The following is a 52,868-nucleotide window of genomic DNA, read 5'->3' as shown; positions in this document are numbered from 1 at the left end:
TGTTGACGCTCGCGATCGGTTACGAGGACAGGCGCAGGACGAAGCAAGGGCATCGAAAAAACCAGAGTAGATCACGAAGTTTGCATCTTACAACGCGCTCTTCAGAAACGGTATTAGGATTTTCATCCTGCGGTACTAGTCACTCTTGGTGCGCTGGCGTACCGCCTCAAAGAGACAGACCCCGGCGGCCACCGAGATATTGAGGCTCTCCACCGTCCCGGCCATCGGGAGCCGGACCAGGAGGTCGCAACGCTCCCGGGTCAGGCGTCTCAGCCCGGTCCCCTCGCTCCCCATCACCAGTCCGATCGGACCCTTCAGATCAGTGCCATAGAGTTCGCCCTCCGCTTCGCCGGCGGTGCCGATCAGCCAGATGCCCCTTTCCTTGATCTGATCCATGGTGCGGGCCAGGTTGGTCACCTGGATATAGGGCACTGTCTGCGCCGCCCCGCTCGCCACCTTGCAGACCACCGGCGTCAGGCCGACTGCGTTGTCTTTGGGGGCGATGACTGCATGGACCCCGGCCGCGTCGGCCGTGCGCAGACAGGCGCCCAGGTTATGGGGGTCCTGGACCTCATCGAGCAGCAACAACAGGGGGGGGCCGCTGACCAAATCCAGGAGTCCGTCCAAATCGCGCACCGGCCGGGCCGCCGGACTGCGCACCCAGGCGAGCGCCCCCTGATGGTTGGTCCCCTCCGCTGCCTGGTCCAGCGTCGCCCGATCCGTCTGGCGGACCGGGATCCCTGCGGCGCGGGCGATCTGCGCCAACTCATTGATGCGCCGGTCGCGGCGGCCGGACTCCAGCCATAGCTCGCCGACCCCCTCGGTCCCGAACTTGAGTGCGCTGCGCACGCTATGGATGCCGGCCACCGGTGCCAAATCGTTCAATACCAATACTCCAGTGAATCGCGGGCGAGTCCCAATCTGCGGTTGGGTGCCTTGGAACTTAAGTGAATTTTCTCAGTCGGCGAATTGGCGCAAGGATTTCTTGAACCGGAGATAGGCATCCTGGTAACGGTTGTAGGCGGCTTGGTTGGCATATTTGATGCCGAACACCAGTCGGGTGTTTTCAGTGGGCGAAGACGTATCCTGGTAGGATCGAGTATAGGCCTTATTCTTGGCCTGAATGGTGTAATAAGTGATGCGCCGATTGCCGCTGGTCTTGGTTTCCGAAGCGCTGAGTGTTTCAGTGGCGGGATTCAAGGCGATTCCGGGGGGCTCACCATTCCACTGGGGCGAGAAGACATAGAATTCCACCTGCCGATCCGGCGAGCGGAAGAATGCGCTATCGACACCGACCTCTGGGGATTGGGTCGTGGTCGAGGGTATCACCTTGAAGCCCGGTGGTATCCACGCCTCGAACCATGCGCCTTTGAAGGTGTCGGCGTCTGAAACCGGCGCCCAAGAGACCAGCGAAACGCCAAGGAACGCGATGACAAGCAGGAGGTTGGATGTCTTCATCTGGCTGCTCCGGACACTGGGTTTGGAGTGGTTCCGGCGCACCTGGGGGCGGCCGGTCAGGGGCGATTCGCTAACCGCCCCGGCCGCGCTCGTTGGCTACCGAATTTCAATCTGACTAAAGGCATCCATCTCCCCGGCGACATTTCCGGCGTCATCATATTGCTTGCCTTTGTTAACGGTGATCCTTGCCTTCTTGCCCTTGAACTTCGCCGGCATGCTGGTGTTTTCATTCCATTTCTGACAGAGTGGGGCGGTGCATAGGCCAGTGCGCTCTTGGCCGTTGGCCACCGTGACGGTCAAGTAACAATTATCCCCGCACTCAAACCCGGCTATCGCCCCCTCGATGATTGATCCTTTGGCGCTGACGCCGGCGGCATAGCTGCCGGTCAGAACAGTGAGCAGCGCAAGGGTTTTCATCTTCATCGTTGGTGTCCGGGGTGGGTTGTTATAGGGTATCAATGACCTTCACCATGGCGGCCGGCGGCCCTTGTGCTTACTCGTCGCGGCCTGGGGGTCGCTCCTACGGGTAGGAGCGGCCCCCAGGCCGCGACCCATGCCACCTGTGTGGTGGCCGGAATGATGTTCAAGGCCGGACCAGACCCTGATCATAACGCGGGTCGCCGGCCCTTGCCACGGCACGTTGCGGCCCAATGCAATGCCCTTCGTGGTCTAATGAATCACCCCCCGCAGCGGATGACCCCGGAGACGATCCCGAGAATCTCCAGTTCCGCATGGCGCAGATAGATGGGCATCATCGACGGATTGGCCGGTTGCAGCCGGATGCCGTCCGCCTCCACATAGAAGCGTTTGAGGGTGACGCGCTCCCCGTTGATCATGGCGACGACCGACTCCCCGTTTTCCGCGCTCTGGCGGCTCTCCACGACGATGATGTCCCCGTCCTGGATGGCGTCGTCGATCATCGAGTGTCCGCGCACCCGCAAGGCGTAGCTGTTTTTGCGTACCATGTGGCGTGGCACCGTGACCGTGGCGCGATCCTCCGGGATCTCCACCGGCTGCCCCGCTGTCACATACCCGAGCAGCGGGATCTCCACGCCCGCCTCGTGGCCGAGGCTCAGGGGCTCCAAGGCGGGATTCCAGGTCACATGGTGATGCTTCGGCAGGATGTAGGCAACGCTCGGATTCATTTGGTGTACCTCAGCGCAGGGGGGTGGATCGTTCTCGGTTCGTTCTCCGTGGAGATTAGCAGAGATAATGAGAACAACAAGAGAACGAATCGTGACCCGACTGACCCCGCGCCAACAGGCTGTGCTCGATTTGTTGCGCGAGCGCGCCACTGAGTCCGCCCCGCCCCCCACGCTGACTGGGCTGTGCCGGCTGCTTGGCCTGCGCTCGCGCGGGTCGCTGCACAAGCACGTGCAGGCCCTGATCGCCGCCGGTTTGGTGGAGCCGCTCGACCGGCAGCATGGCGGCATCCGCCTGATCCCGCCGGCGCCCGCCCCGGACACCCTGCCGTTTCTCGGCAAGATCGCCGCCGGCCGGCCGATCGACGCCTTTCCTCAGGCCGAGACCATGACGGTGCCGCCGCACCTGCGCACCGCCAGACCCTGCTATGTCCTGCAAGTGACCGGCGATTCCATGTGCGAGGCCGGCATCCTGGATGGCGACTTTGTGGTCATCGAGCACCGCGACAGCGCCCGCAACGGCGAGATCGTCGTGGCCCTGATCCATGGGGAGGAGACTACGCTCAAGCGCATCAAACAGGAGCCCGGGCGGGTGACCCTGCTGCCGGCTAACCAAGCCCTGTTGCCGGCCAGCTTCGCGCCCGAGGATGTGGCGATCCAGGGCGTGCTGGTCGGGCAGATGCGCGCATACCGCTGAACCTAGAAAGAGCGGTTCTCACGCCAAGGCGCCAAGCTCGCCAAGGGTTTTCAATGCGTTATCGCCGCTTGGCGACTCACCCGTCGGGTGATTCGGAAGCTGTCCACAGGCCCTTGATTTTTCTTGGCGTCTTGGCGCCTTGGCGTGAGCAACTTCCGGACTTAGGTTGAAGGTTATTGGGTCGGTGCAGTGTTGCTAGCACTCGCTCGCCGGATAGTCGGCGCCGCGACTCACCGCCGCCCAGCCGGCGATCTCTTGCTGCATCGCCGCTAGTTTGGCCGTCGCGGTCTGTAGCGCCATCTCGCCCAGCAGCAGCCGCAGCGGCGGATGGTCCGCCTCGACGGCCTGCACGATCGCCGCGGCCGCCCGTTCGGGATCGCCCGGCTGAGTCCCGCTGTAACCGCGGATCATCTGGGTGCGGGCCCCGGCGGTCGCGTCATAGTCTGGGATGGTTCGCGGCGCCTCGGCGGCGGAGCGTCCCGCCCAGTCGGTGCGGAAGGGGCCGGGCTCCACCAGCAGCACCTTGAGGCCGAGCGGTGCAACCTCTTGCGCCAGCGATTCGGACAGGGCCTCCACCGCGAACTTGCTGGCGTTATAGAAACTGAGCGTCGGGAAGGCCACCAGGCCACCCACGGATGAGAGATTGACCACGGTGCCGCTGCGGCGCTGCCGCATCCCCGGCAGCACGGCCCGGGTCATCTGCGTCAGCCCCCAGACATTGATCTCGAACATGGCGCGCACCGCCTCCAGGTCGCTCTCCTCCAGTGAGCCGAAATAACCGACACCGGCATTGTTGACCAGGACGTCGATGCGCCCGAAGCGTCCCTGCGCGGCGTCGACAGCGGCCTGGACCTGCGCGTGGACCGTCACGTCCAGCGCCAAGACCAGGGCCAGGTCCGGGTAGTCGGCCGCGATGTCCGCGACCTGGGCGGCGTTGCGCGCGGTGACCACGGTCGGGTAACCCAAACTCAAGGTGTGACGCGCGAGCGCGCGCCCGAAACCGGTCGAGCAACCGGTGATGAACCAGACAGGCTTATCCGCAGCGGTCGTCATGATGAGATTGTCCAATCAGCGAAAAACGTGAGCACAATAGATGGTTACGGGCGGTGGAGTTTTCCAGTCGGCGCACAGTGTACGGCCGATCCGCCGGGCCTGCCGGGGGGCGGCGAGGTGTCCTGCTGTCCACATTCCCTGTGGTCGCTTCTGTGGATAACCGGTGGCTAACCCCGTTTCCGCCTAAACTGACCAGTCGGTTAGCCCGACCGGCTAACGTTTTGCCGCAGGTCGGATGGGGGTGGGCAAATGGGTCAAGGCCGCTGCGACCACGCAGAGGGCCGCGTCGGAGCGCCCCTGCATCAAGGGGGCGCAGCCATCTGAATCGGCAAGGGTTCCGCGGATGGTCCGGGCGTCGGGCGGGCCTTGACGCTGGGGCGCCCGTTCACTACCCTGATTCGGTCTCCGGGGGCCGCCCAGCCCTTTGCGCCGTCGCGCGACGCGGCGCGACTGACCGTCCCGCGCCGCCTTCATCAGTTTCAGGGCGTCATTGTGTATCGTAAGTATTTCGGACTCAAGGAGCCGAGCTTCTCCATCGCCCCGGACCCCCACTATCTGTTCCTGAGCGAGCAGCATAAGGAGGCCCTGGCCCATCTCCTGTACGGCGCTGGCGAGCACGGCGGCTTCGTGCTGCTGACCGGCGAGGTGGGGACCGGCAAGACCACCGTCTGCCGCGCCTTCCTGGAGCAGTTGCCGGCGGGCGTGGACGTGGCCCTGATCGTCAATCCGGCGCTGACCGCGGATGAACTCCTGCGCGCGATCTGCGACGAGTTCCGCGTCCCGGTGCCGGCGGCCGAGCACTCCATCAAGCGGCTCGTGGATCGGCTGAACGACTACCTGCTGGCCGCCCATGCCGCGGGGCGGCGTCCGGTGCTGATCATCGACGAGGCCCAGAACCTGCGCCCCAAGGTCATGGAGCAGGTCCGGCTGCTCACCAACCTGGAGACCACCAAGGCCAAGCTGCTCCAGATCTTCCTGATCGGTCAGCCGGAGCTGCGGCGCATGCTGGAGCGTGAGAGCCTGCGCCAGCTCAACCAGCGCATCACCGCCCGCTTTCACCTGCGGCCATTGGGCGCCGCCGCGACCGCGCGCTATGTACGGCACCGGGTGGCCGTGGCCGGGGTGGACCGCCCCTTGTTCACGGCGGGGGCGCTGCGGCGCATTCATCAGGTCTCCGGCGGGGTGCCGCGGGTGATCAATATCCTGTGCGATCGCGCCCTGCTCGGGGCCTGTGTCACCCGCGCCAATCAGGTGACTGCCGGCGTGGTTGCCCGCGCCGCCCGCGAGGTGCGGGGGACTGGCACGCGGATCGCGCCAGCGCCGGCCGCGCGCCCGGCGTTTGCCATCGCGGCCAGCCTCGCCTTGGTGCTCACCGCCGGGTGGTTGATCGATGAGCGGCTGGGCGGCGATCGTCTGGGTCCCTTGGTGGGCCAACTGGGACCCGCGCCGGCCGGGCGGGGTCTGCCGACACCGGTCGCGGCGCCGGTGGTTGCGAACCGCGCGCCTGGCGGCAGTGCGGCGGTGGCGCCCGTGGTCGCCGCCGCCGTGGCGCCGGCCGCTGTGGCCAGTGCGCCGGCGCCGAGCGTCTCGCCGCTGCCGCGGGTCTCCCTGGTGGGTGCGGCGCCCGCCGTCGTGGCGCCCGCCGTCGCGGCGCAATCCCTGAGTCGCGCCGCCTTGCCGGAGGAGGCGGCCATGCGCGTGCTGCTGCGCCACTGGGGGGTCGCTGATCCGTCGCTGGGGGCGGGCAATCCCTGTCGTCGGCTGGGCGAGTATGGGCTGCGCTGCGAACACGAGCGGGGCAAGCTCAGTCATCTGCGCTACTATGATCGACCGGCGCTGTTACGCGTGGACGATGCCGATGGAGCCCCGCGCTACGTGGTGCTGGGGACGCTCGATGAGTCCTCTGGGACGCTGGAACTCGCGGACGGCAGCGAGCGGGTCCCAATCGCCGGGCTCGAGGCGGGCTGGACCGGCGACTACATTTTGGTGTGGCAGTTGCCCCCCACCGGAGTTGGGGCGATCGGCCCGCGCGGTAGCGATGAGTCCATCCGCTGGCTGCGGCAGATGATCGCGGCCACCCCGAACGGTCTTGCCGATACCGGCGAGGCCCGCTTCGATGCCGCCCTGGCGGATGCGGTGCGTGCCTTTCAGGCCGCGCGCGGCTTACGCTTGGATGGCATCGCCGGTTCCCGCACCCTGATACAGATCCAAAACGCCGCGGCCCTGCCGAACACCCCCCGCCTGATGACGCCAAGCCTGGCCGCGGCGGTGGCCGCCCAGCCCACCCCTGCGGCCGGCGCCCCGTCCGCCGCGGGTGAGGCGAGCGGCCCAGGGACCCCATGAGCTACATCCTGGAGGCCCTTCAGCGCTCCCAGGCCGAGCGGGAGCTCGGGCGGGTGCCGACCCTGGAGGGTGCCGCCCTGCTGGCCGAGGTCCGCGCGGTGCCGCGGCCCCCCTGGCCGTTGGTCGCGGTGGTCCTGGCCGCGACCGCGGTGTTGCTTGCGCTCTATGCGGTGTTGCGGGCGCCGCCAGGCCCGTCGGCCGGTGTGGCCGGCACGCCCAGCGCGGCGCTGGTTGCGCCCCAGCTCGCCCCCGGGGGGGGGCAGACCCCAGTCGACCCGCCCCCGACCGCTCGAGCGGGGGCGCTGCCGGTGGACCTTACCCCCAGGTCAGCCCCCGCGGGTCTGCCCGGCCCGGTCGCGGCCGGTGCAGCGGTGCCGCCGGTCGGCATGCCGCTGGTGGAGGCGCCCCCGCCCAAGGTCAGTCGCCGGGTCGTTGCCGATCCGGCCGGCACCGCGGCGCGGGACGCGCCAGCACCGCCGCGTGCGGGCGCGGCGCTGGATGACGCGGACCTCCAATTGGAGTTGGAGCTCAAGCGTCAATTGGAGGAGGACGATCAGGCGAGGGGGCAGGGCGTCGAGTCAGCGCCGCCGCAGATCGTCCGACCGGACCCCGGTCCCACCCCGGTGCCGCAGGACCTGATCTCGGCGATCGACGCCTTCAAGCATCGGGTCAAGGGCGGTCCGGGCCAGCCAAAAGACCCGGGCAAGCCGGTGCCCCCACCCGTCGTGGGGCCGGCCCCCGCGGTGGACCCGAGTGCCTTGCGCCTGCCCCCGGACCAGCAGGCGGCCCTGCCCAAGTTCCTGATGAACGTGCATGTCTTCGACGCGGACCCGGCGCGGCGCTTCGTCCTGATCAACGGACTGAAATACGCCCAGGGGACCATGACCCGCGAGGGCTTGACGGTCGATGAGATCCGAGTGGATGGGGTGGTGCTGACGTATCAGGGCCACCCCTTCTTCGTCCACCGCTAGATGATGCCGACGCTCGCCATGCCCGGGGTGGTGCCGTCGACCAGGCGGCGGCGCAGCCGGCGCAGACTCCGTTTGGCGGACCCGAAGACCTCGGTGATCGCCTCCGCCGCGTCCTTACGGGCGTCCCGCACGACGAGTTGGCGGCCTTGGCCCAGGTTGGCGCGCAGTTCGCAGCGCACCCGGTGACCGTGCAGGGGGTCGAATTCCTCATTGATACGCGCCAGGGCGTCGATCTGCTCATCCGGGAAGCGCAGGGCGAGTTTCTTGGCCTCGCTTTCGATCTGTCGGCGGATTGCCTTATCCAGGGCCAGGGTGTCGCCGCTGATCTTTATCGGCATGGGTGAGTGCTCCGAGACTTCATTGTCTTGTGGATGGTGTTGAGGATGGTGGTTGGACCATGGGGGAGTTGAGCGGGTCTTGCCGAATCCGGCGATGTGTCACTGCTGCGGGTCAGGGTTCATGGTGCCCAGGGCCGTATCGCAGGCCCGGCGGGCGTGCCGAGCGGCCCCAGGGGAACTTGCTCGAGCGGTGACGACGCTCTGTTGGAAACTCACTGGTTGCTGCAACGCCCGCGAGGTGGAACTGATGCGGATTCAGGGGGTTTGGGCGCTCAATCTGCGCCGTCGCCTGGGGTCGGACCTGACCCGCGACTTCGGTAAATCGGCTCTCTTGTCTCGTCGTACCCAGGCACCCAAGGGGTGATACGCCGGGGTCTGGCCTGAGGTCGGTGTGGGCCGCTGCGCCTGTACAAGTCGGAGGTGCTGTGCGTGACCCGCCGTTGGTCCCTGGCGGGGCATGGGGACCGGCCGCAGAGGGACTGCGCGTAAGTGTACAGTAGGGCGGCGCGGTTATTCAACAAAAATCTACGCGAAGAGGTCGCGGAAGGCCTTGGCGAAGGACTGGTAGGCGCCAGGGCCGTCCAGGTCCATCACTTGGTCGATCACCCAGCGGTTGTCTTGCCCGGTGCCCATCAGGCATTGGACCTCGTAGCCCAGGTGGCGCAGGAAGGCAAAGCTCGGCCCACTCGGCGCCACTGGGTAATCCGCGTACTCGGCCGAGCGCCGGTTGAGCAGGTCGATGAATCCACTGCCATAGTCGCCGGGCCCCAGCAGGTCCTGGCTGTTGTCCTGGAGATGCTCCACCAGCTTGTGGGCCAGCGCGGTGATCAGGGTGCGGCGCTGCGCATCGGCGTCCTCATCGGACAGCGCGGTGTAGGCGAGCCGGTCGGCGAGTTGGATCAGGAAGGCCAGATATTCGGCGATGACCGCCAGGCGCTGGGTGTCGTCGCGGTAGCTAAAGCGCTCGCAGTGCAGGTTGATGGCGCGGTCCAGGGCGATGCGCCAGGCGATGAAGGCCAGCGCACCGGCGATCTCGGGCAGCGTTCGTGTGCTTTTGGTATTCGACCAATGACTCTTGATACGGATGGCCACTGAGGGCTCCTCTATGTCGATTGACTGAAAAATAACAAATTCGTCCGCAAATGAACGCAAATAATCAATCGCTGGGGTCGGAGCGCCAAGTCGGCCTTGGTCATCGCTCCGGCCAGACCGGCCCTTGCGGCAACCCGTCGCGGCCTGGGGGCCGCTCCTACGCGGGTAGGAGCGGCCCCCAGGCCGCGACGAATGTTCGCGGAGTGGCCGGAACGATGATCAAGGCCGCCAAGTCGCCTCGCGGGCGATGCCTGGGTTGAGGCCAAGAATCTAATCCTATTTGCGTTTTTTGCGTTCATTCGCGGACGATAATTCTTTCGTTGCTTAGTAAATAGCCTTGCCGACGCTGGCCGTGAGGGCGGCGGCCGGTCCCGGCGGGCCGAACAGGTTGCCCTGGAAGACCGCGCAGCCATGCGCGGCGAGGAAGCTCCGCTGGGCCTCGGTCTCGACCCCCTCGGCCACCACCGCCAAATCAAAGCCGCGCGCCAGGGTGAGGATGGCGCCGGTGATGGCTGCCGCATTCGGGTCGTCGGGCAGGTCGCTGACGAACGAGCGGTGGATCTTCACCTGGTCCAGCGGTAGTTGCCGCAGACGGGCCAGTGCCGACCCACCGGTGCCCAGGTCGCCCACGGCCAGACCCACCCCCTGCGCCTTGAGTGCGGCGACCTTGGCGACGATCTCGGGTCCGGGCTCCACCAACAATTGCTCGGTGAGATCCAGCCTGAGCCGGTGCGGATCGGCACCGCTCTCGCTCAACGCGGCCAGCACCTGGGCCAGGAAGTCCGGCTGCCGGGACTGACGCACCCCGATCCCTAGCGTCAGGCTGAGATGGGCGGTCGCTGGGTGTTGCCCCCAGGCGGCGAGTTGGGCGGCGGCAGTTCGCAGTACCCACTGCCCCAGGGGCAGGATCAGACCGCTCTCCTCGGCCTGGGGGATGAACTCGGCGGGTCCCAGCAGGCCGCGCCGCGGGTGCTGCCAATGGACCAGGGCCGCGGCCCCGATCAAGTGCCCCGCGGTATCGACTTGGGGTTGGTAGTGGAGCACAAATTGCTTGGTCTGCAACCCTTCGCGCAGTTCGCTCGCGAGCGTGGCGCGCTGCGCCAGCGCGTCTTGGAGCGCCGAGTCGAAGAACTCCAAGCCGTTGCGCCCTGCGGCCTTGGCCTGGTACATGGCGAGATCGGCCCGCTTAAGCAAGGCCTCCGGGTCCCGATCCTGGTGGGTGAAGAGGGTGATACCGATGCTGGCGGTGCAGTGGCAGTCCTGCCCGCCGACGCGATAGGGGAGGGTGAGCGCGCGCAGAACCTTGCCCCCGACCCCGCGCGCCTGCGCCGCCGCCAGCTCCGGGCGGTCGCTCAACCCCTCCAGCAGGATGACGAACTCATCCCCGCCGAGGCGGGCGACGCTGTCGCTGCCACGCACACAGTCGGTCATGCGCCGCGCCGCCTCCTTTAGCACCGTATCGCCTGCGTCGTGACCCAGGGTGTCGTTGAGCGCCTTGAATTCGTCCAAGTCCATGAACAGGAGCGCCCCGCTCTGGTGGCTGCGGGCGGCGGCGACCTGGGCCTGCGCCAGGCGGTCGAGCAGGAGCCGGCGGTTGGCCAGTCCGGTCAGTGGGTCATAAAAGGCCAGCCGCTCGATCTCCTGGCGGTAGCGCGCCTCGCTGGCGTTCAGTGCCTGCTGTGTCTGGGTCTCCAACCACAGTTTCGCGAGATAGGCCAGCAGCAGGCTGAAGGTGAGACCCAGGCCGATCTTGCTGCCCAGATAGGGGCTGGGCCCCCACCCGGCGAGCGGGGCGACACTCAGGGTCCAGGTCCCGTTGGGGACCTCGAGCGTGTGCTCGATCGGTGCCTTCAGGCCTTGGGGGGCGGTGGTGGCGATGACCTGCCGCTCCCCGCTCACCGGATGTCGGCGCCAGAGTTCATAGCCTAGACCGAGCGATGCCAATTCGGGCAGCCGGGCGCTTGCCAGGGTCTCGGGGAAGCGCAAGATGCTGGTGACAAAGCCCCAGAAGACCGGCGGCGCGCGGCCGTCGTCGAGGAACACCGGCAGTTGACCGATCGCCCCCAACCCACCCTGGATCAGTGGGAAAGGGCCGACGAGGGTCAGGCGGCGGCTCGCCCGGGCGCGGGCGGCCTCGGGGCCGCGCAACGGATCGTGCAAGATATCGAAGCCGAGCACCGCCGCGTTGCCCTCCAGCGGGTAGATCGAGCGGACCACCCCATGCGGGGCCAGGCCCAGGGTGGCGGCACCGGGGAAGGCGGCGAGCAACTGGCGCGCGGTGCGCGCGAAATCCTCGACCTGCCCCCGGCCCTGTTGGACCAGGGCGGCCAGGGCATAGGTGGCGGACAGGGCCTGCCCGATATGGGACTGGAGCGCATGGGTATGCACTGCGGCCAGGTCGCTAACCCGTATACGCTCGGCCTGACGGCCGGCCTCCTCGGTTTGGTGGATCGCCACACCCGCCAGGAGCGCGGCGATCAGGAAGACGATGCCGGCGACGACCCATGGACGTGCGGTCATGCCGGTCAGTGCGGTCGGTTGGGTGATCATCCGGTGGTCCTCGCCGTGGTCGCTCCGGCCCCCCGAAGTGCAGGGCATTGCCCACTATAGACCATTCTCCGGAGCCCAGCCCGCTACCGGCACCGCCATCAATGCATCTGGAAAAGGGTTTCTGTCCGCAAATGAACGCAAAAAAAGCAAATAAGATTAGACTGTTGGCATCAATTCCGGCGTCATCATCCGCGAGGTGAACTGACGGCCTGGTCAAGACCCATTATTATTTGCGTTAATTCGCGTTCATTTGCGGACAAACTGCCCTTTCTTAGCCTGAAATTAAGCCTGGCGGTGCGGTCGGTGCTTGGCGAGCGCGGCGTGCCTCTCCAGGTACTCGACCATCAGGGCGGCGATGTCCTTGCCGGTGGCGCCTTCGATCCCTTCCAGCCCCGGGGTGGAGTTGACCTCCAGCACCAGCGGTCCGCGCGCGGAGCGCAGGATATCCACGCCGGCCACGTGGAGCCCCATGATGCGGGCGGCGTGGGTGGCGAGGGCGCGCTCCTGCGGGGTGATGCGAATCAGGCTGGCGGTGCCGCCGCGATGCAGATTGGAACGAAACTCACCGGGTTTGGCCTGACGCTTGATGGCGGCGACCACCCGGTCGCCGATCACGAAGCAGCGGATGTCCGCCCCCTGGGCCTCCTGGATATATTCCTGGACCAGGATGTTGGCGCGTACCCCCATGAAGGCCTCGATCAGGCCCTTGGCGGCGGCCTCGGTCTCCGCCAACACCACCCCGATCCCCTGGGCGCCCTCCATGAGCTTGATGACCAGCGGCGGGCCGCCGACCATCTTGATCAGGTCCTCGATGTCGTCCGGGGCATGGGCATAGCCGGTGATCGGCAGCCCGATGCCCTTGCGTGCGAGCAGTTGCAGCGAGCGCAGCTTGTCGCGGGCGCGCACGATGGCCACCGACTCGTTGAGTGTACACACCCCCATCATCTCGAACTGGCGCAGCACCGCCGTGCCGTAGAGTGTGATCGAGGCCCCGATACGCGGGATCACCGCGTCGAAGCCGATGAGTTCCTCGCCCTTGTAGTGGATGGATGGGGCATGGGTGGTGACGTTCATGTAACAGCGCAGCACGTCGATCACCTGGACCTCGTGCCCGCGCTCCTGCGCGGCCGCCACCAGGCGGCAGGTGGAATGCAGCGTCGGGTCGCGCGACAGGATGGCGATCTTCATCGGCTCAGGCGTTGACATAGCGTTCCGCTTGCATCTGTCGCTCCTGGTCCGTGATCAGGTCGGCCCGGGCGAAGCGCACCAGCAGCACCATCCGCCCGGCCCGTTCGCCGCGGTAGGCGCGCATGAATTCGATGTCAAAGGTGTTGGATGCATCCTTCCGGTCTGGCCGTACCACGTTCATACGGTCCAGCCGCACCCGTTCCGGGCGGGCCGCGATCAGGGCCGTCGGGACTTGAAGCAGGGCGGCGAGTCGCTCCAGATAGTCGTTGAGGGTGGACAATCCCTGGTGGGCGGCGGCCAGTTCGCTTTCCAACTCATCGATCTGCTTTTCGATGATCAGATGCTCTGTGGCATGGGCGGTGCCGCGGTCGCGCAGGATCTCCAGGCCGTGGGTCGCGGGGCTCAACACCTTTTTTTTGATCCGCATAATCCGCAGGCTGTCTTCCAACTCGGCGATCCGCGCCTCTTGGAGGCCGATGTCTTGCGCGGCAAATCCCACCAGTGCATCCATGATGGCCTGGGCGGTCTTGGCCCGCACGGCCTCCGGGCTCTCAGCGCACCGCACCACGTCGATGTTCTCGAAACTCAGCGTGGTCTGCGCGATGTCCCGTTGCATGGTCTCCCCGCTCAGGTCCATGCCGAGTTGTTTGCGGAACACCGGCTGGGCCAGCAGGATGGCATAACAATCGCCTGTCGTAAGCGGGGTGCGTTCCATATAGTCGCGGCAATCGTTGCTCGCCAGCTCCCAGCGGATGCGGCTCGGGTCGCTGAACAATGCACGCAGCAGCGGGTCGCTGGACCAGGTCGCGCGACTGACCGTCACGGGGCCGGGGATGCGCCAGGCGAGCTCCTTGCAATAGTCGAGACAGCCGGCCACCGCGTCGTGCAGGCGGTTGCGGTAGCCGTTGAGCCCGCGGATGCGCGGATTGGCCTGGTCGACGGCCCGCTCAATGGCGAGCCGGATCGTGCTCTCACGCAGTCGACGCTCGGCCTCCCGCACCCGCTGGCGCGACCAGTGTTCTTGAACGACGTGACCGAGGTCTTGCCAGAGGCTGTTCATCGGCTCAGGGGCGAGTGTCGTTCCCCGCGGGGGACGCGGGGGCCGATTCCGGGCGCTCTTCGGGGGTGAACAGCGTGTGAACAATCATCACGACCACGCCGGCGGTGATGGCGCTATCGGCAATGTTGAAGGCCGGCCAGGGGTTGAATAGTTGCAGCGGAATCCAGGGCAGCCAGACCTGGATGAAGTCGATGACATGACCGAGCAAGACCCGGTCGATCAGGTTGCCGATGGCCCCACCGATGATCAATGCCAGGGCCGCCGCCATGAAGCGCTCCCGGGGACGCAGCCGCAGCAGCCAGGCCACCAGTACGCCGGTGACGACCAACGCAAAGGCGGCGAACAGCCAACGCTGCCAGCCCCCGGCCTGCGCCAGAAAGCTGAAGGCCGCACCGGTATTGAAGGCCAGGGTCAGATTCAGATTGGGGAGCACCTCGACCACCGTTCCGGGTGCGATGGAGTCCAGTACCAGCCACTTGGTGGCCTGGTCCAGAATGATGACGAATAAGGAAAGCCAGAGCCAGTGTTTCATTGAATAATCCGGGAATAGGGTTGAGGCGCAATACCGGTTAAGTTAAGCCGGCCTCTGGCTCCCACGCTCCTGCGTGGGAGCAAGTGCGGGCGCTCCGCGTCCAGTGGCCAGACCGGATGCAGCGCGTCCGCACGGCATTCGCTAATGCCGTAGGTTGGGGGTGAGGAACGAACCCGAACATGTCAGCGTGTTGCGGCTCGTTGGGCTTCGTTCCTCAGCCCAACCTACGAGGTGCGCCTGTGCGACGGCGACCTCATCCCCGGTCTCAACCTGCGCGGCAGGTTGCGATAGCCGGGGCTTGGCTACGTGGATGTCGACCTGGACTGGGGGCTTCATTCGCGTTTATTGGCGTTCATTTGCGGCCAAATTTCTTTACGCAAACTGCCTGACCTCGCCCGCCCCGGCCACATTCTCCACGCAGCGCCCGCACAGTTCCGGGTGTTCGGCGTGGGTGCCCACATCCGCGCGATGGTGCCAGCAACGCACACACTTTGGTTGCGGCGAGGCACGCACCCGCACCGCGAGACCGCCGAGATCGGTCGCGAGCGCCGTGTCGGGTCGTTCGGCGATGGGGTGCAATCGCGCCTCTGAGACGATCAGCACGAAGCGCAGTTCATCCCCCAGGCGGGTCAGCGCCTGGTAGAGCCCGGCGTCACAGTAAAGGTCCAGTTCCGCGTCGAGCCCGGAGCCGATCAGGTTGGCCTTGCGCGCCGCCTCCAGGGCCGGGCCGACCGCCATCCGGGTGGCCAGCACCTGGTCCCAGAAGCCCCGATCCATGGCGCCCTCGCTGTCCTGGGCGACCAGTCCCTCATACCAGGTCGCGGTGAAGACGGAAGGCGCGCGTGTACCCGGCAGATAGCCCCAAATCTCCTCGGCAGTAAACGACAGGATCGGTGCCAGCCAGCGGGTCATCGCCTCGGCGATGTGATACATGGCGGTCTGGCAGGAGCGCCGCGGCCGGCCATCGGTTTGGGTGGTGTATTGGCGGTCCTTGATGACATCCAGATAAAAGGCCCCCAGGTCCACCGCGCAGAAGTTGTGAACCTTCTGGTAGATCAGGTGGAACTGGTAGTCGCGGTAGGCCGCGACGATCTCCTCTTGCAGACTCAGCGCCCGGTCCATGATCCAGCGGTCCAAGGCCATCATGTCGGCGGGTGCCACCTGATTCACGGCCGGGTCGAAGCCGGCGAGATTGGCGAGCAGGAAGCGGTTGGTGTTGCGGATGCGCCGGTAGGCATCCGCAGTGCGCTTCAGGATCTCGTCGGAGACGTTCATCTCGGTGCGGTAATCGGTGCCCGCCACCCACAGTCGGATGATGTCCGCCCCCAGGGTCTTCATCACGTCCTGGGGCCGAACCACGTTGCCCTTGGACTTGGACATCTTCTCGCCCTTGGCATCCACCGTGAAGCCATGGGTCAGCACGCCCCGGTAGGGTGCGCGCCCCTGCATGGCGACGGAGGTCAACAGTGACGACTGGAACCAGCCGCGGTGCTGGTCCGACCCCTCCAGATACAGGTCCGCCGGGGACCCTAAGTCCGCCCGACGATCCAACACGCAGGCGTGGGTGACGCCCGAGTCGAACCAGACGTCCAGGGTGTCTTGGACCTTCTCGTACTCGGCGCCTTCGGTCTCGCCCAGGAGTGCCGAGGGGTGCAGCTCGAACCAGGCCTCGATGCCCTTGCCCTCCACGCGGCGCGCGACCTCCTCGATCAGCTCAGGGGTGCGCGGGTGAAGCGCGCCCGTGACCTTGTGGACCAGTAGCGCGATGGGCACGCCCCAGGTGCGCTGGCGCGAGATGCACCAATCGGGGCGTCCCTCGATCATGCCCTCGATCCGGCCCTGGCCCCAATCGGGCGTCCAGTCGACCTCGCCGATCGCCTCCAACGCCGCCGCGCGCAGCCCTTGCTTGTCCATGCTGATGAACCACTGGGGCGTGGCGCGGAAGATGACCGGCGTCTTGTGTCGCCAGCAATGGGGATAGCTGTGGTTGAAGCGCTGTTCGCGCAGCAGTGCGCCGTGGGCCTTGAGCACCTCCACCACGTGCTCATTGGCCTTGAATACATTCTCGCCCGCGAAGAGCGGCGTACCGGGCAGAAAGCACCCGTTGCCGCCCACCGGGTTGTCCACCGCCAATCCGTAGCGGCAGCCGACGATATAGTCCTCGAGGCCGTGGCCGGGGGCGGTATGCACCGCGCCGGTGCCCGCCTCCAGGGTCACATGCTCGCCCAGGATCACCGGTACCTCGCGGTCGTAGAAGGGGTGGCGCAGACGCACGCCCTCGAAGTCCGCCCCACGCCCATAGCCCATCACCCGATAGCGCTCGAAGCCCCAGCGGTCCATGGTGTCCTTGAGCAGGCCCTCGGCCACGATCAGGCGTTCTTGATGGGTGCCGGACTCCACCTGGACGATGACATAGTCCAGTTCCGCATTCAGTGCCACCGCCTGGTTGGCCGGCAGGGTCCAAGGCGTGGTGGTCCAGATCACGAGCGACGCCGGACCCTCGCCGCAGCCATTGGGCGAGCCGTGGCAGCGGGCCTCCAACACCGCCGGCTCCACCAGCGGGAAGCGCACGTCCACCGCGATGGACTGCTTGTCCGCATATTCCACCTCCGCCTCGGCCAGGGCCGAACCGCAGTCGATACACCAATGCACCGGCTTCTCGCCCTTCACCACATGGCCGTTGGCGATGATCTTACCGAGCGAGCGGATGATGTCCGCCTCGCAGCCAAAATCCATGGTCAGATAGGGCCGCTCCCAGTCGCCGAAAATGCCCAGGCGCTTGAAGTCGGTGCGCTGGCCGTCGACCTGCTTGGCCGCGTAGTCGCGGCAGGCGACGCGAAATTGCGCGGCGGTGAGCTTGTGGCCCGGCTTGCCCTGCTTCTTCTCCACCTGGAGTTCTATCGGCAGCCCGTGGCAATCCCAGCCCGGGACATAGGGCGCATCCAGCCCGTCGAGCGTGCGGGACTTGACGATGATGTCCTTGAGGACCTTGTTGACCGCGTGACCGATATGGATCTCGCCATTGGCATAGGGCGGGCCGTCGTGCAGGATGAAGCGCTGCGCGCCCGCGCGGGCCGCCCGGATTTCTGAATAGATATCCAGCGCCTCCCAGTGCTTGAGAAGCTCCGGTTCGCGCTGGGCCAGATTGGCCTTCATCGGGAAGTCGGTGGTGGGTAGATTGAGGGTGTGTTTGTAATCGGTCACGCGTTTGCCTTTATCGTCTTTTTCCCACGCTTGCGCGTGTGAGAAAGAGTGTGTTATCGGATCGCCGATTGACCATCCGGCAACCAGCAGTCATCAAGAGTTTGCTCCACAGTGTAGGGGCAGAGCGGCGGAAAGGTCTCTTCCGGAAGATCGGTTTCCCGTGCGGCCGTCAAGATTGCATCACCATACGCATCGTCCATGGCCTGATCGAGCCTGGATCTAAGGCTCGGGTTTTGATCGATATGGCGCCGCAGTTTCCGGCGCTGCTCGCGGATGGCGAGTTCCCAACCGCGGCCGCGGCGTTGCGGTTGAAATTGCCATTTCAGCAGATGCAGCAAGAGCGCGGCGAGGCGATTTTCCAGCTCCCGCAATTCGCTCTTACCCATGCCTTCGATTTCCTCCGCGATATGCTCGATATCCGCTTGCGCCAGACGTCCCGACCGCAATAGTGCCGCCTGACTGTTCGTCCAGGCAAAAAAATCCTGTTCATAGAGCGTTTTTGCGTCGCTGTCGTCGCGTGCGGCAGCGGCGACGGCGCCGCGGGATGGCGGGCGCGGCGTCCCGGCGGCCTCGCGGTCCTTGAGTGTCGGCATGGCGAGCGCTCCCAGTAAAACGGTGGGCCAAGTCTAGCCCGGTCGGGCGGGTGGTGTCGCGCCTTGTACAGCGGCGGTCCGGCTTGCGGGGACCCAAGACGTGGCGGACACCAGACCCGACATGCCTGACAAGTCGGGCTGATCCGCGACCGAGCGGCCGACTGGGCACAGCGGGGCGGCCCAGTGCGCAAGATGAAGATATATAGGGAGCACCTGGACTGCCTCGCGGGCGCTGCGCGGCGACCCCCGGACGCTTGGCGCCGATGTAGCCTCGTCGTCCTTGATGTTCCGCATGGCGCGCTCCGCAGGGAAAAATGGCCCCAGGCCGTCCGACTTCTACTACGCAAGCCAGTATTTTGCCATATTGGGGCGAATATTGCTGTTGGTGATGCGGTAAGTGCCTGAGCAAGTATCGCTTGGCGTTCGTGGTCGATGGTGTGTGCGTGGTGCGCTTCGACAACGAGGCAGGCAAAGGCGATCATCGGCATCTTGGCCCGGTCGAGATACCCTATGCCTTCACTACTCTGCCGGAACTACTAGCCGATTTTTGGCGCCAAGTCGATGGCTGGAGGGGATAACATGAACGCTGTCACCATTGGTGTCGCCAGCCGCGAGGAAACCAACGCGCGCTTCACGCGTGCCATAAGCGGCGAGCCGCAGGGGGCTTTTCGCACTTTCGCCACAGTCGATGATCTCTGGCGGACCCTGACGCCCAAGTGCCGGGCGCTCTTGCGGGTGCTGACCGGCGCCGGCCCCGTCAGTTTACGGGAGGCGGCGCGGCAGGTGGGGCGTGACCTGAAGGCAGTAGAAGCGGACGTGCATACGCTCCTGAATGCTGGGTTGCTGGAGCGGACCGACACGGGGATGATCGAATTCCCCTTTGACGCAGTGCATGTCGATTTCATGTTGCAGGCGGCGTCTTGATTATCGAGGTCTTGGATGGTCTTTTTATTATAAGACGGTTTAATACGCTGGCGCCAAGGCCCTTAGTGAATTGGTTTCCCAAGAATTGCGCCACTGATAGGGTCAAGCCTATACTATGGTCATTCGTTCGCTACCAGGCTCAAGCGCGCCCTCGGCCTGCTCCCGGACCGGCACGGCGGCGGCGCGTACGGCCGCGAGGCGGCCCTTGGTCTGGGTGCTCAACGTCAGGTGGTGCGGTGCGTAGTGGTGTTCATGGCAGCATCATGGGGTCGCGACCCGAAAAATGTAAATCACTGGCGCCCCCCGCGCGGAGCCCCTGACGCAGACATGACACGGCCGGAGCGGTGTCACGAGACTGGCCTATGGAAAGCAGCAGCCGACGCAGCTCCCAGGTACGGTCAGGTTTCCAGCACTTCGATCGCGGCAAGGAACTCGTTGACCTGCAAATGCAACAGGGCCGCGGTGCGTCGAAAGCGGGAGGCGACCAGCCGCTCGCGCTCCCAGTCGAGTTCAAAGCCGCGCATAGCAGCTCAGGGGTACGGGCCATCGATCAATTCTCCACGGGCGATGATTTTGCCGACGAACACCGGGTCATCGTCCTGGGTCAACAGGTCCAAGGGCCGGTCCAGGGCCTGTTCCAGGTCGTGCCGCAGGTTCCAGTAGGTTGCCGCGGCAACACCCATCACCAGCAAGTCCACGTCGGAGCGTGCGCCGGCGCGACCCTCGGCGACTGAGCCAAACAGATAGGCCTGGGTGATGCCATAGCGACGCAGGATCGGTGGCACCTCGCGGCGCACCTGGTCGCGAAGGCGACTGGACTCGGCGCGCGTTCCGGCCTGCTCGCGTGCCCATCTGGCCTTGAGTTTGCTGAAGTCGAAGGGCGGTTTGGGGTGGTCGGCGGTGGATGGCATCGTGTTCGCTCAGTCATGTCTTTTCGGCCCCGGAGACTGTGTCACGTATTGCGGCTAGGCCGCCTGGCGGCGATGGCGGGCCTCCCAGCCCTCGCAGGCCAGCCCGATATAGATGGGGATGGGCTTCTGCCCCGTGTTGTAATAGATGATGGTGCGGCGGGAGAGCCCCAGGGCCTGGGCGGCAGTGGTGAACGTGAGTCCGTTGCGTTGCATCCAAATATTGAAGTCGGCAGTGGGAAACGCGGTGCCTGCCTGCTCGCGGGCCAGACGGATCAAGGTCTCGATGGAGATGCCTTGATCGATCGCGGGCCATTCAATCCCGTGCCCCCAATCAGATAAGGTAACCGCGGCGAATCGATCCGCGTCAGTCAGGGATTCATATCCGGTGGAACCGATGATATTGGTCGCGTCGAGCGTCAGCGTCTTGCCGTCGGATAAATCGGCCTCAATGGTCGCTGGGGGAATCGCCCTGACGGCAGCGATAGTCAACATGAATGGGTGCCTCACAACGTGGGGTTGAGCGTTCGCCACTCGGCCAGCAGGTCGGCCGTGTGATCGGCGGCCCATGCCCTGGCCTCGGCAAGCGTACGCGCCGGTACTGACCCAGCAAAGACGGTGCCATCCTCAATGGCGACGACCGCGCGTCCGTCCGGGCTGTGCAGGTGATAGTGGGGTATCCCGTGCTCGGAGCCATAGACCTTGATCAGCCAGTTGGGGGTTCGGTGCGGCGTGGTCATTGGTGGCTATGGTAGTGAATAATATTCACTGTCTCAAGCGAAAATCGGATTTCACGCCGCACTGGGGTGCGGTGCTCCCAGGCACTGCGCGTCGATTGGGAGGTTATCATCCCTGGTGCAGGATTGCCGCGTCCCGGCCGGAATGGTGGAACACTGGCGCGCGGCGCAGAGCGCCTGACACATGCGTGACACCGCGAAGCGGTGTCACGAGCAAAAAGAAGGGCGCCCGGAGGGCGCCCTTCTTTTTTCGGCAGAGCCGAAAAAAGGCTAGTTGATCTTGGGGTCAAGCTCGCCCTTGGCGTAGCGGGCGGTCATGGCCTCCAATGACAGCGGCTTGATCTTGCTGGCCCAGCCGGCGGTGCCGAAGGCCTCGTAACGGGCCTTGCAGATGCCGTTCATGGCCTTAGTGGCGGCGGCGAGGAACTTGCGGGGGTCGAATTCCTTCGGGTGTTCGGCAAAGAACTGACGCACGGCGCCGGTGGAGGCCATGCGCAGATCGGTGTCGATGTTGACCTTACGCACGCCGTGCTTGATGCCCTCGACGATTTCCTCGACCGGCACGCCATAGGTCTCGCCCATGTCGCCGCCGAACTTGTTGATGATCGCCAGCCACTCCTGGGGCACGGAGGACGAGCCGTGCATCACCAGGTGGGTGTTGGGGATGCGGGCGTTGATCTCCTTGATGCGCTGGATGGCCAGGATGTCGCCGGTGGGCGGCCGGGTGAACTTGTAGGCGCCGTGGGAGGTGCCGATGGCGATGGCCAGCGCGTCGACCTTGGTCTTGGCGACGAAGTCGGCGGCCTCTTCGGGGTCGGTGAGCAACTGGCTATGGTCCAGGGTACCCTCGGCGCCCACGCCATCCTCTTCGCCGGCCTGGCCGGTTTCAAGCGAACCCAGGCAGCCCAGTTCGCCCTCGACCGAGACGCCGCAGGCGTGCGACATGGCGACCACGGTCCTGGTCACATCCACGTTGTAGTCATAGGAGGCGGGGGTCTTGCCGTCCTCACGCAGTGAGCCATCCATCATGACCGAGCTGAACCCGAGTTGGATGGAGCGCTGGCAGATGGCGGGGGAGGTGCCATGATCCTGGTGCATGCACACCGGGATATGCGGCCATTCCTCGATGGCGGCCAGGATCAGGTGGCGCAGGAAGGGGGCACCGGCATACTTGCGGGCACCGGCGGAGGCCTGCACGATGACCGGGGAGTCGGTCGCATCGGCCGCCTCCATCATGGCGCGCATCTGCTCGAGGTTATTCACATTGAAGGCCGGCACGCCGTAACCGTGTTCGGCGGCGTGGTCCAGCAGTTGACGCATTGAAATCAGGGCCATGGAGTCTTCCTCGTGTGGTTATGCAAGCATTCGTGACTGGGATGGATGGTCGGAGCTGTGAGGGTCGATGCGGGGCCTAATCCCGCTCCACCACCTGATGCTCTCCGACCCGCATGATCTTCATGATGTTGGTCTGGCCTTCGACGCCGCAGCGGTCGCCCTTGGTGATGATCACCAGGTCGCCGTCGCACACGGTGCCATGTCGCTTGAGCTCTTCGATCACCGCCTGGTTGACCAGGTTGACGTCCTGGCACGCCTCATCGAAGCTCAACGGATAGACGCCGCGGAAAATCCGCGCCCGGCGCCTGGTTTCCGTGCTGCCGGACATCGCATAGATGGGGATGCCGGAGCTGATGCGGGACATCCATTTTACCGTGGCGCCGGTCTCGGTCAGCGCCGCGATGGCCTTCACGCCCAAGTGGTTGGCGGTATACATGGCGGCCATGGCGATGGCCTCGTCGACCCGGCCGAAGACGGAGTCGAGGCGGTGCCCGGAACGGGTGACATGCAGCTCCGCCTCGACACAGACGCGGTCGAGCGCCTCCACCACCTGGACCGGGAAGCGGCCGACCGAGGACTCGGCCGACAGCATAACCGCATCGGTCCCGTCGAGTACCGCGTTGGCCACGTCGAACACCTCGGCCCGGGTCGGGATGGCGTGGTCGATCATGGACTGCATCATCTGGGTGGCGGTGATGGCCGCCCGGTTGAGATCGCGGGCGCGCTTGATCAGCCGCTTCTGCACCGCCGGGAGCTTGGCGTCGCCGATCTCCACCCCCAGGTCCCCGCGGGCGACCATGATCACATCGGACGCCTGGATGATCTCATCGACACAGTTCAGTGCCTCCGCCCGCTCGATCTTGGCGACAATGCCGCCCCGGCCGCCGGCCGCGCGCAGCAGTTCGCGGGCCAGATTGACATCCTCGGCGCTGCGCACAAAGGACACCGCGAGATAATCCGCCCCGATCTCGGCGGCGAAGCGGATGTCTGCCTTGTCCTTGTCGGTCAGGGCCGGGGCCGAGAGCCCGCCGCCCTTCTTGTTGATGCCCTTGGCATTGGAGAGGGTGCCGCCGCTGACGACGGTGCAGGCGATGCGCCCGCCGGTCACCGACTCGACCAGCAGTTCGATGGCCCCGTCGTCCAGCAGCAGGACGTCGCCGGGGCGCACGTCCTGCGCCAGTTCCGGATAGGTGGTGCCGACCTGGGTGCCGTCCCCGTCCGCCAGCAGGCAGTCGGAGTCGATGGCGAAGGCGGCCCCATTGGCGAGTTCGACCGCCCCGTCATGGAAGCGGCCGATGCGGATCTTGGGCCCCTGCAGGTCGATGAGGATGGCCAGCTCCTGGCCGGTGGTGAGTGCGCGCTCACGCACCAGGCGCACGCGCTCGCGGTGACGCTCGTGGGTGTCGTGTGAAAGGTTGAGCCTGACGACATCGACGCCGGCGGCGATGATGGCATCCATCACCGCCGGGGAGTCCGTGGCGGGGCCTAGTGTCGCAACGATCTTGGTACGTCTGGTCATTGGTGGGCTCTTAGCTATCAGCAATCAGCGGTCAGCGGGCGAATACGCAGCGCCCTCGGGCTGACGGCTGAGTAGTGAGCGCTGACCGCTTGTCCTCTTCAGTTTTTCGCGCGGGATTCGAGCATGGCGACGGCCGGCAGGGTCTTGCCCTCCAGATACTCCAGGAAGGCGCCGCCCGCCGTGGAGATATAGGAGATCTTGTCATAGATGTCGTATTTCTGGATGGCCGCGATGGTGTCGCCGCCGCCCGCCAGGCTGAAGCCCGCGGCGTTGGCAATCGCCATGGCGACGGTCTTGGTACCCTCGCCGAATTGGTCGAACTCGAATACGCCCACCGGGCCGTTCCACACGATGGTGCCGGCCTTGCCGATGATGTCGGCGAGTTGTTGGGCGGACTTGGGGCCGATGTCGAAGATCATGTCGTCATCGGCCACGCTATCGGCATCCTTGGCGACGGCCGGCTCGGTCTCGGAGAAATTCTTGCCGGTGACTACGTCGACCGCGATCGGGATGGTCGCGCCACGGGCGGTCATCTTCGCCATCAGAGCCTGGGCGGTGGGGATCAGGTCGTGCTCGCACAGCGACTTGCCGATCGCATGTCCGCTGGCGGCCAGGAAGGTGTTGGCGATGCCGCCGCCGACCACCAGTTGGTCGACCTTCTCCGACAGGGCCTCGAGCACCGTCAGCTTGGTGGAGACCTTGGAGCCGCCGACGATGGCGACCATCGGGCGTGCCGGATTGGCCAGGGCCTTCTTCAGCGCGTCCAGTTCATCGGCCAGCAGCAGACCGGCGCAGGCGGTGGGGGCAAACTTGCCGACCCCATGGGTGGACGCCTGGGCGCGGTGGGCGGTGCCGAAGGCGTCCATGACGAAGACATCGCACAGTGCGGCGTATTGCTTGGCCAGGGCCTCGTTGTCCTTGCCCTCGCCCTTGTTGAAGCGGACGTTGTCGAGCAGGACCAGTTCGCCATCGGCGATGTCCAGGGTCTGCCCCAGATAGTCGCGAATCAGACGCACCGGCCGGCCCAGCTTAACGGCCAGGTCATCGGCGACCGGCTTGAGCGAATCGGCCTCGGAGAACACGCCCTCTTCCGGCCGCCCCAGGTGGGACATGACCATGACCTTGGCACCGGCCTTGATGCAGTGCTCAAAGGTGGCCATAGAGGCGGCGATGCGGGCGTCCGAGGTGACCTTGCCGTTCTTGACCGGAACATTGAGGTCTGAACGGATCAGTACCCGCTTGCCGGCAAGGTCGAGATCGGTGAGCTTGATGAAGGACATGGGGGCCTCCGGGGCGGCGATGTGGTGGTTAAATCTTAAAGAGAGAATTTGTCCGCAAATGAACGCAAATAAACGCAAATGAATGCTTCGTTGGACGACGCCTCATGGCGTGCCGAAGCGACGGCGGTCAGGTCAGGCCAGGCCCTTATTTGCGTTCATTTGCGTTCATTTGCGGATAAATTCTTCTACTGAATCAGTTGGCTGGCGCCAGCGACCAGCCGGAGTGGCTGGCCGCCGACAGCCGGGGTTTACTTTGAAACGTGCTCGACTAAGCGCAGCATGTTGCAGGTATAGCCGTACTCGTTGTCATACCAGGCGACGATTTTCACGAAGGTCGGGTCCAGCGCGATGCCGGCCTCGGCGTCGAAGATCGACGGGGTGTTGCGGCCACGGAAATCGGTGGAGACCACCTTCTCATCGGTGTAGGCCAGCACGCCCTTGAGGTCGCCGGACTCGGCGGCGGCCTTCATGGTCGCGCAGATCTCCTTGTAATCGGCCGGCTTGCTCAGTTCGACCGTCAGGTCGACCACCGACACGTCGGAGGTCGGCACGCGGAAGGCCATACCGGTGAGCTTGCCGTTGAGTTCCGGCAGGACCACGCCGACGGCCTTGGCCGCACCGGTGGAGGAGGGGATGATGTTCTCCAAGATGCCGCGACCGCCGCGCCAGTCCTTCATGGAGGGGCCGTCGACCGTCTTCTGGGTGGCGGTGGCGGCGTGGACGGTGGTCATCAGGCCGCGCTTGATCCCCCAATTGTCGTTCAGCACCTTGGCGACCGGCGCCAGGCAGTTGGTGGTGCAGGAGGCGGCGGAGACGATGGACTGACCGGCGTAGGTCTTATGGTTCACGCCATAGACGAACATCGGGGTCTTGTCCTTGCAGGGGGCCGACTGGACCACCTTCTTGGCGCCGGCGTCGATGTGCTTCTGGCAGGTCTCTTCGGTCAGGAAGAAGCCGGTACACTCGATGACCAGCTCCGCACCGACCTCGCTCCACTTGAGGTTGGCCGGGTCGCGCTCGGCCGTCAGTCGAATGGACTTGCCATTGACGATCAGGGTGTGGCCATCGACCGCGATGTCGCCCGCGAAGTTACCGTGGACCGAGTCGTACTTGAGCATATAGGCCAGATAGTCGGGCTCCAGCAGGTCGTTGATGGCGACCACCTCGATGCCGGGGAAGTCCTTGGCAATCGCCCGAAAGGCCATCCGACCGATACGCCCAAAACCATTGATACCAACTTTGATCGTCATAACGATGCTCCGATTCAGATGAAAAAACGGCTCCCCGAGCGCGCGGGGCGCTGGGGGAGGAGTGGGTGGCGGGGGCCGTGGGGCCCCGCGCGCTTTGTCTAAGTCCTAAAGAACGCCTTTAACCGCGCTTACCACGTGTTCGACGGTCAGGCCGAACTCCTTGAAGAGCGCCGGGGCCGGGGCGGACTCGCCGAAGCGGTCGACACCGACCACGGCGCCGTTGCAGCCGACATACTTCCACCAGCCGTCGGTGACCGCGGCCTCGACGGCCACGCGGGCCGTGACCGCCCGGGGCAGGACCGACTCGCGATAGGCCGCATCCTGGGCATCGAAGGCATTGGTGGAGGGCATGGAGACCACCCGCACCGCCTTATCCGCCAGGGCCTCGGCCGCCTTCATCGCCAGTTCCACCTCGGAACCGGTGGCGATGATGATGGCGTCCGGGGTGCCGGCACAGTCGCGCAGCACATAGCCGCCGCGCGCGATGGCGGCGAGCTGCTCGGGGCTGCGCGGCATGTGGGCCAGGTTCTGACGCGAGAAGATCAGGCAGGAGGGGCCATGCGCGCGCTCGATGGCGAGCTTCCAGGCCACCGCCGACTCGACCGCGTCGCAGGGGCGCCAGACGCTCATGTTGGGGATCATGCGCAGGGTCGGGATCTGCTCCACCGGCTGGTGGGTGGGGCCGTCCTCGCCCAGGCCGATCGAGTCATGGGTGTAGACGAAGATCGAGCGGATCTTCATCAGGGCCGCCATGCGCAGTGCATTGCGGGCATACTCGGAGAACATCAGGAAGGTGGCGCCGTAGGGGATGAAGCCGCCGTGCAGCGCAATGCCGTTCATGATGGCGGACATGCCGAACTCGCGCACGCCGTAATACAGATAGTTGCCGGAGGCATCCGTCTTGCCGACGCCCTTGCAGCCCTTCCAGAGGGTCAGGTTGGAGCCGGCGAGATCCGCCGAACCGCCCAGGATCTCGGGCAGCAGCGGTCCAAAGCCGCCCAAGGCGTTCTGGGACGCCTTGCGCGAGGCGATGGTCTCGGCCTTGGCGACCACTGAGGCGATGAAGGCCTCCGCCTGCGCGGACCAGTCGGCCGGCAGCTCGCCGGCCATGCGACGCGTGAAATCGGCGGCGGCGGCCGGGTAGGCGGCGGCATAGGCGGCGAAGCGCTCGTTCCATGCGGCCTCGGCACTGGCGCCGGTCTCCTTGGCCGACCAGCCGGCATAGATGTCGGCCGGGATCTCGAAGGGGGCATGGGTCCAGCCCAGGGCCTCGCGGGTCAGTGCGATTTCCGCATCGCCCAGGGCCGCACCATGGCACTCCTCCTTGCCCTGCTTGTTGGGTGAGCCGAAGCCGATGATGGTCTGGCAGCAGATCAGCGACGGGCGGTCCTCGACCGCGCGCGCCTCCTCGACGGCCGCCTTGATCGCCTCGGCGTTATGGCCGTCGACCTTGGGGATGACGTGCCAGCCGTAGGCCTCGAAGCGCTTGGGGGTGTCGTCCAGGAACCAGCCGGGGATGGTGCCGTGCCCGCGCACCTCGCCATCGATGGAGATGTTGTTGTCGTCGTAGAAGGCGACCAGCTTGCCGAGGCCCAAGGCGCCGGCCAGCGAGCAGGCCTCGTGCGAGATGCCCTCCATCATGCAGCCGTCGCCCAGGAACACATAGGTGTGGTGGTCGACGATGTCATGACCCGGTTGGTTGAACTGGGCGGCCAGGATCTTCTCCGACAGGGCCATGCCCACCGCGTTGGTAATGCCCTGCCCCAGGGGGCCGGTGGTGGTCTCGACCCCCGGGGCATAACCGTACTCCGGGTGGCCCGGGGTGCGCGAGTGCAACTGGCGGAACTGCTTCAGGTCCTCGATGCCCAGGTCGTAGCCGGTCAGGTGCAGCAGGGAGTAGACCAGCATGGAGCCATGCCCGTTGGAGAGCACGAAACGGTCCCGGTCGGCCCACTTGGGGTTGCCGGGATTGTGTTTCATGAAGTCGTTCCAGAGGACTTCGGCGATATCGGCCATGCCCATGGGCGCACCGGGGTGGCCCGAGTTGGCCTTTTGTACCGCATCCATGCTGAGCGCACGGATGGCATTAGCAAGTTCTCTGCGTGAGGACATGGCCCCTCCTGATCGTTGTTGGATAAATCTTTTTTGTCGTGCGACCCGCCGTCCGCGGCCCGCTCGGGGCGGGGGTCACGGTGGCACTGCGGCTGGCCCGGTGTCGGAATCTGTGCTGCAGGCCAAGCGGCCGGCCGGCGGCAACGGCGATGCCCTGGAACTGTTGCGCCTGAGGGTCATCGACCCAAAAGGCACACATGGCGTTGGCCAAGCCCCCCCAGAACATCACGTTCCACTCAAGCCGGAAACCGCCATTTTATCAGACTATGAATTTCAAGCATTGACGGACTTAAACCCGGGCGAGGGGGGGCGGGGCGCTGGGCTGCATTGTGCCTCAGTCGGCCCACTTGATGGAGCAGCCCATGCTGGGGATTTGGTCGGCGGGGCCGCGGCCGGTCTGCGCGACCTCGCGCATCGCCTCGAACAGGTCGCGGCGCACGCCCGCCGGCGCGGCCTCCTTGCGGCTCTCGTCCAGCCGGCCGCGGTACTGGAGCTTGAGCTGCGCGTTGTAGCCGAAAAAGTCCGGGGTGCAGATGGCCCCGTAGGCGCGGGCGACCCCTTGGGTCGCGTCGAGCAGGTAGGGGAAGGGGTAGGCGAACTGCTCGGCCACCCGCTGCATGGACTCGAACGAGTCCTCCGGGTAGTCGGTCGGGTCGTTGGACATCACCGCCACGCAGCCGATGCCCAACGACTGGAGGTCGTGGGCGTCTCGCACCAGGCGCTCACGCACCGCCTTGACATAGGGGCAGTGGTTGCAGATGAACATCACCAGGAGCCCCCGCTCGCCCCGGCACCGATCGCGCGTCCAGACCCGCCCGTCCACCCCGGGCAGCGCAAAATCGGGGGCCGGCGTGTCGAACGCACAGAGCGGGGTTTGCAGTGACGCCATCGGGGCCTCCGGGGACAGGGTTAGGGGCGATCCGGGTTGCGCAAAGCGATAACCCGCCAAGGTCGATTATCCTACGAAACCGGAAAAATCAGCTAATCAGATAAAGTTATCTCGTCCCTCGTGCTGTCCTTATGATTCCGGGTGGGGCGTGGCTGCGGCAGTCAGGTGCCGGGCGGACCCCGCAGCGCGCCTTACCAGTGCCGCGTCCAGACGGTCTGCAATACGACGAACAGAAAAGCCGTCGAGCAGCCGAACATGAGGACCCCGCTGATGGCAACCAGCGGCCCGAGATGCCGCCATGGCTGCGGGAGTACGACGTCGCCGTAACCCAGCGTCGTGATCGATGCCGCCGTGTAGTAGAAACCATCGAGGACAGTGGGTGAAAGTCGCCCCCAGCGCAGGAACATGCCCCAGGCCAGCGTCTCGACCAAGTGCGCCACAAACAGCACCACAAAGCTTCCAAGGATGGCGACTCTGCTGGCTCCGTGCGGTCCCAGGTGATTGAGGAGCCAAACCTCGTAGCGCAGGATCTCCCCGGCCACGTCGAGGATCGCGACAACATGAAAGTAGAACAGTCCGAGTGCCAGCAGCAGCGCGAGCGCATAGACCCTGCGGACCGGGTGCCGAAGCCTCGTCGAATCGGCGTCTGTGGTCATCGCGTCTCCCCTGTTGGTAAGATTGATGACCGAGACGTTGCGGGCGGTTGCCATCGCCGTCAGTTGCCGCGGTCCCGGAGGTTGCAAGCATGAACGCCATTGTAAACATCCGAGCAGCTCGCGTTACCCGTACGTTGCTGCCAGATCTCGACAGGAAAACCCACCATGCCAATTCCTCTCCGGCCTGATGGGGATGAACGTCGCGGGCATTCCGGATGAGCACAATCCCTACGGATTCTGGATGGTCACCGGCATGTCGATTGTCGGCGCGTTGATCGTATGGATCGTGCTTCGTCTGCGCATCAAGCTCTAGCGAGGCCGCCGCCCATCCCCCGGGCGCACGCGCGCCTCACAGCAGCGGGAAGTCGTAGTTCAGGATGAGCCGGTAGTTCATCTGATCTACCGCGCCCGGGCATGCTAACTTTCGGCGAGGACGGGGCCTCGGCCATGGAGTCTATCGATCCGATCAGATTGAGGATGACGTAGCTACCCGGACGCTGGGCGAGTCGATGGGTGATCTTCTCGCCGATGACCTCGTCGGCGTCCGCGGGGAGTCCGGCGACTTCGGGGTTCGGTAGTTCAATCACTTCGACCGGTACCCGCGCCGGATCGAAGAAGAGCGGGGCCTCGTCGCCGTTGGCGCCCGTGGTGACGCGGCGTCGGGTGTGGGCGGCCACCGGCTGGGGCGCGGCCGGGTCTGGGGTAGGACCGGCCAGTCCCTCGCCCAGCGACATCTGCTCGGGCGGCGGATCAAGGTGCCGGCGCTCGGACTTCTCACCAAAGACCTGGCGCTTGAACCAGGCGAGTTGGTGCTCCAATTGAACGATGCGGGCCTGCAATTGCGCACGCTCCGCCACCCACGCGGGTGGGGGTTGGAAGCAATGGCGAGGTTGGATAGCATGAGCGTATTTTACGCGATTGCCGATGCCGTTGCACTCAATTGATAACGCAGCCGCCGATGCACCGGCTCAATGCCTTAGAGCAGCCGCTTTAGCCCCGTCACATCCAATTGTAGAACGTCGCCGTGCCGATCCCCGCGGCCCGGCAAAACGCCGCCACCCCAGCGGGCTGCGCTCGCCGTGTTCGATCACGGCCTGCCATTGAGCGCGGCTGCGCCGCGCGCGCTTCTGTGTCGTCTCCATCGCTTGCCCCATCGTTGTCGCGGATGATGGGACCCATTGTCCAGGTCGGCGGCGCGCGGGGACGAGCGCCGCGGGCTTACCGGTTACCGGTCTGTCGCGAAGTAACAAGACTGCCGCGGCGATTTCCGGCGATAATTCAAGATGCGTGTATTGGCTGTTCGCGCAGCGTGACCGAATCAAGTCGACCGACCGCCGACCTCGGAGGCCTCTTATGATCCTGAAACCGCTTTTGTTGTCCGCCGCGGCCCTGCTGGCCGCGGCGAGTCTGGTCTGCGCGCCCGCCGGGGCGGTGGAAACCACTGGCGTGCCGGGCTCGCCCGGCGCCACCACGACCATCAGCGGCAAACAACTGCCGCCGCCGGCGCCGAAGTTCGAGGGCGTGATCAAGGACGATGCGCTCCAGTCCAAACCCTGGTGGCCACCGCGGGTCGTGCCGCCCAAGGGTGCGCCCAACATCCTGCTGATCATGACGGATGACGCCGGCTTCGGCGTGCCGAGCACCTTCGGCGGGGTCATCCCGACGCCGACCATGGACCGCATCGCGAACGACGGGCTGCGCTACAACCGGATCTTCTCCACCTCGCTGTGCTCGCCGACGCGTGCCGCGCTCATCACCGGGCGCAACCATCACTCCGTCGGCTTCGGCGTGATTGCCGAGCAGGCCACCGGCTTCCCCGGCTACAACAGTGTTATCGGCGCGGACAACGCGACCATCGGGCGCATCCTGCGCGACAACGGCTATGCCACGAGTTGGTTCGGCAAGGACCACAACACACCGACCTACCAGGCCAGCCAGGTCGGGCCCTTCACCCAGTGGCCGACCGGCATGGGCTTCGACTATTTCTACGGCTTCGTCGGCGGCGATGCGAACCAGTGGGAGCCGAACCTGTTCCGCAATACGACGCAGATCTACCCGTGGATCGGTCACGAGGGCACCCTGAAGATGGATCGCTCGGACCCGAAGGCCGCGATCTGGCCGGTCACCGGCGAGGAGCCCTCCTGGAACCTGATCACCGCGATGGCCGACGACGCCATCGACTGGATGTATCGAATTCACCAGAACGACCCCAGCCAACCGATCTTTCTCTATTATGTGCCAGGTGCCTCCCACGCGCCGCATCACCCGACCAAGGAATGGGTTGACAAGATCCATGCCATGCATCTCTTCGACGACGGTTACGAGAAGCTGCGCGAGCGCATCTTCGAGAACCAGAAGCGGCTCGGCGTAATCCCGCAGGGTGAACAATTGACCCCCTGGCCCAGCGACGTCCTCACGCCGTGGGACAAACTCTCGCCCGAGGCGAAGAAGCTCTATATCCGCCAGGTCGAGGTGTTCGCCGCCTATGTGGCCTACAACGACTACGAGATCGGCCGGGTCATTCATGCCTTCGAGGACCTGGGCAAGCTCGACAACACGCTGATCATCTATCAGAACGGCGACAACGGCACCAGCGCCGAGGGTGGGCCGGAGGGCACTTTCAGCGAGGTCGCCTTCTTCAATGGCGTCCGCCCGCCGGTGGATGTGCAGATGAAGTTCTACGATGCCTGGGGCACCGAGTTCGGCTATAACCACATGTCGGCGGGCTGGTCCTGGGCCTTCGACTCGCCCTTCGACTGGTTCAAGCAGAACGCTTCCCGGCTCGGCGGCACCAACCAGAACATGGTCGTCTCCTGGCCGCCACGCATCAAGGACAAGGGCGGCCTGCGCGAGCAGTTCATGCACGACATCGACGTGGTGCCCACGCTGCTCGAGGTCACCGGCATCGCCGCGCCCGAACAGGTGGATGGCATCAAGCAAAAGCCCATCGAGGGCACCAGCTTCGCCTACACCTTCGACGCGGAGAATGCCAAGGCCCCGTCCCGGCACAAGACCCAGTACTTCGAGATGATGGGCCAATGGGCGCTCTATCACGACGGCTGGCTGTTGAGCACCAAGGTGGACCGCGCGCCCTGGGACGCCTTCAGTGCCGCCAACCCGGACCCGCTGAACAACCAGGTGTTTCAGCTCTATGACCTGACCAAGAACTTCAACCAGTCCGAAGACATCGCCGCGAAGCATCCGGAAAAGGTCGCGGAGATGCGCAAGCTGTTCGTCAAGGAGGCCAGGAAGTATCAGGTCTTCCCGTTGGATGCGTCGGTCGGCGCCAGGGTCGCCGCGGCGCGCCCGAGTCTCACCGCCGGCCGGTCCGAGCTGGTCTATACGCGGCCGATGACCGGCACCCCCCAGGGCGATGCGCCGTACCTGCTCGATACCTCCTACAGCCTCACGGCGGACATCACCGTCCCCGAAGGCGGCGCCCAGGGCATGATCGTGACCTCGGGCGGTCGCTTCGGCGGCTATGGGTTTTACCTGAAAGCGGGGCAGCCGGTGTTCGCCTGGAACCTGATCGATCTCGAGCGAATCAAGTGGGAAGGCCCGGAGGCCCTGACGCCAGGCCAGCACATCCTGGAGTTCGACTTCAAGTATGACGGCCTGGGCGTCGGCACCATGGCGTACAACAACTTCTCGGGTATCGGCAAGGGCGGCACCGGGACGCTGAAGGTGGACGGCAAGATGGTCGAGACCAAGCGGATGGAGAAGACGATCCCGATCATCCTGCAGTGGGATGAGAGCTTCGACATCGGCTCGGACACCATCACCGGTGTGGACGACGCGGACTACCTGCCGCCCTTCCCGCTGACGGCGAAGCTCAACAAGCTCACGATCAAGATCGACCGTCCGGAGTTAACACCTGAGGATATCGCCAAGCTCAAAGAAGCACTGAAGAAGGTCGAGCTGGGCCGCGAGTAAGCCGTTTCGCTCGCACACCACGCGGGGCGCTTAGTCATTGAGCGCCCCGCGTCTTCTCGGAGCCTCATCCATGCAATGGCCTGTACAACACCAAGGGAAAGCGCATAGGGAGAGAATGTCCTCCCCCATTGTTCGGTCGGCGCGTCGGACTGCCGCTTGCTTGCTGCTCTGTGCGGGCTTGGCGCTGTTCGTTCAGCCGGGGTGCGGCGGCTTCGATGAGGCCGCCGCAGCTTTCGCGGCGGGCGACTACCCCAAGGCGCTGCAAGAGACCTGATACCTGTGGCACCGATCGATGGCCAGCAGCGGTGCATCGGTACGTTTCACTTGGCAAGGGGCGCTTGGTCGGTTCGATACCGCCGCGCGAACTCCTGCCCTGGCCTTGAGCGCCACCCGGTACCCATCCGGCGGACGACCTTCGATTCATCAGCGACCGTGAGCTGACCATGACCTCCAGACCGTTCAACACACCATCGACCTGGGTAATGCGCTTCTTCCGACAGGCAAGGGCATTGCGGTACTTTCGCCTCGCTGTCGCGGGCGGAGTCCTGGTGATCCTCGGGGTCGTCTTTGCGGCCATCGACCTGGCCCCAAGCCTGTCCCATATGCGCATCGCGATACTCTCCGGGCCACAGGATGGTCGTGATTATGCGCTGGCATCGCGTCTTCGGAAGCAGGCGCAACAGCGGCACGGACAGGTCGCCAACGTCGCCACCGACGGGGATGCCGAGAATCTGCAACGAGCGATCGACACCAAGGGTCGCGACGCGCTCTTTGCATTGGTCCTGGACGGCTTGGACTACCCCAGTCCCGACCAGTTGGAACTGGCCGCGCGGTTGCCCAAGCGGGCGACCATCTACATCCTAGGTCCGGATGCCGACAAGCTTCACTTTATTCGCGACCTCAACGGGCTGCGCATCGGCATCGGCCCGCATGGCGGCGGCACCGCACTATTGGTCCGGGAGATCTTCAAGAGCAGGCACTTGGCCGAGGTCAAGCCGACACTCAGCGAGCAAGGCTTTGGCGAACAAGTGGAGTTGTTGAAGGCGGGCGCACTCGACCTGGGGTTCTTCATTATGGACGAGGACGCGCCGCTGATCGAACGTGCCGTGCGCGATGGGCTGCAGATCGTCGACTTCGACAATGCCGAAGTCCTGACTCGGCAACTGCCGGCGCTCAAGATCACAACGCTCTACGCCGGTCATTTCGATGCAATGAAGCTGTTGCCGCCGGTCAATCGGAAGCTGTACCAGGTGGATCGACTGGTGCTATGCCATCGCGGGTCATCCCGCTCGGCCACCACGGCCCTGCTGGTGCTGGTGAATGCTGCGTTCAAGGGTTTCATCGACTACAACCGCATCACGCCCAACGACACCGGCCTGTTGGAGTCCCCGGCACTGGCCCGCTTCGTTCACGACAACGGCCCGAGCCTGCTCGATCAATATGCCCCACGTCTGGTCGATTTCATGCCGCCTGCGAATCTTCTGCATTACCTGGTGGTGGTCAGTCTGCTGTTGAACGCCACCGTAGTCTGGCACCGGTTCCGGTTGTGGCGAATCGACGCCAAGCGACTGAAGCTCGAGGAGCGGACGCTGCGACTGTTCGGCGAACACCTGACCATGGCGGAAATCGAGCGCCTGCAACCCCTGCCGGGTCAATTCAGCGCGGCGGACCTGGCAGTGTTCGACGACATCATCGAACAGACCGCGGCCTTGCGCCGCTGGGTGCGCAAACTGTCGCTGTCCATGGTGGCGCCGATGGGAGCGGAAATGCTCTACCGATATCAGGAGAGCCTCATCCACCACAAGCTCGCGGTGCTGCACGCCTTCCGTGACCGCCTCCGGGCACTGGGAGGCACCGAGGCCGACCTGGAGCAGGCCGGGGTTTGACGTGCGTTCAGCGATTCGCGATGACCCCGCCCGGATCGGCGACCTGTAAGCCTCCGAGCGGGACTTGATCGCAGCCGGCGTCGATCAAGCCAACCGCGACAATTCCCAGTACGTCCGCGCATCAGGCCTGCTGGACGACGTCGAGTATTTCGACGCCGGTTTCTTCGGCCTCAGCCAACGCGACGCGGCGAGTATGGACCCGCAGCACCGTGTGCTGCTCGAGTGTGCCTGGGAGGCATTGGAGCATGCCGGCTACGACCCCAAGCACCATACCGAAACCATCGGTATCTACGCGGGCTCCCGGATCAGCGAGTATCTCCACGGCAATCTGCCGCCAGTGGATATGGCCGGAACGCGCTCCGCATCCGGTTCATTTTTAGTCAACTCGAAGCGCGTGCTCGACAACGACAAGGATACCCTTGCCACACGCATCGCCTACAAGCTGAACCTGCGTGGTCCCGCGGTCTCCGTCCAGACGGCTTGTTCGACCTCCCTGGTCGCCGTCCACATCGCCTGCCGCAGTCTGATCCACAACGAAGCGGACATGATGCTTGCTGGCGGCATCGCTATTCGCAACCCGCAGCGAGCCGGCTACCTGTTTACCGAGGGCATGATCCTCTCGCCAGACGGACGTACGCGCGCCTATGACGCGGACGGCCGCGGAACGCTCTTCAGCAGCGGTGGTGGGCTGGTGGTGCTCAAGCGACTCGATCGGGCACTCGCTGATGGCGATCATATCCACGCGGTCATCCTCGGCTCCGCCGTAAACAACGATGGCGAGGCAAACAAGGATGCCTTCGCCGCACCGAGTGTGGCCGGCCAATCGGCAGTCGTTGCAATGGCGCTGCGCAATGCCGGAGTCGGCGCCGATACTATCGACTACGTCGAAGGCCATGGCACCGGCACGGTCAGTGGCGATCGCACCGAGATCACCTCGTTGAGCCAAGCGTTTCGGGCCTTCACCGACAAGATCGGCGATTGCGCCCTCGGTTCGGTGAAGACCAATATCGGTCACCCGACGCAAGGCGCCGGCATCGCCGGCTTGATCAAGACGGTGCTCATGCTCGCGAACCGCAAGCTGGTGCCGCACCTGCACTTCCATACTGCGAATCCGACCGTCGATTTTGTCGACTGCCCATTTTACGTCAACACCGCCCTCACGGACTGGCGCCGGCGCGGACGTCCGCGTCGTGCTGGAATCAACTCGTTCGGGGTTGGCGGCACCAATGCACATGTTGTATTAGAGGAGGCCCCGGAATGTCCCGCGCGCCCCCCATCGTCCCGGCCATTTCATATCCTTTGCCTATCCGCACGAGATGACGACGCGCTGGCGGCCATCCGTGAGCGATACGCAGACTTTCTGGATCGACATCCAAGTGTCGCGATCGCTGACCTCTGCGGTACCGCCAACACGGGGCGCCGTCACTTCCCCCGGCGTTGTACCTTACTGGGCGCATCGACCGCGGAACTGCGCGACCAGCTCGGCCTTGCCCACGCCCCAGTTGGGCATGAGCAGACAACGACCGCAGGGGCACGGGTCGCCTTCCTATTCACCGGACAGGGCTCCCAGTATGTCGGCATGGGGCGACGGCTCTACGACAGCGAGCCCGTATTCCGCGACACCCTGACGACGTGCGATGCACTGCGACGACCGCATCTGGGTGAATCGATATTGGCGATTATCTATCCTCAGCCGGACGGCGACCCTGCTCTGCTCGATAACACTCGATATACGCAACCCGCGCTGTTCTGCCTCGGCTGCGCACTCGCCGCACTCTGGCGCTCCTGGGGTGTGGAGCCTGCCGCGGTGATGCGCCGCAGCTTAGGCGAGCTGACTGCGGCCTGCGTTGCGGGCGTCTTCTCGCTGCAAGATGGACTCCGCCTGGTGGCGGAGCGAGGGCGAATGATGGCGGATATGCCGGGTAACGGAACCATGGCTGCCGTATTCGCGGACGAGTCGATCGTGCGTGCGGCGCTGGCCAGTTTCGGCAGCCGGATGTGGATTGCCGCTATCAACGGCCCTGAGCACATCGCGATCGCGGGCGACAGCGATGCCGTTGCCCAGTTGGAAGCGGAGCTGACCGGCCGCAATCTGGTCGTGCGTCGACTCGCGGTCGCCCATGCGTTTCATTCGCACTTCAGCGATCTGATCATCGGGACCTTTGCGGACTTCACGGCCACGCTCGCATTGAGCGAGCCAACGATTCCGGTCATTTCCAATGTCACCGGCAGTTTGGCCGCGACAGCCACGCTCACCGATCCGAGCTATTGGGCGCGACAAATTCGAGAGCCGGTACGGTATGCCGCATCCGTGGCGCACCTTGCGCAACTGGGTTATGACACCTTCGTCGAGCTTGGTCCGGACGCCATGCTGGTGGACCTGGGCCGCCAATGCGTCGACCGGCAGACGGCCACCTGGACGCACTCACTGAAGCGCGATTGCGATGACCGCCGGCAGATACTGTTCGCCCTCGCCGCGGTGTATGAGCGGGGCGTGGAGGTTGATTGGGATGCCTTTCACCGCCGGGATCGAGGCCGCCGCATGCCATTGCCCACTTATCCCTTTCAGCGCCAGCGCTGCTGGATCGACCGACCACAAGGCGCCGCCGCCACGATGCCGGACGTCGCCGCACGGCTCCCGGCGGGCACCGGCGCTGACATTCATCCGCTGCTGGGCCGCCGGTTGCCCTCACCGCTCGAAGACCTGCAGTACGAAGCCCTGATCGATCCGCGCTCGCTTACCTTCTTGCGCCACCATCGCATTGACGGGACAGCGATCTGCGCGGCCACCTGCTTCATAGAAACACTAGTGGCCGCCGCGCGCGATCAAAACCTGGAGGTCGGCACGTTCAGCGTCGAAGGGCTGGAGATCGGGCACCCGCTGCCGCTGCCAGACGGCACCGCCACGCGCGTCCAGACCGTGCTGTACCGAGAAGCCGGCGGCGGATACTCCGCGACGATATTCAGCGCGGCCCGGGGCGAAGACCTGGCGGTTAATCGTTGGCGTCGGCATCTGCGTGCCCGACTCCAATTGCATGAGGCGTCCGCCGACGCGGCACCGCTCGAGTCGATTCAGTCGCGCTGTACGACCCTGGTCGACACCGCGGGCTTTTACGACGATGCCAGGAAAAACGGGATAGCACACGACGCCGGATTCCAAGCGATCAGAGGGCTCTTCCAGGGCACGGGAGAAGTCCTGGCAAGGATCGAATTACCGTCGGCCGCTGCCGACGGCTTCGACGACTACTGCATGCACCCGGTCCTGCTGGATGGCTGCCTCCATGCCGCCAGGCTGTTCCTTCCCCGAACGGCGGACGCCAGCGCACTTTCGACGGCTCATCAGAGAGCATTCCGCGCAGCCTTAGGGACTCAATGGCATCCTGTACCTCTGGGGGATGCTGGATCAGATCGAGGATGAGCCGAAGCTTAACCCTCCCGGCGCTGTGTGTTTCCGGCTCCGGGCACCGAGCTCCGGGGTCTTGACGGACCTGGCCTTCGAGATAGTCCGCTCCGATCCGCCGGGCCCCGGGGAGATCCTGATCGGCGTGCGGGCCACCGGATTGAATTTCCGCGACGTGTTGTCTGCGCTGGGCAAATATCCGGGAGCTCCAGGCCCGCTGGGTCGGGAAGAACCTATGAGCGGCTCGTGGCCGAGCGACCGATCAAACGCATGATAAACAGTGTGGTTTCCGGTCGCTGTTCTCGAGGCAAGCGTGAAACGGGCGCGACGCCCGTGCCTGTAACGGAGAGGAAATGCAAGTCACCTCAAGAGCCCAGGTAGTACGAGCGCGTGGCCCCAGTCACCCTAAGGATTGGCGGGGCAAGCGGGCGGCACCCGCCAGGGCTGCCTGCCGCAACCCCTGCTCCGGGCAGACCCACCCAGCAACGGCCAACGCCAGCGCCCTTCGCCGCCGCCGCCCGCTGTCAGTCGGCAACGGGGTGGTGCCTCAGGGCTGGCGTTTTGCGTCTGGGGCTAGGATCTCGGCCGGCAAGTCGTTATCCTTAGCGGCTTCGTTTGCCAGTCCCTGTCGCCAACATGCAGCTTTAAGGTCATGAACAAAGACTACATCTTCACCTCCGAGTCAGTTTCCGAGGGCCATCCCGACAAGATGGCGGACCAGATCTCCGATGCCGTGTTGGACGAAATCTACCGCCGCGACCCCAACCATACCAAGGCGCGGGTTGCCTGCGAGACCCTGGTGAAGACCGGTTTCGTCGTGCTGGCGGGTGAGATCACCCTGACCGACGCCGAGCTGAAGATCGACTACGAGCGGGTCGTGCGCGAGACGGTCAACGACATCGGCTACGACAACTCTGACGTTGGCTTCGACGGTCACACCTGCGGCGTGCTGGTGGCCTTGGGCGAGCAGTCCCGCGACATCAATCAGGGCGTGGACCGCGAGACCGAGGAGGCCCAGGGGGCCGGCGACCAGGGACTCATGTTCGGCTATGCCACCAATGAGACGGATCTGCTGATGCCGGCGCCGATCGACTACGCCCACCGGCTGTGCAAGCGGCAGGCCGAGGTGCGCAAGAACGGCACCCTGCCGTGGCTGCGTCCGGATGCCAAATCGCAGATCACCATCCGCTATGTGGACGGCAAGCCGGTGGCGATCCAGGCCGTGGTGCTGTCCACCCAGCACAGCCCGGACGTGAGTCTGGCCACGCTGCAGGAGGCGGTGATGGAGGAGATCATCAAGCCGGTGCTGGGCGATACCGGCTGGCTCAAGGCCGAGACCAAATATCACATCAACCCGACCGGTAAGTTCGTGATCGGCGGCCCCGTGGGCGATTGCGGGCTGACCGGGCGCAAGATCATCGTCGACACCTACGGCGGCATGGCCCGTCACGGCGGCGGCGCCTTCTCCGGCAAGGACCCGTCCAAGGTCGATCGTTCCGCGGCCTATGCCGGGCGCTATGTGGCCAAGAACCTGGTTGCCGCCGGTCTGGCGGACAAGCTGGAGATCCAGGTCTCCTACGCCATCGGCGTGGCCGAGCCGACCTCGGTGTCGATCGACACCTTCGGCACCGCCAATGTCAGCGAGCACCGGATCATCGAACTGATCCACGAGCACTTCGATCTGCGCCCCTACGGGATCATCCGCATGCTCGACCTGGGCAACAAGGATCTCATCAAGTACCGCACCACCGCCGCCTATGGCCACTTCGGTCGCAGCGAGCCGGGCTTTACCTGGGAGCGCACCGACAAGGCCGAGGCCCTGCGCGCGGCGGCTGGGCTCTAGGGGAACTTCGGTCCGCAAATGAACGCAAATGAACGCAAATTAAGAAGGGATGCGGCTGGCTGGTGACGGCACAACGCCGATCCTAAGCTGGTCGGGCCAGCGGGCTGCTCTCGTAGCCAGGCTGTCCCTCAAAATTAATTTGCGTTCATTTGCGTTCATTTGCGGACAAAAAATTCTTCCAAACCTCGCTACCGAGGAGCGCTGCGACCTGGGTGTCCCATCATTATGGGGCGATTCAGGCCAGGCTCGGCGGTGGGGTCGACCTCACAACGGCGCTCACTCACGTTTAACTCCGGAGCTAAACCCATGAGTGAGTTTACCGATTACAAAGTAGCGGATATGTCCTTGGCCGCCTGGGGCCGCAAGGAAATGCGCATCGCTGAGACCGAGATGCCGGGGCTGATGGCCCTGCGCCAGAAGTTCGGTCAGACCAAGCCGCTGGCCGGCGCCCGGGTCACCGGCAGCCTGCACATGACCATCCAGACCGCGGTCCTCATCGAGACCTTGGTCGAGCTGGGCGCCCAGGTCCGCTGGGCCTCCTGCAACATCTTCTCCACCCAAGACCATGCCGCCGCCGCCATCGCCGCCGCCGGCATCCCGGTCTATGCCTGGAAGGGCGAGACCCTGGAAGAGTACTGGTGGTGTACCGAGCAGGTCCTGAATTGGCCCGATGGTGCCGGCCCCAACATGATCCTGGACGACGGCGGCGACGCCACCCTGCTGGTCCACAAGGGTGTGGAATACGAGAAGGCCGGTAAGGTCCCCGCCCCCACGGCGGACGACAACGAGGAATGGACTGCCATCCTCGGCCTCCTGGCCCGCACCTTCGAGCGCGATCCCGAGCATTGGCACAAGGCCGCGGCGGCCATCAAGGGTGTCACCGAGGAGACCACCACCGGCGTACATCGTCTCTATGAGATGGCCAATGCCGGCACCCTGCTGTTCCCCGGCATGAACGTGAACGACTCGGTGACCAAGTCCAAGTTCGACAACCTCTATGGTTGCCGCGAGTCATTGGTCGATGGCATCAAGCGCGCCACCGACGTCATGATCGCCGGCAAGATCGGCATGGTCTGCGGCTATGGCGACGTGGGCAAGGGCTGCGCCCAGTCACTGCGCGGCCTGGGCGCCACCGTGTGGGTCTCCGAGATCGATCCGATCTGCGCCCTGCAGGCGGCGATGGAAGGCTTCCGCGTCGTGACCATGGAAGAGGCCGCCCCGCTGGCCGACATCTTCGTCACCGCCACCGGTAACCTGGGCATCATCACCCACGACCACATGGCCGCCATGAAGGATCAGGCCATCGTCTGCAATATCGGTCACTTCGACAATGAGATCGATGTGTCCGGCATCAGCAAGTACCAGTGGGAAGAGATCAAGCCCCAGGTCGATCACATCATCTTCCCGGACGGCAAGCGGATCATCCTGCTGGCCCAGGGGCGTCTGGTGAACCTGGGTTGTGCCACCGGCCACCCGAGCTTCGTGATGTCCGCCAGCTTCACCAATCAGGTGCTGGCCCAGATCGAGCTCTATGCCGACACCGCCAAGTATCCGATCGGGGTCTACATCCTGCCCAAGAGCCTGGATGAAGAGGTCGCGCGGCTGCACATCGGCAAGATCGGCGCCCATCTGACCACCCTGAGCAAGACCCAGGCGGACTATATCGGCGTGTCGGTGGATGGGCCCTATAAGCCGGACCATTACCGCTACTAATAGGACGTTCCGCCGCAGCCCCGAAGGGGCGCGACATACCAGCCCAGGGCAACGCCCTGGGTGTCAGGTATAACGGAAACTAGCCCTGAAAGGGCGTGACATCAGGCACAGCGCCCGATGTCATGCCGTTTCAGGGCTAGGCCCATTAGCGATATTATCCCAGGGCCGCGCCAACATGACCGACCATCTCCCACTCAGCTTCAGCTTTGAGCTCTTCCCGCCCAAGACTCCGGAGGGCAGTGCGAAGCTCAAGACCGTCATCGCCGACCTGGCGGCCCGCGAGCCCGAATTCTTCTCCGTCACCTATGGTGCCGGTGGCTCGACCCGTGAGGGGACCTTCGAGACCGTCGACTGGCTGCGCAGCCAGGGCATCGACACCGCCCCGCATCTCGCCTGCATCGGCTCCAATCAGGACGAGGTCCGTGCGCTGCTCAATCGCTATCGCGACCAGGGCATCCGCCGCATCGTCGCCCTGCGTGGCGACCTGCCCTCCGGTACCGGCACCGGGACGTCCGGCGACTTCCGGTATGCCAATGAGCTGGTGGAATTCATCCGCGCCGAGCATGGTGCCGATTTTCACATCGAGGTCGCCGCCTACCCCGAATACCATCCCCAGGCGCCCTCGGCGATGCGCGACCTGGAGCACTTCAAGCGCAAGGTCGAGGCCGGGGCCGACTCCGCCATCACCCAATATTTTTATAACGCCGACGCCTATTTCGCCTTCGTCGACAGCGTGCGTGCCCTGGGGATTGGCATCCCCATCGTGCCCGGCATCATGCCCATCACCAATTACACCCAGTTGGCCCGCTTCTCCGATGCCTGTGGGGCCGAGATCCCCCGCTGGGCGCGGCGCCGCTTGGAGGGCTATGGTGACGACCTGGAGTCCATCCGCGCCTTCGGTCATGAAGTGGGCCTGCGCCTGTGCCGCAACCTGCTGGCCGGCGGCGCCCCGGGCCTGCACTTCTACACCATGAACCAGTCCGGCCCCACGCTGCGGCTGTGGGACGATTTGGGGCTGACGGCCTGACGGCCTGAGGGCGCTTCCAGCGCCGCCTCCGCTCTCGTGACACCGCTCCGCGGTGTCACGCCTGTGTCAGGCGCTGCGCGCCGCGAACGCCAGTAAACAGAGGGATCATTCATTCTCGACTCTGGGGGTTCCTTGCCGGCCGCAAGGCGCGGTGCTAACGTGCCGTCGAACAAGACGAAGACGCGAGGTGATCGTGGTTCCGACCTTACACCGCTCAACTGTCAAGGTGATTGGCGCCAAAGGCCAGATTTCGCTTGGCAAACAGTATGCGGGCCGACAAGTGCTGGTCGAGGAGCAGGAGCCTGGCGTCTGGCTGGTGCGCACCGTGACGGTCGTGCCGGACAACGAACGCTGGTTGCATCTGCCCCAGGCTGCATCCGATCTGGAGCAAGCATTGGCCTGGGCGACGACCAACCCGCCGGACGATGCCAATACTGAGCAGTTTTTGAAAGAGCTTGCCGATGGGCGCGGATAAGATTGAAGCGCTCGTCCGGCTCGACCTCAACAGTCCCAGTTTTAGATAACAGCAGCGAGGTGATCGGGCCATGATGAACACGATTCGGGCAACCCTCTCTCCAGCGGGTACCCTGTCTTTCGACGACCCGGTGCGTATTACCGCACCTGTGCGGGTGCTGGTGACCCTGCTCGACGAACAACCAAGTCCGGTGCGACTGACCGCGGCGCCGGTCGCTGCCGATGTCCCGGCAGCATCGGAAAGCTCGAATACACGAATGACCGATCAGGCGCGAGCCAATGTCTGGAACCATTTGCTCGCCCTGCGTCAGCAGGCGATCGAGAAGGGAATGCCGCTGCTGGACTGGGACCAGATCCATGAGGAGGTGCGCGAACGTCGGGGTGGTCGGCGTGATGACTAAGGTGCTGACCTATGTGGATGCCAACGTACTGATCGCCGCCTTTCGCGCCCAAGGTGCCCAGAGTGCCGCCGCGATTGCGGTTCTACGCGATCCCCAACGCGACATACTCGTCAGCGACGCGCTGTGGCTGGAGACCATGCCCAAGGCGCAATACCATCGCCAGTTCCACGAGTGCGCCTTTTATGAAGGTATATTTTCGCTCGCCAAGGCGCGGGTTGCCTGGACTGATGCGGTGCTGAAAGCCGCTTGTGAGCTTGCTTTGCGTTACGGTTTGGCCGCCATGGATGCGGTGCATGTCGCTGGCGCCATGAGTGCGGGGGCCGATGAACTTGTCACGGGCGAAGATTGGAACAAGCCGATGCTGCAGGTTAAGGAGTTGCGGGTGATCTCACTGAGGCCGCGTCCATAGCTTGTGTCTGACTCCTGAAGCCCTGGCCGATGAGCCGCGGCTGCGCGGTTGGGCCTTGATCATCGTTCCGGCTACTGGAGGTCGAGGCTTTAGCCGGTCCGGCGCGCAGGCGCCACTGATTTCTCTTGGATACTTCGGGAACCGCCACCGGCTAAAGCCTCGACCTCCGGTTGCGGATGAACCGCCGCGGGCCGCAACGATGATCAAGGCCAATCGAAGCGTTCGTTTTATGCCGCTCACCACAGCAAGTAGACATATGGCCGATAAATATCAGGAATATAGCAAGGACGAACTGATCCGGCTGCTGCGCGAGCGCGACCGCCGGCCGCGCTTCGGCCTGTCGTGGGAACGCGACCTGATCGACCATGATCGGTCAGTGAATGGCGATTTCGTCGCCTTGGACCTGGTCCCCGAGTTATCGCAGGGAACACCCCCGTTCGGCAATCTGGTCATCGAGGGCGACAATTTCGACGCCTTGCGCAGCCTGCGTATGACCCATGCCGGGCGCGTGAAGTGCATCTATATCGATCCGCCCTACAATACCGGCAACCGCGACTTCATCTATAACGACCGATTTATTGATCGCGAAGACAGTTTTCGGCACAGCAAATGGCTGGAGTTCATGTATCGGCGTCTGGAACTGGCGCGGGAGTTGTTAGCCGAGGACGGTTCCATCTGGGTATCGATCGATGAAAACGAGATATTTCACCTGGGGATGCTGATGGATCAGGTGTTTGGCGAGGGGAATCGCATCGCGACCTGTATCTGGCAGAAGGCATATGCCCCAAAGAACAGCGCCCTCCACTTCTCTGGCGATCATGAGTATCTCTTGGTCTATGCGCTCAATGGTGAGCGCTGGCGCCCAAACCCGATGCCGCGCACGGCGGCGCAAGACAAGAGTTACAAGAACGTGGACAACGATCCGCGCGGAATCTGGAAATCCTCTGATCTTTCGGCACGCAATCCCTACAGCCTCGGCACCTATCCGATTACCTGCCCTTCCGGGCGACTCATCCCGGGTCCGCCATCAGGGCGCTATTGGGTGGTTTCGGAGCAAAAATTCAAGGAACTGGACGCCGACAACCGCATTTGGTGGGGCAAGGATGGAAACAACGTGCCAGCCTTCAAGCGCTTTCTTTCAGATGTGAAGGACGGAGTGGTTCCGCAGACCCTATGGAAATATGAAGAGGTCGGGCATACCCAGGATGCCAAGAAGGAGCTGCTGGATATCCTCCAATTTGAGGATTCGGCAGCGGTATTTTCAACGCCCAAGCCATTGCGCCTGCTCGATCGTGTCCTTCATATCGCCAGCAAATCCGACGACCTGATCCTGGACTTCTTTGCCGGTTCCGGCACCACCGCCCAGGCGGTGCTCAAACTGAATGCCGAGGACGGCGGCAACCGCCGTTTTATCCTGGTCTCAAACACCGAGGCGACGGCCGACGAACCGGACAAGAACCTCTGCCGCGACGTCTGCGCCGAGCGGGTGCGCCGGGTCATGACCGGTTATCGCAACCGCAAGGGCGAGGAGGTCCCCGGTCTGGGCGGCAGCTTTGCCTATCTCAGAACCCGCCGCATCCCGACGGAGCGCCTGTTTCGTGCCGTGCAACACGACCAAATCTGGACCGCGCTGCAACTGATTCATGGCGACACGCTATCGCCCTATGATCCGGAGGCACCGCTACAGCGATTGGCGCTCAATGCGTCCAAGGTCATCTATCTGCCCAGCATCAGCGAGGCAGCGGTTGAGGCGGTACAGACCGCGCTGCAGGGTGCCGCCCAGGTGGTCGTCTATTCCTGGCAGGCCCCACTGCTGGCGCAGCGCATCGACGATGCCCGCGCCAGCTTCGAGCCGATCCCCGAATATCTGGTCAACCGCTTCGGTGCAGGGACGGCGCAATGAATGCCATCGCACCCAAGCGCTATCAAGAGGAGGCCGTCGATCAGGCACTGGCGATCTTCCGCCATGCGGAGGATCAGATCCGACAGGCGCCGGACCTCAAAGAGCGGCGTATTGCCAGTGCCTATAACGGCTGCGTCCTGCTGGAGGCCCCGACCGGTTCGGGTAAGACCCTGATGGCGGGGATGATCGCGGAGGCCTTCAGCCGACATGGGCGGGACGGCAATGCACGCATCGTCTGGTTCTGGTTTACCCCCTTCGCCGGACTGGTGGACCAGGCGCGGGGTGCATTGAAGAAGGATTTTCCCGGCCTGCGTTTGCGTGACATCCAGATCGACCGGATCACCCGCAATGCCCGCAGCGGCGATTGCTTCGTGACCACCTGGGCCGCGGTGGCGGCCAACAACAAGGAGACACGGCGGGTACGCAAGGGTGGGGATAGCACACTGGCCCTGGACGAGTTCATCGCGCAGTTGCGCCAGGACGGTTTCCGCATCGGGGCCGTGGTGGACGAGGCGCACCACACCTTTTTCACGACATCCAGCGAGGCGGTGCGATTCTATAATGACGTCTTGGTGCCCGACTTTACGCTGTTGGTTACCGCGACCCCGAACGACCGGGATGTCGAGCGGTTCAAGCAGGCAAGCGGGATCAAAGAGGTCCACCGCAACGCGGTGAGCCGCCGCTCCGCGGTGGAGGCGGGTCTGATCAAAGAGGGCGTCAGATCGGTGGCCTTTCTCGCCGGCCCGCAGCAGCAGGCCCTGGTCAATTTCGCAGAGACCGCCTTGCGGGAGGCTTGGGGGATGCATCAGCGCATCGCGCGAGAGCTAACCGCGGCGGGTATCGATCTGGTGCCTCTGATGCTGGTGCAGGTGGGCAATAGCGACCAGGCAGTCGCCCAGGCCCGCGCTTTTCTCACTGGCCTGGGGGTACACGAGGCGCGCATCGCCTCCTATACCGCCAAGGAGCCAAGCAACGATCTGCTGGCCGTGGCCCTGGACGAACAGTTCGAGGTGCTGATCTTCAAAATGGCGGTGGCCCTGGGGTTCGACGCCCCGCGTGCCTTTGTGCTGGCCTCTCTGCGCGGGGCCAAGGATACCGATTTTGGCATTCAGGTGGTCGGGCGCATCCTGCGGGTTCATCGCCGGCTGCAACCCGCGACCCTGGAGAAGACCCTCCCCGTCGGCCTGCGCTATGGCTATGTCTACCTGGCGGACGCGGACAATCAGGGAGGGCTCGTCAGCGCCGGGGAGCGGATCAACGCTATCCGCGATGAATTGGCCAAGATTTGCCCCGCGACCAGCGTCTTCCGGGTGGCTGGAGAGGCCCAGGTCCAAGTAGCGCTGAACGGCCAGGGGCGCCTGTTTCGGGTCGCCATCGACACGCCTGACTTCACACAAGATCCTGATGGGGAAAGCGTGGCCGGCACCGACCAGGCGGAACCGTTGATCGGCGGGGCCTATCCGTTGCCGGCGATGCTCGATCTGTTTGGCGACGGACCCGCGGCCATGCTCGCCAATGGGCGGTCTATCAAGCAGCCGCTGGCCCAGAATCAACCGATGGCATCCCCACCGCCCGGGCGCCACCCCTTGCGCGGGGATGCGCAGCCGCGGCTTAAGACCGAGCGGATGCCGATCTCCACCGCGGACCTGCTCCAATGCATCGCGGCGCATATCGGCTTCGATGATACGGTGATCAATGCGGGGCTGCGGGTCAGCGTGACTGTTACCCGTCAGACGGTCGATCTCTTTGAGGGTACCGCGGCACTGGAAGAAGCGAAGGCGCATCTTGAGACCAAGGCCCTGGCGGAAAAGGCGCAGTTGGAGTTGTTCCACTTCGGCTGCTTGCATCCCGCGGAACTCTTCCAGGCCTTGCTCGGGCGGCTGCGCACTGAGTTCAGGCACCGTGGACTGTCGGATGACGAGCAGACCCTGGAGCGGGCGCTGAATCTGATCATGGCGACCCAGCCCGCGCTGTTGCGCCGGGCGGAGCGGGAGTGCGCCGGCACGTTCAAGGAGGTCATCGATACGGCATCCTGGCCGGCAACCATCGAAGCGGCGCCAGGGGCGGAGGTGTCGCGGCTCAATGTCTATGGGGTCGTGCCGATCGGCCTGAATACACTAGAGTTGGGCGTTGCCCGGCTGCTGGACGGCGATCTTTCCGGGACCGTCGCCTATTGGTATCGCAACGAGCCGCACAAGCCTTGGTCGGTCGCCATCGTGCTTCCCAGCGGCGCCCAGTTTTTTCCTGATTTCATCGTCAAAGTCAATGGCCGCAGCCGCGGCGATGGCTGTGTGCTGATTGAGACGAAGGGCGATTACCTTCTCAATAGCCAAGATACCATCGCGAAGGTCAATGCAGAGCACAAATTCTATGGTCCAGCGCTGTTCCTGAAGCAGGATACCCAGGGTCGCTTCATGACCGTCAGCTATTTCGAGAAGGCGGGCCGCTGCGAGGAGGATCAGGTCTTCCGGTTGGAAAATTTAGTGGGACATTGAACCAACGATGAACGCGATGGTTATCAAGTCGTGATTTGCCTTCCCGCATTTCTGTCTGCCCGCTCCTGCGCAGAAACCATCAGGGTCTGTCAAAGCATCCAGGATGCCGAGGATGAGGTGGTCATTGATGCCAGTGGCGTCCGATTCGTCGATCCTTTCGGACTGACCCTACTTGGCGCCAGTTTCCAGGAGTTGAGTGATTGGGGGCAGAGAGTCATCGTCTGTGGACTCAGCTCCGATGTTGGCGGCTATCTGCAAAGGATGGATCTGTTTACGGGCGTGGAATTACGCGATTGCGCACCCGTCAGGACGCGACGACACAACAGGCAGGATGCGCTGGTCGAACTGACCTGCATCGTCGACAAGAACGCCGCCAGCGATGCGGCGGGACGATTGACGAGCGCCTTGATTGGCGCGGTTCCGGGCATTGATCGCAACGAGGCCCCGGATTTGATGACGGGTCGGACTCAGGCGGATCGGCTTGGCATGCCAATTCAGTATGTTTTGAGCGAGCTGCTCGAAAATGCCCTAAGCCACGCGCGGCGGGCGGGGCGCCAAGGCGCGCGGGTCTGGGTCGCCGGGCAATATTACCCAGCCAGCGACTTGGTCAGACTGGCAGTCACGGACAATGGTTGTGGCTTTTTAGCGACCCTGAAGAGCCACCCTAACCTCAGAAATCAGACCCACCGCGACGCAATCTTGACTGCAATACAGCCCAGGGTAAGCTGTAACAGGGACGTTGGGCTTAGGGCGGACACGGAAAATGAGGGTGTCGGCTTGACGATGGTGGTACGCATTGCGCGAAGCGCGGGTGGCAAGGCGCTCATCGTCAGTGGCGACGCCTACCACGACCCGGCGGCGGCCGGCGGCTTGCTTCGTGGGGGCGCGTTCTGGCAAGGGGTAACCATCGCCTTGGAACTGCGGCGGGATCGCCTCGGCAGCATACGCATCGCCGAATTGCTGCCAACGCTTGAAGGCATGGCGCGCGTCCCTCTTCGGTTCGAATAGAGTTGCCATGGATTTCGTAGGCTTGCGCCTTTTCCTGCGCGGTGGGTGAGGGGGCTGGGGTTTGCTCAAACTCTGCGCAAGACCCGCTGAGGACCCGTGGCCCCAAACGCCTGGTCCCTAGCAGCCTGTCGGACTTGATGGCGTAACCGATTGATTAAACAGGAAAACGACTTTTTGGCGCAAAAGAGGAAACTCTTTGCATTCAATCGGTTGCATCACTAAGTCCGACAGCCTGCTAGGCATCGCTTAAGGATCTGAAAACGTCGGTTTACTTTTTCCGGGTCACGACCCCATGATGTCGCCATGAATAACACTGCACACCGCACCCACCTGACGTTGAGCACCCGGGCTAAGGGTCGCCTCGCGGCCGTACGCTCGGCTGCCCTGCCGGTCAGGGAGGAGGCCGAGGGCGTGCTGGCGCAAGGCCGTGAGGTGGTCTTGGATTTCGCGGCGATCGAGGTCACTCAGTCCTTTATCGACGAGTTGGTGGGGGCCTTGATCCTGCGACACGGCCCCGCGATCCTTGAGCGTGTCGTTTTTAAGAACTGCTCGGACGATACCCGCGCCATCATCGAGTTCGTCGCGACCGATCGTTGCGACCAGTGGTCGCGGTCCCATGCGCACTGATCTATCGGCGAAAGCGACGCACTGCCGCACTGGGGTGCGGCGCCCCCAGAGTCGCGGCGCTTTGCGCCTTATGGCTCAGTGGCCGGAACGATGATCAAGGCCGGCGTGGAAGCTCATCAAGGTCCAGAGAATCCTTGTTCCTCGATGAAGATGCAGGAGTAATGTATGAAACGTGGGCTGGCAATTGTGCTTGCGGCGCTGCTCGGTGGCTGCGCGCCTGAGCCTCGCCCCAATACGCCATCCGGGAATCTGGAAATCACCGTGACGCGCGTCGGGTTGAGCTGCGCGCGTGAGGTCATGGCGAACGCGATTGCGGACTATGGCTACCCAGTCCAGTCGACCAAAGACGGTCGCATCATTGCGAGCCGTGTGGGCCCAACGGACCGGATGGAAGAACGTGCGACGATTCTTTTCCTCCCCGAGCCGGACAGCGATGCACTGAAGATCCTCATCTACGGCAATCTGGTGACGCGTCCCGGCACGCCTTTCGTGTCCTTCCTGCCGGTCAATCCCACGCCAGCGCAGCAGGATTATTTCGATGCCGTGAAGCCAAAGATACTGAGTCAATGCGGCCTGTAAACATAAAAAAGGCCGCCCCAGATGACTGGGGCGGCCTGATGGGCTGGATGTTGAATACTGGATCGCCTGGGCTTACCGCGCCCTGGTCGTGGCGGTCGCCTGGTCGTTGGCCGGGTCCGTATCGGGGGTCGCCGTGCTCACCTGCACCGAACCGGACAAGGTCCCCGCGACGCTCGGCACCACCGTGAACTTCATTTCCTTGGATTTGCCGACGCCGATGTTGCCCAGATTGCAGGCCAGGGTGTCGGTCCCGGTCGCGGTGCAGCGGCCTGAGCCTTCTACCTTGGTTACCGGGACGCCCGCCGGCAATTGCGCTGTCAGTATGGTTCCACTCGCGGTAACCGTGCCCTTGTTCTTGACCTTCGCGGTATAGACGACCGGCTTGCCGACGCGGGCCGGATCGGGTTCGTCGATCAGGGTCACGGACAGATCGGCACCGTCCGTCGGGGTCGGAGTCGGCGTCGGAGTGGGGGGCGGAGTCGGGATCGGCGCCGGGTTCACGGTCGTCACCGCGGTCGCGCTGTTGTCCGCCGCATTGAGCTCGGTGGCCGTGCTGGCCGCACTGGCTGAATTGCTGACGGCCCCTGCTGCGGTCGGCTGGACCACGAGCGTCACGGTCGCCGTCGCACCAGGCGCCAAGTCGCCTAAGGCGCAACTGACGTTGGACGTGCCGGTGCAACTGCCGCTGCTGGCGCTGACCGAAGCAAAGGTCAGGTTGGCCGGCAAGGCATCGGTCACCGTCGCCGCGGTGGCGCTCTGGTTGCCGTTATTGACCACCGTGATGGTGTAGGTGAGGTTGGCGCCGACCTCGACTGGGTCTGGCGCATCGGTCACCGTCAGGGCTAAATCGGCGCCTTGCGGCGGCTGCGGCGCGGGCGGCGGCGTGGTCGCGTGACCGCAGGGCGGCGCCGGCTGGGCGCCTGAGAGGCTGCCGGTCGGCGTCAATACGAACGCCTCGGTCGCGCCGTTATGGGTTCCCCAACCGGCGATCAGGCCGGCATCGTTGATGCTTTGGGCAGCGTCGATGCTGTCCCCCGCCGCCAGGTTGGACACCAGCGTATTGAGTTCGTAACGCGCCCCCTGCGTATAGATGAAGCCCATGCCGCCGAAGCTTACCTCGCCGCCCACCACGGTGCCGGCGGTATTGATGCCCTGCGCCATACCGCATCCCAGGTCAGTGACTGCGCCGTTATCGTAGAGCTGAAGTTTCCTACTTTTGATAGGCAGCCTTGGTCATGATGCCGCCTATGCTATTCCCAGTTCCTGCCCTTGAGCGCGTGTGCCGCACATCGGCGCGCCGGCCGGATGGTCGGAACGGTTAACGGTGACTGAGGTCGGT

45 protein-coding genes, 1 pseudogene and 1 riboswitch are annotated in these 52,868 nt (G+C 64.5%); of the genes and pseudogenes, 20 read left to right on the top strand and 26 right to left on the bottom strand.

What is annotated here, in order from left to right; all coding sequences use genetic code 11:
• Positions 1-135 precede the first annotated feature (135 nt).
• The 4 genes from rlmB to lexA (QZX93_RS14135) form a co-directional block, all read right to left on the bottom strand.
• Complete coding sequence (gene rlmB / locus QZX93_RS14150; protein WP_295389992.1) at positions 136-885, bottom strand: 23S rRNA (guanosine(2251)-2'-O)-methyltransferase RlmB; 750 nt, start codon at positions 883-885, stop codon at positions 136-138.
• Between the two features lie 72 nt (positions 886-957).
• Positions 958-1,458: a hypothetical protein gene (locus tag QZX93_RS14145; RefSeq protein ID WP_295389990.1), complete on the bottom strand. Its 501-nt coding sequence runs from the start codon at positions 1,456-1,458 to the stop codon at positions 958-960.
• Positions 1,459-1,554: 96 nt separating this feature from the next.
• The gene (locus tag QZX93_RS14140; RefSeq protein ID WP_295389988.1) at positions 1,555-1,881 is read right to left on the bottom strand and encodes a hypothetical protein; all 327 of its coding nucleotides are present in this window, start codon (positions 1,879-1,881) and stop codon (positions 1,555-1,557) included.
• 254 nt (positions 1,882-2,135) lie between these two features.
• Positions 2,136-2,603: a transcriptional repressor LexA gene (gene lexA, locus QZX93_RS14135; RefSeq protein ID WP_295389986.1), complete on the bottom strand. Its 468-nt coding sequence runs from the start codon at positions 2,601-2,603 to the stop codon at positions 2,136-2,138.
• A 91-nt stretch (positions 2,604-2,694) separates the two neighbouring features.
• Here lexA (QZX93_RS14135) and lexA (QZX93_RS14130) point away from each other — a divergent pair, with 91 nt between their 5' ends.
• Positions 2,695-3,297 (top strand): transcriptional repressor LexA, encoded by a 603-nt coding sequence (gene lexA, locus QZX93_RS14130; protein ID WP_295389985.1) that lies wholly within the window; start codon positions 2,695-2,697, stop codon positions 3,295-3,297.
• Positions 3,298-3,492: 195 nt separating this feature from the next.
• Here lexA (QZX93_RS14130) and QZX93_RS14125 read toward each other — a convergent pair whose 3' ends face one another.
• The gene (locus tag QZX93_RS14125) at positions 3,493-4,350 is read right to left on the bottom strand and encodes an oxidoreductase (RefSeq protein ID WP_295389983.1); all 858 of its coding nucleotides are present in this window, start codon (positions 4,348-4,350) and stop codon (positions 3,493-3,495) included.
• A gap of 366 nt (positions 4,351-4,716) precedes the next feature.
• Between QZX93_RS14125 and QZX93_RS14120 the strand changes: the two genes are divergently transcribed.
• Together QZX93_RS14120 and QZX93_RS14115 are read left to right on the top strand one after the other, a co-directional pair.
• On the top strand, positions 4,717-6,693 hold the full coding sequence (locus tag QZX93_RS14120) for an ExeA family protein (protein ID WP_295389981.1): 1,977 nt from the start codon (positions 4,717-4,719) through the stop codon (positions 6,691-6,693).
• Positions 6,690-7,664, top strand: a complete 975-nt coding sequence (locus QZX93_RS14115) for a general secretion pathway protein GspB (RefSeq protein ID WP_295389979.1) — start codon at positions 6,690-6,692, stop codon at positions 7,662-7,664. Before QZX93_RS14120 ends, QZX93_RS14115 begins: the two co-directional genes overlap by 4 nt.
• Here QZX93_RS14115 and QZX93_RS14110 read toward each other — a convergent pair.
• From QZX93_RS14110 to QZX93_RS14075, 8 genes are all read right to left on the bottom strand, one after another.
• On the bottom strand, positions 7,661-8,002 hold the full coding sequence (locus QZX93_RS14110; RefSeq protein ID WP_295389977.1) for an HPF/RaiA family ribosome-associated protein: 342 nt from the start codon (positions 8,000-8,002) through the stop codon (positions 7,661-7,663). The two genes, QZX93_RS14115 and QZX93_RS14110, sit on opposite strands and share 4 nt — an antisense overlap.
• A gap of 525 nt (positions 8,003-8,527) precedes the next feature.
• Entirely contained in the window at positions 8,528-9,094 is a 567-nt protein-coding gene (locus tag QZX93_RS14105) for a hypothetical protein (RefSeq protein WP_295389976.1), read from the bottom strand.
• A gap of 324 nt (positions 9,095-9,418) precedes the next feature.
• Complete coding sequence (locus QZX93_RS14100; RefSeq protein WP_295388326.1) at positions 9,419-11,644, bottom strand: EAL domain-containing protein; 2,226 nt, start codon at positions 11,642-11,644, stop codon at positions 9,419-9,421.
• A 282-nt stretch (positions 11,645-11,926) separates the two neighbouring features.
• Positions 11,927-12,832, bottom strand: coding sequence for a 30S ribosomal protein S6--L-glutamate ligase (gene rimK, locus QZX93_RS14095; protein ID WP_295388329.1), 906 nt, complete (start codon positions 12,830-12,832; stop codon positions 11,927-11,929).
• A gap of 4 nt (positions 12,833-12,836) precedes the next feature.
• Positions 12,837-13,892 (bottom strand): hypothetical protein, encoded by a 1,056-nt coding sequence (locus QZX93_RS14090; RefSeq protein ID WP_295388323.1) that lies wholly within the window; start codon positions 13,890-13,892, stop codon positions 12,837-12,839.
• Between the two features lie 4 nt (positions 13,893-13,896).
• Positions 13,897-14,424, bottom strand: a complete 528-nt coding sequence (gene lspA, locus QZX93_RS14085) for a signal peptidase II (RefSeq protein ID WP_295388320.1) — start codon at positions 14,422-14,424, stop codon at positions 13,897-13,899.
• Between the two features lie 372 nt (positions 14,425-14,796).
• A complete protein-coding gene (gene ileS / locus QZX93_RS14080) occupies positions 14,797-17,628 on the bottom strand; it encodes an isoleucine--tRNA ligase (protein WP_295388317.1) in 2,832 nt (943 codons plus the stop codon).
• Positions 17,629-17,681: 53 nt separating this feature from the next.
• Complete coding sequence (locus QZX93_RS14075; RefSeq protein WP_295388314.1) at positions 17,682-18,221, bottom strand: DUF29 domain-containing protein; 540 nt, start codon at positions 18,219-18,221, stop codon at positions 17,682-17,684.
• A 416-nt stretch (positions 18,222-18,637) separates the two neighbouring features.
• Here QZX93_RS14075 and QZX93_RS14070 point away from each other — a divergent pair, with 416 nt between their 5' ends.
• Positions 18,638-18,799: a DUF6516 family protein gene (locus QZX93_RS14070; RefSeq protein WP_366760388.1), complete on the top strand. Its 162-nt coding sequence runs from the start codon at positions 18,638-18,640 to the stop codon at positions 18,797-18,799.
• A gap of 1 nt (position 18,800) precedes the next feature.
• Positions 18,801-19,145: a transcriptional regulator gene (locus tag QZX93_RS14065; RefSeq protein WP_295388311.1), complete on the top strand. Its 345-nt coding sequence runs from the start codon at positions 18,801-18,803 to the stop codon at positions 19,143-19,145.
• A 398-nt stretch (positions 19,146-19,543) separates the two neighbouring features.
• Here the strand turns inward: QZX93_RS14065 and QZX93_RS14060 are convergent, their stop codons facing one another.
• The 11 genes from QZX93_RS14060 to QZX93_RS14010 all read right to left on the bottom strand — a co-directional run bounded on the left by QZX93_RS14060 (position 19,544) and on the right by QZX93_RS14010 (position 29,831).
• Positions 19,544-19,669, bottom strand: a complete 126-nt coding sequence (locus QZX93_RS14060; protein ID WP_295388308.1) for a hypothetical protein — start codon at positions 19,667-19,669, stop codon at positions 19,544-19,546.
• Positions 19,670-19,675: 6 nt separating this feature from the next.
• Positions 19,676-20,056, bottom strand: coding sequence for a nucleotidyltransferase domain-containing protein (locus QZX93_RS14055; protein WP_295388306.1), 381 nt, complete (start codon positions 20,054-20,056; stop codon positions 19,676-19,678).
• A gap of 54 nt (positions 20,057-20,110) precedes the next feature.
• Positions 20,111-20,548 (bottom strand): DUF2442 domain-containing protein, encoded by a 438-nt coding sequence (locus QZX93_RS14050; RefSeq protein WP_295388304.1) that lies wholly within the window; start codon positions 20,546-20,548, stop codon positions 20,111-20,113.
• A gap of 11 nt (positions 20,549-20,559) precedes the next feature.
• Complete coding sequence (locus QZX93_RS14045; protein ID WP_295388301.1) at positions 20,560-20,793, bottom strand: DUF4160 domain-containing protein; 234 nt, start codon at positions 20,791-20,793, stop codon at positions 20,560-20,562.
• A gap of 267 nt (positions 20,794-21,060) precedes the next feature.
• The gene (fba, locus tag QZX93_RS14040; protein WP_295388299.1) at positions 21,061-22,125 is read right to left on the bottom strand and encodes a class II fructose-bisphosphate aldolase; all 1,065 of its coding nucleotides are present in this window, start codon (positions 22,123-22,125) and stop codon (positions 21,061-21,063) included.
• A gap of 76 nt (positions 22,126-22,201) precedes the next feature.
• On the bottom strand, positions 22,202-23,644 hold the full coding sequence (gene pyk / locus QZX93_RS14035) for a pyruvate kinase (RefSeq protein WP_295388297.1): 1,443 nt from the start codon (positions 23,642-23,644) through the stop codon (positions 22,202-22,204).
• 98 nt (positions 23,645-23,742) lie between these two features.
• Entirely contained in the window at positions 23,743-24,924 is a 1,182-nt protein-coding gene (locus QZX93_RS14030) for a phosphoglycerate kinase (protein ID WP_295388294.1), read from the bottom strand.
• A gap of 248 nt (positions 24,925-25,172) precedes the next feature.
• Positions 25,173-26,174 (bottom strand): type I glyceraldehyde-3-phosphate dehydrogenase, encoded by a 1,002-nt coding sequence (gene gap / locus QZX93_RS14025; protein WP_295388291.1) that lies wholly within the window; start codon positions 26,172-26,174, stop codon positions 25,173-25,175.
• Positions 26,175-26,279: 105 nt separating this feature from the next.
• A complete protein-coding gene (tkt, locus tag QZX93_RS14020; protein ID WP_295388288.1) occupies positions 26,280-28,286 on the bottom strand; it encodes a transketolase in 2,007 nt (668 codons plus the stop codon).
• Between the two features lie 334 nt (positions 28,287-28,620).
• Entirely contained in the window at positions 28,621-29,175 is a 555-nt protein-coding gene (locus tag QZX93_RS14015; protein WP_295388286.1) for a thioredoxin family protein, read from the bottom strand.
• Between the two features lie 191 nt (positions 29,176-29,366).
• Positions 29,367-29,831: a potassium channel family protein gene (locus QZX93_RS14010; protein WP_295388284.1), complete on the bottom strand. Its 465-nt coding sequence runs from the start codon at positions 29,829-29,831 to the stop codon at positions 29,367-29,369.
• 25 nt (positions 29,832-29,856) lie between these two features.
• Between QZX93_RS14010 and QZX93_RS14005 the strand changes: the two genes are divergently transcribed.
• Entirely contained in the window at positions 29,857-30,144 is a 288-nt protein-coding gene (locus tag QZX93_RS14005) for a CorA family divalent cation transporter (RefSeq protein ID WP_295388281.1), read from the top strand.
• 160 nt (positions 30,145-30,304) lie between these two features.
• Here the strand turns inward: QZX93_RS14005 and QZX93_RS14000 are convergent.
• Positions 30,305-30,649, bottom strand: a pseudogene (locus QZX93_RS14000) (transposase); the annotation flags it as partial.
• Positions 30,650-31,184: 535 nt separating this feature from the next.
• On the opposite strand from QZX93_RS14000, the gene QZX93_RS13995 reads away from it, so the two are divergent.
• The 14 genes from QZX93_RS13995 (at position 31,185) to QZX93_RS13930 (ending at position 51,529) form a co-directional block, all read left to right on the top strand.
• Positions 31,185-33,764, top strand: a complete 2,580-nt coding sequence (locus tag QZX93_RS13995; protein ID WP_295388278.1) for an arylsulfatase — start codon at positions 31,185-31,187, stop codon at positions 33,762-33,764.
• Positions 33,765-34,312: 548 nt separating this feature from the next.
• Complete coding sequence (locus QZX93_RS13990; RefSeq protein WP_295388276.1) at positions 34,313-35,650, top strand: hypothetical protein; 1,338 nt, start codon at positions 34,313-34,315, stop codon at positions 35,648-35,650.
• A 64-nt stretch (positions 35,651-35,714) separates the two neighbouring features.
• Entirely contained in the window at positions 35,715-39,068 is a 3,354-nt protein-coding gene (locus QZX93_RS13985) for an acyltransferase domain-containing protein (RefSeq protein WP_295388273.1), read from the top strand.
• A 634-nt stretch (positions 39,069-39,702) separates the two neighbouring features.
• Entirely contained in the window at positions 39,703-40,893 is a 1,191-nt protein-coding gene (gene metK / locus QZX93_RS13980) for a methionine adenosyltransferase (RefSeq protein WP_295388270.1), read from the top strand.
• Between the two features lie 187 nt (positions 40,894-41,080).
• A riboswitch (S-adenosyl-L-homocysteine riboswitch) is annotated at positions 41,081-41,178 on the top strand.
• A 21-nt stretch (positions 41,179-41,199) separates the two neighbouring features.
• Complete coding sequence (ahcY, locus tag QZX93_RS13975; RefSeq protein WP_295388267.1) at positions 41,200-42,606, top strand: adenosylhomocysteinase; 1,407 nt, start codon at positions 41,200-41,202, stop codon at positions 42,604-42,606.
• A 175-nt stretch (positions 42,607-42,781) separates the two neighbouring features.
• Positions 42,782-43,633 (top strand): methylenetetrahydrofolate reductase [NAD(P)H], encoded by an 852-nt coding sequence (metF, locus tag QZX93_RS13970; protein ID WP_295388265.1) that lies wholly within the window; start codon positions 42,782-42,784, stop codon positions 43,631-43,633.
• 187 nt (positions 43,634-43,820) lie between these two features.
• Entirely contained in the window at positions 43,821-44,108 is a 288-nt protein-coding gene (locus QZX93_RS13965; protein ID WP_295388263.1) for a hypothetical protein, read from the top strand.
• 70 nt (positions 44,109-44,178) lie between these two features.
• The gene (locus tag QZX93_RS13960; RefSeq protein ID WP_295388261.1) at positions 44,179-44,508 is read left to right on the top strand and encodes a hypothetical protein; all 330 of its coding nucleotides are present in this window, start codon (positions 44,179-44,181) and stop codon (positions 44,506-44,508) included.
• Position 44,509: 1 nt separating this feature from the next.
• Positions 44,510-44,917 carry a PIN domain-containing protein gene (locus QZX93_RS13955; protein WP_295388258.1) on the top strand — a complete coding sequence of 136 codons (408 nt, stop codon included), beginning with the start codon at positions 44,510-44,512 and terminating at the stop codon, positions 44,915-44,917.
• Between the two features lie 256 nt (positions 44,918-45,173).
• Positions 45,174-46,820, top strand: a complete 1,647-nt coding sequence (locus QZX93_RS13950) for a site-specific DNA-methyltransferase (protein WP_295388255.1) — start codon at positions 45,174-45,176, stop codon at positions 46,818-46,820.
• The gene (locus tag QZX93_RS13945) at positions 46,817-49,315 is read left to right on the top strand and encodes a DEAD/DEAH box helicase family protein (RefSeq protein WP_295388253.1); all 2,499 of its coding nucleotides are present in this window, start codon (positions 46,817-46,819) and stop codon (positions 49,313-49,315) included. The genes QZX93_RS13950 and QZX93_RS13945 overlap by 4 nt, the downstream gene beginning before the upstream one ends.
• 30 nt (positions 49,316-49,345) lie before the next feature.
• A complete protein-coding gene (locus QZX93_RS13940; protein WP_366760378.1) occupies positions 49,346-50,323 on the top strand; it encodes an ATP-binding protein in 978 nt (325 codons plus the stop codon).
• Between the two features lie 303 nt (positions 50,324-50,626).
• Positions 50,627-50,950 carry an STAS-like domain-containing protein gene (locus QZX93_RS13935; protein WP_295388249.1) on the top strand — a complete coding sequence of 108 codons (324 nt, stop codon included), beginning with the start codon at positions 50,627-50,629 and terminating at the stop codon, positions 50,948-50,950.
• Between the two features lie 165 nt (positions 50,951-51,115).
• Positions 51,116-51,529: a hypothetical protein gene (locus QZX93_RS13930; protein WP_295388247.1), complete on the top strand. Its 414-nt coding sequence runs from the start codon at positions 51,116-51,118 to the stop codon at positions 51,527-51,529.
• Positions 51,530-51,601: 72 nt separating this feature from the next.
• Here QZX93_RS13930 and QZX93_RS13925 read toward each other — a convergent pair whose 3' ends face one another.
• Positions 51,602-52,690 (bottom strand): DUF11 domain-containing protein, encoded by a 1,089-nt coding sequence (locus QZX93_RS13925; RefSeq protein WP_295388245.1) that lies wholly within the window; start codon positions 52,688-52,690, stop codon positions 51,602-51,604.
• Positions 52,691-52,868 lie beyond the last annotated feature (178 nt).

This window comes from uncultured Thiodictyon sp., from assembly GCF_903946935.1.
GTDB lineage: Bacteria > Pseudomonadota > Gammaproteobacteria > Chromatiales > Chromatiaceae > Thiodictyon.
The sequence above is the reverse complement of the archived record's forward strand: the minus strand, read 5'-3'. Positions and strand labels throughout refer to the sequence as shown.

Coding starts and splice junctions, on each gene's coding strand:
- QZX93_RS14145 (WP_295389990.1), bottom strand. CDS start 1,458: ATGAAGACATCCAACCTCCTGCTTGTCATCGCGTTCCTTGGCGTTTCG.
- QZX93_RS14140 (WP_295389988.1), bottom strand. CDS start 1,881: ATGAAGATGAAAACCCTTGCGCTGCTCACTGTTCTGACCGGCAGCTAT.
- lexA (WP_295389986.1), bottom strand. CDS start 2,603: ATGAATCCGAGCGTTGCCTACATCCTGCCGAAGCATCACCATGTGACC.
- QZX93_RS14125 (WP_295389983.1), bottom strand. CDS start 4,350: ATGACGACCGCTGCGGATAAGCCTGTCTGGTTCATCACCGGTTGCTCG.
- QZX93_RS14115 (WP_295389979.1), top strand. CDS start 6,690: ATGAGCTACATCCTGGAGGCCCTTCAGCGCTCCCAGGCCGAGCGGGAG.
- QZX93_RS14110 (WP_295389977.1), bottom strand. CDS start 8,002: ATGCCGATAAAGATCAGCGGCGACACCCTGGCCCTGGATAAGGCAATC.
- QZX93_RS14100 (WP_295388326.1), bottom strand. CDS start 11,644: ATGATCACCCAACCGACCGCACTGACCGGCATGACCGCACGTCCATGG.
- rimK (WP_295388329.1), bottom strand. CDS start 12,832: ATGAAGATCGCCATCCTGTCGCGCGACCCGACGCTGCATTCCACCTGC.
- QZX93_RS14090 (WP_295388323.1), bottom strand. CDS start 13,892: ATGAACAGCCTCTGGCAAGACCTCGGTCACGTCGTTCAAGAACACTGG.
- lspA (WP_295388320.1), bottom strand. CDS start 14,424: ATGAAACACTGGCTCTGGCTTTCCTTATTCGTCATCATTCTGGACCAG.
- QZX93_RS14075 (WP_295388314.1), bottom strand. CDS start 18,221: ATGCCGACACTCAAGGACCGCGAGGCCGCCGGGACGCCGCGCCCGCCA.
- QZX93_RS14065 (WP_295388311.1), top strand. CDS start 18,801: ATGAACGCTGTCACCATTGGTGTCGCCAGCCGCGAGGAAACCAACGCG.
- QZX93_RS14060 (WP_295388308.1), bottom strand. CDS start 19,669: ATGCGCGGCTTTGAACTCGACTGGGAGCGCGAGCGGCTGGTCGCCTCC.
- QZX93_RS14055 (WP_295388306.1), bottom strand. CDS start 20,056: ATGCCATCCACCGCCGACCACCCCAAACCGCCCTTCGACTTCAGCAAA.
- QZX93_RS14050 (WP_295388304.1), bottom strand. CDS start 20,548: ATGTTGACTATCGCTGCCGTCAGGGCGATTCCCCCAGCGACCATTGAG.
- QZX93_RS14045 (WP_295388301.1), bottom strand. CDS start 20,793: ATGACCACGCCGCACCGAACCCCCAACTGGCTGATCAAGGTCTATGGC.
- fba (WP_295388299.1), bottom strand. CDS start 22,125: ATGGCCCTGATTTCAATGCGTCAACTGCTGGACCACGCCGCCGAACAC.
- pyk (WP_295388297.1), bottom strand. CDS start 23,644: ATGACCAGACGTACCAAGATCGTTGCGACACTAGGCCCCGCCACGGAC.
- QZX93_RS14030 (WP_295388294.1), bottom strand. CDS start 24,924: ATGTCCTTCATCAAGCTCACCGATCTCGACCTTGCCGGCAAGCGGGTA.
- gap (WP_295388291.1), bottom strand. CDS start 26,174: ATGACGATCAAAGTTGGTATCAATGGTTTTGGGCGTATCGGTCGGATG.
- tkt (WP_295388288.1), bottom strand. CDS start 28,286: ATGTCCTCACGCAGAGAACTTGCTAATGCCATCCGTGCGCTCAGCATG.
- QZX93_RS14015 (WP_295388286.1), bottom strand. CDS start 29,175: ATGGCGTCACTGCAAACCCCGCTCTGTGCGTTCGACACGCCGGCCCCC.
- QZX93_RS14010 (WP_295388284.1), bottom strand. CDS start 29,831: ATGACCACAGACGCCGATTCGACGAGGCTTCGGCACCCGGTCCGCAGG.
- QZX93_RS14005 (WP_295388281.1), top strand. CDS start 29,857: ATGACCGAGACGTTGCGGGCGGTTGCCATCGCCGTCAGTTGCCGCGGT.
- QZX93_RS13995 (WP_295388278.1), top strand. CDS start 31,185: ATGATCCTGAAACCGCTTTTGTTGTCCGCCGCGGCCCTGCTGGCCGCG.
- metK (WP_295388270.1), top strand. CDS start 39,703: ATGAACAAAGACTACATCTTCACCTCCGAGTCAGTTTCCGAGGGCCAT.
- ahcY (WP_295388267.1), top strand. CDS start 41,200: ATGAGTGAGTTTACCGATTACAAAGTAGCGGATATGTCCTTGGCCGCC.
- metF (WP_295388265.1), top strand. CDS start 42,782: ATGACCGACCATCTCCCACTCAGCTTCAGCTTTGAGCTCTTCCCGCCC.
- QZX93_RS13960 (WP_295388261.1), top strand. CDS start 44,179: ATGATGAACACGATTCGGGCAACCCTCTCTCCAGCGGGTACCCTGTCT.
- QZX93_RS13950 (WP_295388255.1), top strand. CDS start 45,174: ATGGCCGATAAATATCAGGAATATAGCAAGGACGAACTGATCCGGCTG.
- QZX93_RS13945 (WP_295388253.1), top strand. CDS start 46,817: ATGAATGCCATCGCACCCAAGCGCTATCAAGAGGAGGCCGTCGATCAG.
- QZX93_RS13935 (WP_295388249.1), top strand. CDS start 50,627: ATGAATAACACTGCACACCGCACCCACCTGACGTTGAGCACCCGGGCT.
- QZX93_RS13930 (WP_295388247.1), top strand. CDS start 51,116: ATGAAACGTGGGCTGGCAATTGTGCTTGCGGCGCTGCTCGGTGGCTGC.
- QZX93_RS13925 (WP_295388245.1), bottom strand. CDS start 52,690: ATGGCGCAGGGCATCAATACCGCCGGCACCGTGGTGGGCGGCGAGGTA.